Source organism: Paenibacillus qinlingensis, from assembly GCF_031455095.1.
Classification (GTDB): Bacteria; Bacillota; Bacilli; order Paenibacillales; family NBRC-103111; genus Paenibacillus_E; species Paenibacillus_E qinlingensis_A.
This window is the reverse complement of sequence record NZ_JAVDSB010000015.1, coordinates 1-57,671: the sequence shown is the minus strand read 5'-3', so window position 1 is coordinate 57,671 and position 57,671 is coordinate 1. Positions and strand designations below refer to the sequence as shown.

The 57,671-nt window shown below is 47.7% G+C and carries 52 protein-coding genes and 1 riboswitch (1 of these 53 running past the window's edge); of the genes, 18 read left to right on the top strand and 34 right to left on the bottom strand.

All coding sequences use genetic code 11. The annotated features are described in order from the left end of the window. From J2736_RS27075 to J2736_RS27060, 4 genes are all read left to right on the top strand, one after another. Positions 1-1,278: the final stretch of an Ig-like domain-containing protein gene (locus J2736_RS27075; protein ID WP_310501699.1), read on the top strand. 1,323 nt of this gene lie to the left of the window's left edge; only the last 1,278 of its 2,601 coding nucleotides appear in the window; its start codon lies off the left edge, out of view; the stop codon is at positions 1,276-1,278. A gap of 188 nt (positions 1,279-1,466) precedes the next feature. Further along, positions 1,467-1,874, top strand: coding sequence for a hypothetical protein (locus tag J2736_RS27070; RefSeq protein WP_310501698.1), 408 nt, complete (start codon positions 1,467-1,469; stop codon positions 1,872-1,874). A gap of 316 nt (positions 1,875-2,190) precedes the next feature. Then, positions 2,191-3,321, top strand: coding sequence for a carbohydrate kinase (locus J2736_RS27065; protein ID WP_310501697.1), 1,131 nt, complete (start codon positions 2,191-2,193; stop codon positions 3,319-3,321). A gap of 4 nt (positions 3,322-3,325) precedes the next feature. After that, a complete protein-coding gene (locus J2736_RS27060; RefSeq protein WP_310501696.1) occupies positions 3,326-4,237 on the top strand; it encodes a pseudouridine-5'-phosphate glycosidase in 912 nt (303 codons plus the stop codon). A 272-nt stretch (positions 4,238-4,509) separates the two neighbouring features. On the opposite strand, the gene J2736_RS27055 is transcribed toward J2736_RS27060, so the two are convergent. The 9 genes from J2736_RS27055 to J2736_RS27015 all read right to left on the bottom strand — a co-directional run bounded on the left by J2736_RS27055 (position 4,510) and on the right by J2736_RS27015 (position 13,435). Beyond that, positions 4,510-5,766 (bottom strand): CehA/McbA family metallohydrolase, encoded by a 1,257-nt coding sequence (locus J2736_RS27055; protein ID WP_310501695.1) that lies wholly within the window; start codon positions 5,764-5,766, stop codon positions 4,510-4,512. Positions 5,767-5,782: 16 nt separating this feature from the next. Continuing rightward, positions 5,783-6,646 (bottom strand): carbohydrate ABC transporter permease, encoded by an 864-nt coding sequence (locus J2736_RS27050; RefSeq protein ID WP_310501694.1) that lies wholly within the window; start codon positions 6,644-6,646, stop codon positions 5,783-5,785. A gap of 6 nt (positions 6,647-6,652) precedes the next feature. Continuing rightward, positions 6,653-7,528 carry an ABC transporter permease subunit gene (locus J2736_RS27045; RefSeq protein WP_310501693.1) on the bottom strand — a complete coding sequence of 292 codons (876 nt, stop codon included), beginning with the start codon at positions 7,526-7,528 and terminating at the stop codon, positions 6,653-6,655. A gap of 68 nt (positions 7,529-7,596) precedes the next feature. Next, complete coding sequence (locus J2736_RS27040; protein ID WP_310501692.1) at positions 7,597-9,015, bottom strand: extracellular solute-binding protein; 1,419 nt, start codon at positions 9,013-9,015, stop codon at positions 7,597-7,599. 27 nt (positions 9,016-9,042) lie between these two features. Continuing rightward, entirely contained in the window at positions 9,043-10,077 is a 1,035-nt protein-coding gene (locus J2736_RS27035; RefSeq protein ID WP_310501691.1) for a LacI family DNA-binding transcriptional regulator, read from the bottom strand. A 266-nt stretch (positions 10,078-10,343) separates the two neighbouring features. Continuing rightward, on the bottom strand, positions 10,344-10,931 hold the full coding sequence (locus J2736_RS27030) for a nitroreductase family protein (protein ID WP_310501690.1): 588 nt from the start codon (positions 10,929-10,931) through the stop codon (positions 10,344-10,346). 285 nt (positions 10,932-11,216) lie between these two features. Beyond that, positions 11,217-11,348 carry a hypothetical protein gene (locus J2736_RS27025; RefSeq protein WP_310501689.1) on the bottom strand — a complete coding sequence of 44 codons (132 nt, stop codon included), beginning with the start codon at positions 11,346-11,348 and terminating at the stop codon, positions 11,217-11,219. 38 nt (positions 11,349-11,386) lie between these two features. After that, on the bottom strand, positions 11,387-12,610 hold the full coding sequence (locus J2736_RS27020) for an MFS transporter (RefSeq protein WP_310501688.1): 1,224 nt from the start codon (positions 12,608-12,610) through the stop codon (positions 11,387-11,389). Positions 12,611-12,721: 111 nt separating this feature from the next. Beyond that, positions 12,722-13,435, bottom strand: coding sequence for a FadR/GntR family transcriptional regulator (locus J2736_RS27015; protein WP_310501687.1), 714 nt, complete (start codon positions 13,433-13,435; stop codon positions 12,722-12,724). A gap of 190 nt (positions 13,436-13,625) precedes the next feature. Between J2736_RS27015 and J2736_RS27010 the strand changes: the two genes are divergently transcribed. Both J2736_RS27010 and J2736_RS27005 read left to right on the top strand, forming a co-directional pair. Then, positions 13,626-14,021 (top strand): hypothetical protein, encoded by a 396-nt coding sequence (locus J2736_RS27010; RefSeq protein WP_310501686.1) that lies wholly within the window; start codon positions 13,626-13,628, stop codon positions 14,019-14,021. 204 nt (positions 14,022-14,225) lie between these two features. Further along, positions 14,226-15,587, top strand: coding sequence for an S-layer homology domain-containing protein (locus J2736_RS27005; protein ID WP_310501685.1), 1,362 nt, complete (start codon positions 14,226-14,228; stop codon positions 15,585-15,587). A gap of 69 nt (positions 15,588-15,656) precedes the next feature. Here the strand turns inward: J2736_RS27005 and J2736_RS27000 are convergent, their stop codons facing one another. From J2736_RS27000 to J2736_RS26985, 4 genes are all read right to left on the bottom strand, one after another. Next, positions 15,657-16,454 (bottom strand): energy-coupling factor transporter transmembrane component T family protein, encoded by a 798-nt coding sequence (locus J2736_RS27000; RefSeq protein WP_310501684.1) that lies wholly within the window; start codon positions 16,452-16,454, stop codon positions 15,657-15,659. Beyond that, positions 16,445-17,938 (bottom strand): ABC transporter ATP-binding protein, encoded by a 1,494-nt coding sequence (locus J2736_RS26995; protein WP_310501683.1) that lies wholly within the window; start codon positions 17,936-17,938, stop codon positions 16,445-16,447. The genes J2736_RS27000 and J2736_RS26995 overlap by 10 nt, the downstream gene beginning before the upstream one ends. A 4-nt stretch (positions 17,939-17,942) precedes the next feature. Beyond that, on the bottom strand, positions 17,943-18,539 hold the full coding sequence (locus J2736_RS26990) for an ECF transporter S component (RefSeq protein ID WP_310501682.1): 597 nt from the start codon (positions 18,537-18,539) through the stop codon (positions 17,943-17,945). Positions 18,540-18,675: 136 nt separating this feature from the next. Next, a riboswitch (TPP riboswitch) is annotated at positions 18,676-18,786 on the bottom strand. A gap of 72 nt (positions 18,787-18,858) precedes the next feature. Further along, on the bottom strand, positions 18,859-20,304 hold the full coding sequence (locus J2736_RS26985; protein WP_310501681.1) for a methyl-accepting chemotaxis protein: 1,446 nt from the start codon (positions 20,302-20,304) through the stop codon (positions 18,859-18,861). 185 nt (positions 20,305-20,489) lie between these two features. On the opposite strand from J2736_RS26985, the gene J2736_RS26980 reads away from it, so the two are divergent. Next, positions 20,490-21,221, top strand: coding sequence for a DUF3105 domain-containing protein (locus J2736_RS26980; protein WP_310501680.1), 732 nt, complete (start codon positions 20,490-20,492; stop codon positions 21,219-21,221). Here the strand turns inward: J2736_RS26980 and J2736_RS26975 are convergent, their stop codons facing one another. Next, complete coding sequence (locus J2736_RS26975; protein ID WP_310501679.1) at positions 21,222-22,004, bottom strand: helix-turn-helix transcriptional regulator; 783 nt, start codon at positions 22,002-22,004, stop codon at positions 21,222-21,224. It abuts the gene before it with no gap. 126 nt (positions 22,005-22,130) lie between these two features. On the opposite strand from J2736_RS26975, the gene pyk reads away from it, so the two are divergent. Both pyk and uvsE read left to right on the top strand, forming a co-directional pair. After that, positions 22,131-23,543, top strand: coding sequence for a pyruvate kinase (gene pyk, locus J2736_RS26970; protein WP_310501678.1), 1,413 nt, complete (start codon positions 22,131-22,133; stop codon positions 23,541-23,543). Between the two features lie 660 nt (positions 23,544-24,203). Continuing rightward, positions 24,204-25,151 (top strand): UV DNA damage repair endonuclease UvsE, encoded by a 948-nt coding sequence (gene uvsE / locus J2736_RS26965; RefSeq protein ID WP_310501677.1) that lies wholly within the window; start codon positions 24,204-24,206, stop codon positions 25,149-25,151. Between the two features lie 29 nt (positions 25,152-25,180). On the opposite strand, the gene J2736_RS26960 is transcribed toward uvsE, so the two are convergent. Beyond that, positions 25,181-26,038 (bottom strand): YihY/virulence factor BrkB family protein, encoded by an 858-nt coding sequence (locus tag J2736_RS26960; RefSeq protein ID WP_310501676.1) that lies wholly within the window; start codon positions 26,036-26,038, stop codon positions 25,181-25,183. 91 nt (positions 26,039-26,129) lie between these two features. On the opposite strand from J2736_RS26960, the gene J2736_RS26955 reads away from it, so the two are divergent. Further along, positions 26,130-28,472, top strand: coding sequence for a UvrD-helicase domain-containing protein (locus J2736_RS26955; RefSeq protein WP_310501675.1), 2,343 nt, complete (start codon positions 26,130-26,132; stop codon positions 28,470-28,472). A gap of 340 nt (positions 28,473-28,812) precedes the next feature. On the opposite strand, the gene tpx is transcribed toward J2736_RS26955, so the two are convergent. The 3 genes from tpx to trxB are packed head-to-tail and all read right to left on the bottom strand — an operon-like array spanning position 28,813 to position 30,658. Then, positions 28,813-29,343, bottom strand: coding sequence for a thiol peroxidase (gene tpx / locus J2736_RS26950; protein WP_310501674.1), 531 nt, complete (start codon positions 29,341-29,343; stop codon positions 28,813-28,815). Between the two features lie 36 nt (positions 29,344-29,379). Then, the gene (gene trxA / locus J2736_RS26945; protein WP_310501673.1) at positions 29,380-29,691 is read right to left on the bottom strand and encodes a thioredoxin; all 312 of its coding nucleotides are present in this window, start codon (positions 29,689-29,691) and stop codon (positions 29,380-29,382) included. Further along, complete coding sequence (gene trxB / locus J2736_RS26940; RefSeq protein ID WP_310501672.1) at positions 29,681-30,658, bottom strand: thioredoxin-disulfide reductase; 978 nt, start codon at positions 30,656-30,658, stop codon at positions 29,681-29,683. The genes trxA and trxB overlap by 11 nt, the downstream gene beginning before the upstream one ends. A 262-nt stretch (positions 30,659-30,920) precedes the next feature. Here trxB and J2736_RS26935 point away from each other — a divergent pair, with 262 nt between their 5' ends. Then, entirely contained in the window at positions 30,921-31,838 is a 918-nt protein-coding gene (locus J2736_RS26935) for a peptidylprolyl isomerase (protein WP_310501671.1), read from the top strand. A 60-nt stretch (positions 31,839-31,898) separates the two neighbouring features. On the opposite strand, the gene pdaA is transcribed toward J2736_RS26935, so the two are convergent. The 4 genes from pdaA to J2736_RS26915 form a co-directional block, all read right to left on the bottom strand. Further along, complete coding sequence (gene pdaA / locus J2736_RS26930; protein WP_397341741.1) at positions 31,899-32,663, bottom strand: delta-lactam-biosynthetic de-N-acetylase; 765 nt, start codon at positions 32,661-32,663, stop codon at positions 31,899-31,901. A gap of 117 nt (positions 32,664-32,780) precedes the next feature. Beyond that, positions 32,781-33,902, bottom strand: coding sequence for an HD-GYP domain-containing protein (locus J2736_RS26925; RefSeq protein WP_310501670.1), 1,122 nt, complete (start codon positions 33,900-33,902; stop codon positions 32,781-32,783). Then, positions 33,899-34,321 carry a response regulator gene (locus J2736_RS26920; RefSeq protein ID WP_310501669.1) on the bottom strand — a complete coding sequence of 141 codons (423 nt, stop codon included), beginning with the start codon at positions 34,319-34,321 and terminating at the stop codon, positions 33,899-33,901. The genes J2736_RS26925 and J2736_RS26920 overlap by 4 nt, the downstream gene beginning before the upstream one ends. Continuing rightward, the gene (locus J2736_RS26915; RefSeq protein WP_310501668.1) at positions 34,314-35,864 is read right to left on the bottom strand and encodes a sensor histidine kinase; all 1,551 of its coding nucleotides are present in this window, start codon (positions 35,862-35,864) and stop codon (positions 34,314-34,316) included. The genes J2736_RS26920 and J2736_RS26915 overlap by 8 nt, the downstream gene beginning before the upstream one ends. Positions 35,865-36,020: 156 nt before the next feature. Between J2736_RS26915 and J2736_RS26910 the strand changes: the two genes are divergently transcribed. Further along, a complete protein-coding gene (locus J2736_RS26910) occupies positions 36,021-36,665 on the top strand; it encodes a response regulator transcription factor (protein WP_310501667.1) in 645 nt (214 codons plus the stop codon). Between the two features lie 40 nt (positions 36,666-36,705). Here J2736_RS26910 and lepB read toward each other — a convergent pair whose 3' ends face one another. The 4 genes from lepB to J2736_RS26890 form a co-directional block, all read right to left on the bottom strand. Continuing rightward, positions 36,706-37,263, bottom strand: a complete 558-nt coding sequence (lepB, locus tag J2736_RS26905; protein ID WP_310501666.1) for a signal peptidase I — start codon at positions 37,261-37,263, stop codon at positions 36,706-36,708. Between the two features lie 35 nt (positions 37,264-37,298). Continuing rightward, a complete protein-coding gene (locus tag J2736_RS26900) occupies positions 37,299-37,901 on the bottom strand; it encodes a hypothetical protein (protein ID WP_310501665.1) in 603 nt (200 codons plus the stop codon). A gap of 66 nt (positions 37,902-37,967) precedes the next feature. After that, positions 37,968-38,735, bottom strand: coding sequence for a hypothetical protein (locus J2736_RS26895; RefSeq protein WP_310501664.1), 768 nt, complete (start codon positions 38,733-38,735; stop codon positions 37,968-37,970). Positions 38,736-38,815: 80 nt separating this feature from the next. Next, positions 38,816-39,274, bottom strand: coding sequence for a hypothetical protein (locus J2736_RS26890; protein WP_310501663.1), 459 nt, complete (start codon positions 39,272-39,274; stop codon positions 38,816-38,818). Positions 39,275-39,515: 241 nt separating this feature from the next. Between J2736_RS26890 and J2736_RS26885 the strand changes: the two genes are divergently transcribed. The 5 genes from J2736_RS26885 to J2736_RS26865 all read left to right on the top strand — a co-directional run bounded on the left by J2736_RS26885 (position 39,516) and on the right by J2736_RS26865 (position 43,842). Beyond that, positions 39,516-39,809, top strand: coding sequence for a hypothetical protein (locus J2736_RS26885; RefSeq protein ID WP_310501662.1), 294 nt, complete (start codon positions 39,516-39,518; stop codon positions 39,807-39,809). 132 nt (positions 39,810-39,941) lie between these two features. Then, entirely contained in the window at positions 39,942-40,745 is an 804-nt protein-coding gene (locus J2736_RS26880; RefSeq protein WP_310501661.1) for a helix-turn-helix transcriptional regulator, read from the top strand. 103 nt (positions 40,746-40,848) lie between these two features. Further along, positions 40,849-41,823 carry an ABC transporter substrate-binding protein gene (locus J2736_RS26875; protein ID WP_310501660.1) on the top strand — a complete coding sequence of 325 codons (975 nt, stop codon included), beginning with the start codon at positions 40,849-40,851 and terminating at the stop codon, positions 41,821-41,823. Positions 41,824-41,827: 4 nt separating this feature from the next. Further along, on the top strand, positions 41,828-42,847 hold the full coding sequence (locus J2736_RS26870; protein WP_310501659.1) for a FecCD family ABC transporter permease: 1,020 nt from the start codon (positions 41,828-41,830) through the stop codon (positions 42,845-42,847). Next, positions 42,847-43,842: a FecCD family ABC transporter permease gene (locus tag J2736_RS26865; RefSeq protein WP_397341739.1), complete on the top strand. Its 996-nt coding sequence runs from the start codon at positions 42,847-42,849 to the stop codon at positions 43,840-43,842. The genes J2736_RS26870 and J2736_RS26865 overlap by 1 nt, the downstream gene beginning before the upstream one ends. A 697-nt stretch (positions 43,843-44,539) precedes the next feature. On the opposite strand, the gene J2736_RS26860 is transcribed toward J2736_RS26865, so the two are convergent. The 5 genes from J2736_RS26860 to J2736_RS26840 all read right to left on the bottom strand — a co-directional run bounded on the left by J2736_RS26860 (position 44,540) and on the right by J2736_RS26840 (position 51,698). Next, on the bottom strand, positions 44,540-48,166 hold the full coding sequence (locus J2736_RS26860; RefSeq protein WP_310501657.1) for an Npt1/Npt2 family nucleotide transporter: 3,627 nt from the start codon (positions 48,164-48,166) through the stop codon (positions 44,540-44,542). Positions 48,167-48,320: 154 nt separating this feature from the next. Continuing rightward, on the bottom strand, positions 48,321-48,755 hold the full coding sequence (locus J2736_RS26855; protein ID WP_310501656.1) for a DUF6526 family protein: 435 nt from the start codon (positions 48,753-48,755) through the stop codon (positions 48,321-48,323). A 4-nt stretch (positions 48,756-48,759) separates the two neighbouring features. Further along, positions 48,760-48,984: a DNA-binding protein gene (locus tag J2736_RS26850; RefSeq protein ID WP_310501655.1), complete on the bottom strand. Its 225-nt coding sequence runs from the start codon at positions 48,982-48,984 to the stop codon at positions 48,760-48,762. Positions 48,985-49,069: 85 nt separating this feature from the next. Then, entirely contained in the window at positions 49,070-49,831 is a 762-nt protein-coding gene (locus J2736_RS26845; RefSeq protein ID WP_310501654.1) for a GTP pyrophosphokinase, read from the bottom strand. Between the two features lie 127 nt (positions 49,832-49,958). Then, positions 49,959-51,698, bottom strand: a complete 1,740-nt coding sequence (locus tag J2736_RS26840) for a methyl-accepting chemotaxis protein (RefSeq protein ID WP_310501653.1) — start codon at positions 51,696-51,698, stop codon at positions 49,959-49,961. 328 nt (positions 51,699-52,026) lie between these two features. Here J2736_RS26840 and J2736_RS26835 point away from each other — a divergent pair, with 328 nt between their 5' ends. Further along, entirely contained in the window at positions 52,027-52,680 is a 654-nt protein-coding gene (locus J2736_RS26835) for a transmembrane-type terpene cyclase (protein WP_310501652.1), read from the top strand. A gap of 311 nt (positions 52,681-52,991) precedes the next feature. On the opposite strand, the gene J2736_RS26830 is transcribed toward J2736_RS26835, so the two are convergent. Genes J2736_RS26830 through J2736_RS26820 form a run of 3 tightly spaced genes read right to left on the bottom strand, consistent with a single transcriptional unit; the run spans position 52,992 to position 57,248 of the window. Further along, entirely contained in the window at positions 52,992-55,109 is a 2,118-nt protein-coding gene (locus J2736_RS26830) for a CocE/NonD family hydrolase (RefSeq protein WP_310501651.1), read from the bottom strand. A gap of 12 nt (positions 55,110-55,121) precedes the next feature. After that, positions 55,122-56,282 carry a dipeptidase gene (locus tag J2736_RS26825; RefSeq protein ID WP_310501650.1) on the bottom strand — a complete coding sequence of 387 codons (1,161 nt, stop codon included), beginning with the start codon at positions 56,280-56,282 and terminating at the stop codon, positions 55,122-55,124. Positions 56,283-56,294: 12 nt separating this feature from the next. Continuing rightward, entirely contained in the window at positions 56,295-57,248 is a 954-nt protein-coding gene (locus J2736_RS26820; protein WP_397341679.1) for an ornithine cyclodeaminase family protein, read from the bottom strand. Between the last annotated feature and the right edge of the window lie 423 nt (positions 57,249-57,671).

The following is a 57,671-nucleotide window of genomic DNA, read 5'->3' as shown; positions in this document are numbered from 1 at the left end:
ACAACAACAACCCGCGTCGAAGTCGACGTCCCAATCAACATCATACCAACGCAAAAAGTAGTGAATATGCAAGTCGGAGATTCCGCTCCAGTCACAATTTCTGCCTATTTCAAAGGCCGCACCGTTGATGATTTGGATAATGAGGTCATCTGGACATCAAGCAATAAAGATATTGTTGAAGTGCGTGACGGTGTCATCACCGGTATTGCTACCGGTGCTGCTACAGTGACTGCCGAATACGGCACACGTAAAGCAACTATACAGGTTTCGGTAGGCGAGTTGAAAACTCTTACGATCAGCCAAGAAAAATTAATTATGAAAAAAGGTGAAACGGCAACCCTTACTGCAGAAGCGGTGTATACCGACGATGATAAGAAACCTGTAACCACAGATGTCATTTGGACAAGCAGTAATACTAAAGCTGCAACTGTTGACAAAGGTGTCGTAAAAGCCATCGCGTCCGGAGAAACTACGATTACCGCTCAATTGGACAACAAAACAGTTACAATTCCAGTAAAAGTGGATATGGCTAGTGAGTTAAAAGCCAACGTCGCTAGCTTAGTTTTTGATTTAAATGAAACGAGACTAATCCGAATTACAGCAACAGATGATAACGATGCAGACATTCCAGTTACAGAAGGTATTGAATGGAAGTCAAGCAATACCAGTATTGCTACGGTTTCAAAAGGTTTAGTTACTCCCGTTGCCCGCGGTAAAGCAACCATCACAGCAACTTATGGCGGAAAATCTGTCTCTGTTCCTGTAGAAATCGGTTTAATCGATGGCTTAACCATAGATAAATCCTATTTTGTAACTAAAAGTGGTCTTCAAACGCAACTGAAATTAACAGCAACTTTGTCCGACGGTACTACGAAAGACGTCACAGAAAACGCAACTTGGAAAGTCGCTTCTTATAAGCTAGGTACTGTTGAGAAAGGTCTTTTCACAGCGACAGCTTCAGGAAAAACTACCATTACTGGATCCTTCGGTGGCAAAACGGTCTCCGTTCCTGTCGAGATCGATACTTTGAAATATTTAAAAACTAATGTCGTTAAGCTAACGCTGAAGGAAGGCGAAACGGCTAAAGTTGAAGCAATAGCTACCTATACGGATGGATCTGAGGATGATGTCACCAAACCAGCATTATGGACAACATCCAACATCATGAACGCAGACGTTAAGGACGGCGTTATCAAAGCAACTGGAAAAGGAACTGCACGTATTACCATTACTTACGGCAATATGAGAACTACAGTTCAAGTAACCGTCACGAAATAAAGTAAAAAGAGTCGAGAACCGTTGTCTTCCTAGTTATTTAGGGGGTGACGGTTCTTTTTTGTTCTGTCGACGCGGCTATAGCCTCCACGATCCCATCGATCTTCATGCATAACTTCTCGCTCACAGGGGAATATATGCTTACCTACACCGAATGACCCCTATCTACTTACTATCTGGAGGTATGGATAATGGTTACCCGATCTTTCAAATTAGTTTCTATTTCATTCCTTACCTTCTCTCTTCTGCTTGGGGCACATCAATATCGGCTGCATGCCCACGATCATAGTGGACATACGTCACAGACCGAAAACCTGCAGAGCTTGAAGAATGGTTCTCCTACGATGTATCAAACCAATCCCTTTGGTATGCCAGGGGCAGATACCCGTTTACTCCCTGCAACCAACCTGAACGGTCATGCTGCTGCGTATGGGATTACACCGCCAACAGCCTTGAACGTTTCTACGCTTAAAGCTCAGTCCGTCGCAGCTGCGCCGCCCAAAGATAAAACCAGACACTGGTACAGCTACATCGGTTTGTTAGGATTACTTGGTCTGCTTGGACTCGGGTCCCGCTCCAATTCTTCGTATACAAAGTAGTTTTGGGGCAATGAAGCGATTCAAGTTGAGTCGAGGAGTCCGCGTCAGCAACGCTTCTAGAACAATGAAGACACGCGGACGTGACTGTGTCTAAAAAGTCTACTCCATTTCACATTTTTTCAGTGTGAAGGTGGGTAGGCTTTCGTTATGTTAGGGGAAGTAGTCGAAATATTCGACTTACGGACTACTCTAGCACTTGCTGCTGCTAGTTCTTGACCAAGCATTCGCACACCCCTAGAACATTTGTCCATCGAATGGACATTTGTTTTCCAGTGAGTTAAAATAAAGGGAGTACGACGAAGGAGGGGAGCTTTGCATGGATCGTGAACAGCAAATCCTAGCGCTTATCCGTCAAAATCCATTCATTTCGCAGAATGAAATGGCCGGTCTCATCGGTATTTCTCGATCTGCTGTAGCTGGTTATATTGCGTCACTGACCAAAAAGGGAACGATTCGTGGCAGAGCCTATGTCACTTCCGATGAGCATACGGTATTCTGCATCGGCGGAGCGAATCTCGACAGTAAAGCCCTCAGCAAGCATGCCATCCGACTAGCCACCTCCAATCCGGTCACGGTCACGGAGTCATGTGGCGGCGTTGCTCGCAACATCGCTGAAGCTTTAGCTGGACTAGCCTGTCCAACATCCCTCCTCACCGTGGTGGGGGACGATAAAGCAGGCCAATGGGTACTAGAAGAAACAAGGCGCCGAGGCGTCGACGTCAGCCAAGCCATCGTACTCAATGGCGAGAATACGGGATCTTATACCGCGCTCCTCGATACGTCAGGCGAGATGTTTCTCGCTTTTGCCAATATGGACATTTATGATAAATTCTCACCAGCGATGCTGAGGGATAAATGGTCTCATATTGCCTCTGCCAAGCTCGTGATCGCAGATACGAACCTGCCGAGCGATACTTTGGAGGAGCTGATCCGCCGCTGTCAGGAGGAGAACATCCCCCTCTTCATCGATCCGGTTTCCTCGGAGAAATCAAAAAAGCTTCCCACTGATTTAACAGGGGTAACGGCTATTTTCCCAAATTTAGAGGAAGCCGTTCAATTAGCTCACACACCGCTAACCATGAACCAAGATGTCATTGATATGTTCTATGTAGAGCCTGACCATTCCAAAATTGCCGGAATTATTCGCGAGCGTGGTGTGAAGCATGTTTTCATTACACTCGGGAGCCAAGGGGTGCTCTATGTAGGTGAAGAAGGCCAACAATTCTTCCCGTCCATACCGACTCAGGTAATCGAAGTAACGGGTGCTGGAGATGCGTTCCTAGCCGGTATTGTCTATGGTGTTACCCATGACCATACTTATCTCACAGCCTGTGAATACGGCCTCGCGGCTGCGCATATTACGCTACAAACCAGTGAATCGACGTCCAGTGATCTGAACGAGGAACGCTTACACCTTACGATAAACAACATGACTAAAGGAGACTAAACCCATGTTATCTACCTCATTAACTTTTACAGAAGAAGTGAAAGATGCACTAGCCCATAATAAACCAATCGTAGCTCTTGAAACGACGATTATTTCCCATGGTATGCCTTACCCGCAAAATATTGAAATGGCGAAAAAAGTTGAACAAATTATCCGCGACAACGGTGCTGTACCAGCAACGATTGGGATCATGGATGGCAAAATCAAGATCGGCCTAAACGAAGAGGAACTCGAAGCATTCGCAACGAATGGCCATGTTGAAAAAGTAAGCCGCCGCGATTTCGCTTATATCCTCTCCTCCGGCAAAATCGGCGCTACCACCGTTTCCGCGACGATGATCGGTGCTGCCTTGGCTGGCATCGAGGTATTCGCTACCGGTGGAATCGGCGGCGTACACCGCGAAGGTGAAAGCTCGATGGACGTCTCCGCTGACTTGACAGAGCTTGCCCAAACAGACGTCGCCGTCGTCTGTGCCGGCGTGAAGTCGATCCTCGATATTGGCCGTACGCTCGAGTACTTGGAAACCCACGGTGTGCCCGTGGTTGGTTACCAAACGAGCGAGTTCCCGTCCTTCTACGCCCGCGAGAGCGGCTACGGCGTAGATTTCCGCCTCGATGAGGCGGCTGACGTGGCCGCTATGCTCCGCACAAAGTGGGAGCTAGGCCTACGCGGCGGCGCCGTCATCGCGAACCCGGTCCCAGCGGAATCCGCTATGGACCATGTCGAGATCGAGGCCGTCATCCAGCAGGCGCTGAATGAGGCCAAAGAGCAAAACGTGACCGGCAAAAAGGTCACGCCTTTCTTGCTAGCGCGGATTAAGCAGCTGACGGAGGGGCGCAGCCTGGAGACGAACATCGCGCTCGTTTACCACAACGCGCAGACCGCCGCAAGGATTGCGGTTGCGCTGAAGAACTAACCCCAAATAACAAAGGAGCTATGGGATTATCCCTCAGCTCCTTTGTTATTTGCATTCACCCTGTTCGCACCCGCGATAGTTCGATTCTACCGAACTAAATCCAGGTTTCCCCTCGGCCACAGGCCGATAGTTCGATTCTGCCGAACTATTCGCTCATTTCCCCTACTTGCGGCCCACTTTAGGCGATTTAATTAGGCTAATTCGGACTAATCGAGATTTACCTCCGCGGATACTGAGATTAATTCGGCTAAATCAAACTAAAGAGATGAAAATCAATCCATATACAACGGATTACTTACAGCCGCGAGAAGTGTCTCTTGAACCTCACTGAAATAACGCCATACCTCTGCACGGTAGAAGGTCCTCCCTTCCATTTCAGCCAACAACTCCAGTGATCGCTCATGGTGCGCAACACAGGTGACCTCCACACCCCGATCTGAGATCAGCTTCACCGTATCGCCAACCTCCAGCTCATTAACTACAAGCACAACCTTGCCCTGACGCTCTGGTGCCTGCGCAGGCACTACATCGCCCATGTGATATATCCCTGCATGAAGTTCTAGGGTTGGCCCTTCCGGTGAAAAACTTAGAAACACACGGCCAGTATCAATGCCATCCAATACCCCTTGGGCGGTTCGACTAGCTGCATACACCCAAGTTGTCGGCATGCTATGCTTGACGTAGCCTCCTTGACGATGGAAATCACTGCCGCCTACAGCAATCATGCGTTTGCCGCTGCAAAGCTGCTCGTGCCACCACGTCAGTGTTCGTTGATTGGCCTCCCGCCAAGGACCATTCCAGATTTCTACCCAATCGCAATCGACGGACCAAGCCCACTCCCACCCACAGTTGGGGCAGTGCGGATGATTGAGTACAATACGTGCACCGTTACTCCTTGCTTCTTGTATCCGATCCTGCACCTGCTCCGAGCTTACAGCGCGGAAATCCTCGACAGGGCGAACCGCTCCCAGAAAATTGGCATGTCCATGATTCGTCGTCAGCTCCATGCCAGGGATCAACACGATACCCGTTTCCTTCGGATACGTAAGATTTTGACTATAGGTGTTATGGTCGGTCATCGCAAGAAAATCACAGCCTAGCTCTGCCATCATCTTCGCATTCTCAGCTACCGTCCATGCTCCATCACTATGAACCGTGTGCATATGGAGATCGCCCTTGAGCCAGCGGCCTTGCATCGTTATGCATGTCACCTCAACACGCACCGTACAGCCTGCAGGCGGAATCCGGTACGTCCCTAGCAATACAGCCCACTCACCTGCCACTAATTCACCGGGAATATAACCAGGAGTCGCTTGTTCTGCCTCGACGAAAAATTCAGTGCGTGCGCCCCCGCTCCAACCTCTTACACGGGTGGAATCTTTAACTCCTAGATCAATGACACAATCCCCTGGTCCATTCGCTTCTACCTCAATTCGAACGTGAATGCGTTCCGTGCCGCTCGTAACCTGAAAGGGCACCTCCACATAACGATCCGCTTCCTCATTTGTAATCAGACGAGTTATGATCATTTGCGTTTCATTCCCCCTACTCCTTCGTTGCTCCGACCATTAGGCCGGTGACGAAATATTTTTGAACAAACGGATAAATCGCGACGAGCGGTATAAGTGCCAGCATAACGCCAGCCATCCGTACATTAGGTGTCATAAATAAATTACTGCTCGTGGCATCCGATTGAATGACCAGTGCGCGCAGCGCTACTTGCAGGGTATATAGCTTCTGATTCGTAATGTATAACAGCCCCGGCGTCAGCTGGTTCCATCGGGATACGAATTCAAATAAAGTAATTGTTGCTAATCCCGGTTTAGCTAGCGGCACATACATCGTAGCGAAAATGCGAAACTCACCAGCGCCATCGATCTTGGCCGACTCCGCCATTTCATAGGATACGGCACCAAAGAAATTCCGCATTAATAGGATGCTGAAGCCTGAAATCAAGCCATACAGAACGAGTGCGGAAACCGTATTTAATAGGCCAAGCTCCTTATTTACCACATAAAGAGGAATCATAACAGCTTCATTCGGCACCATCATCGTCAGTAGAATAAAGCTCGTCAGCAGCTTCCGTCCAGGCAAACCCTTATGCAGCAGCACATAACCCGCCATCGCGCAGAGCAGCACATGTGCGAATGAGCCGAGTACGGTGACGAGTACATTCATGCCAAAAGGTCTCCACAGCTCAACACGCTGCCATACCGTTCGGTACCCTTCCATACTTAGCTCGGATGGCCATAACTGAAGCCCCGCATGCATGGATGAGATATTAGAGGAAATCGAAATGATAAACGTATTCCAAATCGGCAAAATCATGGTTGCCACAAGCAACAACAAGAAGAGACCATTGGCTATTTGAAAGGGGATGTCTTGTCTAGTTAACGATTTACTTCTCACACGAATTCACTCCTCGTCATACCGGATTAATTCTCTAGTCGCAAACACCAGAATTAGCGTTGCCAGAACAACTAGGAAGCCTGCTGCTGATGCGACACCCATGTTAAACTCAAGGATCCCCTTTTGGTACGTGTAGGTCATCAAGACATCCACCTTCCGAGCAATAACGGGATTACTCAGAATCATCATTTGATCAAACATGCGAAGCATACCAATCATATTCAAAAGTGTAACGACCTTCATGGTCGGAATAAGCTGTGGTAAGGTGACATAGCGAATTTGCTGCCAGCGACCCGCTCCATCCATCCGAGCAGCTTCGTATAGAGAAGGGGATATGGAGACAATTGCAGCCAAGTAGAGAATGCAGGTAAAGCCCATTTCTTTCCATGTATTCGTCAGTATCATTAAATAACGCGCATAATCGACCTCTGCAAAAAAGTGAATCGGCTTCGCAGCTCCTAAAAACTTCAGCAGCTCATTAACAAATCCGCCGTCTGGCGACAGCATCATGATCCATATCCCGCCTACAACAACCCATGAGAATAAATGCGGTAAATAGATGACCATTTGTGTTAGCTTTTTAAACCACATTTTGAGTACTTCATTTAAAGATAGAGCTGTAATAATCGGTGCAAAAAAGCCAAGAACAAGCATACCCGCACCAATCACGAGCGTGTTTTCCAGTACGCGCCAGAATATCGGATCATGCCAAACCGTTTGATAATTCTCAAGCCCTACGAAGGGACGATCTCCGATCATTCGGAATTTCTGCATCGATATTTGCAGGCCCTTAAACAACGGGAAATATGAGAAAATCGCAAAATAGATCACAATTGGTAGCATCATGACATACAACACACGATAGCGAGCCCATGCTGTCACTTGTTTTCCCCCTAGTCTGTGAAAAGTAAAGCGAGGGCTGGGGAGTAATCCCCGCCCCCTCTTGCTCATTAGTCAATTAAGTTCACGGCTTTCAGCTCATCACGCATCTTCTTCACGGCATCTGCCGCTGGCATTTTCCCCATCATGGCTTGGAACGCATAGTTCGTGACAATTTTCTCGGCATTTGGCCAATCCTTCGTGGAATTCTCAATCGTCGCGTTGTTATCAAAAATGATTTGGCGTCCTTCTAATGCGCCTGGCAATGTCCCGATCGGATTCTTAAAGTTGGTGTTGTTCGGGAATGGTGCTCCATGGTCCATCCCATGGCTAATACCATCAGGCGTTAACGAATATTTCCCATCTTTGACTGTGTAATCTGTCCCTTCAATCCCTAATGTACTCAGGATGTTTCCTTTGTCCGACTGCCAAAACTCCAGGAACTTCATTGCCGTATCCACATGTTCGGCATTCACTGGAATTCCCCATACGCTCGGGTCTCCGCGACGAAGCATCACTTTGCCGTCAGGTCCAACTGCACCCGGAATTGCTTTCGCTACAAATTTAGGATCATCCGTTTTCTTCATATTGTTAAAGAGACCTACCCATGCATCCCAGTACGTAACCATACCTACACGGTTCGTTAAAAATAGCTCTCTCATTTTGCCTGAATCATTGGTTGCAAAGTTAGGATCTAGAATACCTTCCTTATACAGCTTGGCAAACCACTCATAGATCGGAACGGCTGCATCAGTCGCATAAGGTATCGAACGTTTGCCATTCGCATCCATCACATATTTATACTTCACCCCTGCAGCACTCATAAAGCCTTGAATATCATACAAGCCTGCAGTGGACAAGCCGTACGTATCATCCTTGCCATTACCGTCTGGATCCTTCTCTTTAAACGCCTTCAAGGTTTGGTAGAAATCATCCAATGTTTTCGGCTGTTGCAGCTTAAGCTTGTCCATCCAATCTTGACGAACCGTAGGCAGCGTACCGCCTTCCGATTTATTAAATACACTATAGATTTTGCCGCCATTGTAAGTAATCATGTCCCATTCTTTCGTAGGGATGACCTTCGGGTCTGACAGCACTTTCGAGGCTTTAATCTTATCGTTTAACTGCGTTAGTGCGCCTTGTTCAACTAAGACGTCCATATTGCCCTTCCCCATATAAATGAGGTCATACTTTTCTCCAGCTGCAATAGCTGCGTATAGCTTCTTATCGTAGTCAGCCGCTGGTTTCTCAATCGTTACCTTAATCCCTGTCAACCGTTCAACTTCCTTCTCAAATAACGCGTTCTCCTCTGGCGTCTTCCCTCCGACAACACCACTGAGTATACGCAGTGTTTCTTGCTTGGCTGGCTTGGATGTCTCACTAGGCGAGCTTGCTTGTGATTCTGTTCCTGTTTGCGTACTGCACGCCGTCACAAGTAAGCTAGTCGATAGGGCAACGGCTGCGATCATTCCTGCTTTTTTATTCAACATGGGTATGGCCTCCTATTGGGTTCTTCTCTATTTGGTAGGATCGGTTTTAACTTTGGCACAGGAGTCTCTAAACACGAGGCTCGCTGGAATTAAGATGCGTTTCACAATGGGATTCGGTTCCCGCAATTGTTCAATCAGCAACTTGGCTGCTTCACTCCCTAACACTTCTCCGTTCAGCCTGACACCAGTCAGCGGGGGCTTAAACTCAGTACCATAAATCGAGTCGTCGCTAAACGCGAACACAGATAAGTCCTCTGGTATTCGCAGGTTTTGCTCTTCGGCAGCTTGGTAAACGCCCAAAGCTACTTTATCTGTATCCGTAATAATGGCCGTAATCTGTGGGTAAGAAGCCAGTAATCGTTTGGTCATCTGATAGCCATATGCCGTCGATGTTAGTTTTTTATCTTTGTATACAATAAGCTTAGGTTCAATAGGCACATCCGCTTTTTGATACGCTCTAATGAAACCCAACTCGCGATCTTGCGCCACCGTTCGTTCCTTCTGCGTATTCAGAAATGCGATGTGCGTATGGCCTAGCTGCAGCAGATGTTCCGTAACTAGTTGCCCCATACCAATGTTGTCGTTATCGACATAGGACACACTAGATTCAAACTCTTGATGCGGTCTTCCAATAACAACGAGCGGCAGTTTGCGCAAGATTCGTTCTGAGATTCGTTCATCATTCTCAGCGGGATCGAGAAGAATATCACCATCCACAGGATCTGTCGCTACATATTCAACTTGCTTGGAGAATTCGATGGATAGTGAATTCACGAGCAAGCGATAGCCTTGGCTGTAGCACTCTCTTAATACGCCATTAAAAAGGCCAAGATGAAACTGACTGAATTTCACCTGCTCACCCGGCATATTAAGTCCAATAATATTCGTCCGTTTGTTCGCTAGACTTCGAGCCCAGTAATTCGGTCTGTAGTTCAGATCCAGAGCAGCATCCAGAACGCGCTTTGACACCTCCTTGCTAATGGGTCTCTTCTTGCTAAACACGTTGGAAACCGTACTTTTGGACACCCTAGCTACTTTCGCAACATCATCTATGTTTGCCATATGGGCTCGCCTCACTTCTTCTTAATAGTAAACCGGTTTTATCAACACAGTTTCATGGCGGAATAAATGAATTGTAAATAAAATAGCTTCTTTGAAATAAGGAAATGTCAGTAAAATCAAGGTTTTCCTTGTATTTTCAGCATGTAAAATGCAAAAAATCATGAAACCGGTTCGACGATTTCCTTTTTACATAAAACAAAAAAGAAGAACTAGCGGCTTTAACTCTGCCACTAATTCTTCTTCTCACTTCAAGTTATATATGGTAGTTACTCGGTCACCCATTGTGTTTTTAGGGCAAAAGGAACACGCGCTGCCTTGGTTGGAATGACTTCAGGATAACCCACATAGATAAAGCCGACCATCTCTTCTTTGCCTGAAAGACCGAAGTTCTCTTGCATTTTCGGATGATACGTCGGATCACCGGTACGCCAGATGGTGCCTAAGCCAAGGGCATGTGCGGTTAGCATCATATTTTGTACAGCGCAGTGTACAGCTGCATACTCCTCAATCACGGGTACGACCGGCTTCTCCGACGGGGAGACCGCTACAGCAATAACGAGCGGAGCTCGGAACGCTTTTTTCTCATTGCTGCTGCGCAGCTGATCTTCTTCTTCCTCCGACAGCGCTGCATCTGCACCTGCCTTCGCTTCTGCAATGGCGACTTCGGCATATCCGCGCCCCAACAGCTTTCTGCCTTCGCCTGACATCACCCAGAACCGCCATGGTTCGGTATGCGCATGGTTTGGTGCCCAGACGGCTGCTTCCAATATCTCTTCAATCAGCGCCTGCTCGATAGGGTCCTGTTTCAGCTTCCCAATGCTGCGTCGCTCGCGAATCGCTTCTTTCACATCCATGCTTCCCACTCCTTAAAATTCTAGATACCCCTTAATTTACAGCTTCCCCACGTTTATTTCAATTTCTATTCTCCTGATGCTGCAAAATAAATAAGACCCATGCTTTCCTGAAAGGAAAGCATGGGATCTCTTGTCATTATCTAGTGTTGCTTCAAACTCCAAACAGCAACCCCAGAACTCCGCACGCTTCATTGCCGACTATCCAAACAATAACTGGATTTCATGTAGCTAATTTAGCCGAAATAACCGACTTTTCAGGAATAACTGGATATTCTACAGCTAAATTCAATCATTTCTAGCAAAGTCGGGAAAAAGGGCTGAAATAGCTGTAGGTTTTCCAGTTAATCTATTGAACAGGCCAAAATCAGCTGAAATAGCTGTACTTTTTCCAGCTAAATGAATTTCGATTGGTACCACTCGTCGCAGAAACATTCCCCACTTCCGTACACATGCCATTAATTCATCATGTTCAATTTTTTATCCGTTGGCAAAAAGGCTGCAAGCAGTCCTAGCAACGGCAAATATGCACACAACTGAATCACAAAGCCAATGCTAGTCGCATCCGCCAGCGTCCCCAGCACCGCTGAACCGATGCCGCCTAAGCCAAACGCTAGACCAAAGAATAGGCCCGACACCGTGCCAACCTTGCCTGGCAACAGTTCCTGCGCATAGACCACGATGACAGAGAAGCCGGACAACAGAATGAACCCGATACATGCACATAGCACCGCTGACCAGAAGAGGCTCACAAATGGAAGCAGCAAGGAGAATGGCGCTGTCCCTAGGATGGAGAACCAGATCATATTTCGTCTACCAAATTTGTCCGCTAAAGGTCCACCCATAAAGGTACCGACGGCTCCAGCAGCTAACAAAATGAAAATAACAAGCTGCGCTTTCCCTGTAGTGACGCCGAAATGATCCATTAAATAAAACGCGTAAAACCCCGTCATACTCGCCACATAAACGAATTTAGAAAAGAGCAGCATGATTAGAATAAACAACGCATAGGCGACTGTTTTTTTAGGCAGTGATTTCTTCACAACAGCCGATTTTCGCGCTACAGCGCGTACGACAATCGCGCCTTGATACCATTTTGCAACGAACACTTGAATGATAATCCCCGCTGCCGCGGCAAAAGTAAACCAAATGATCCCGAACTGACCTAACGGTACGAAAATAAGTGCTGTAAACACAGGAGCCAACGCCTGACCAATGTTCCCGCCTGTTTGGAAAATCGATTGCGCCAGCCCTCTCCGAGGACCCGCAGCTAAGTAGGCTACCCGAGAAGACTCTGGGTGCAGCACAGATGACCCTAACCCGACGAGAATAACGGCCATGATGACATGCGAGAAGGTTCCCGCATAGGCCAAGACGACGATACCTATCAGCGAAAACACAACACCGATGGGCAGCAAATAGGGCTTCGGCTTCGCATCGGTATACAACCCAATTAGAGGCTGGAACAAGGACGCCGTCACATTAAGCGTGAAAGCGATCCAGCCGATCTGCGTAAAGCTTAACTGCAAGGAGTCGTGCAAAATCGGGAAAATGGCGGGGATAACCGACTGAATGGAATCATTTAATAAGTGCACTAAGCTGATGGAAAATAAGATGGCGTACACGGTACGTGCCTGATCTTGCGCTGAGCTCGTTGCAGCTGTTGTTGCTGTCGATTGCATAAAATAAAATCACTCCTTATCATCATATCATCTGATGTTTCAATTTATAGAAGAGAAAGAGCTCAGTAGTGTCAGCCACTTTACTCTTTTCGACTTTGATGTTGGCGACAGCTACTCCTGTTGAAGGAACTTTCTGACTTGCTGGACGGTCCCCTCCAGATTTTGAAGCGTCCAATTCTCCGCAGCGGCGACATCCTGATCTAGGATGGCTTGATACAAATTCACGTGAAAGAGATGATGGTGATCATGAACCTGCTCATCCTTCACTAAATTCGTTAAAGCTTCCAAGAGTACCGCTGAAAATGAACGATACAGATCGACAACAATGCTGTTCTTGCTCGCGACGGCAATTGCTTGATGAAATGCCAAGTCCGCCGTTAGATAAGCGTCCATATTTGCACTCTCGAGCGCCTTTAATCGTTGGTGCAGCGCTTCTCTCATCTGTTCCAAATCCGTTTCGTCCCGGCGTTCCGCAGCAAGTCTGGATATTTCCAGCTCCAGCATTTTCCTGACTTCGTAAACCTCTAATATTTCAGCCCGACGCAATCGGTTGACTAGCGGCTCCTGCATGGCAGCATCGGAATGCCCCGTTAGAAAGGTCCCAAAGCCCTGCTTCTTCTCCAGCAGACCCGCGTGCACAAGCACCCGTACAGCTTCACGAATGGTAGATCGGCCGACGCCGAACTGTTCCATTAATTCCGGCTCTGTCGGAATTTTATCACCTATTTTAAGCTCACCGTCAGAAATTTTCTTCTGCAGCTGTGTCACAACATCATCGACAAGCTTGGGGCGGCGGAGAGTTTGGAAAGATACTTTTGAATTCATCTGATCATCTCCTGTATGAGTAGTATATCAGCTGTTTTTGGATTTTTCTATAGAATAAGAATAAGCTCATCCTTTTTTTTATGAACAACTTCTCCTTAATACCCGCTCTTCCTAGCCTAACCATGCACACTCGCCCACATCTTACATATATTGCTAGTGCTCATCATTTTACAGAAAGGGGCCGGTCTCCTTGTACAATGACCCAACCTTGTATCCTTATCCCCCAGTACAATATCATCTGTATCCGACCCATCCATACCACTATGCACCTTACTGGGCGTGGGATCGCGACTTTCCACCTGTGAATACCAAAACACTCTCCACCTCGGCGTCTATCTCTGAGCATCTATTGAAAGATACCTCCCTTCTCGTCAAAAAGCTCACGGACCCCGCAATTGCTAAACAATTGATGACAAACGCTCAGAGTGGGAATAAAAAAGAAGTCGATCGCATCATACACACCTTCGGTTATGAATCCGCTATTGAAACAACGTACTCGCCAAGCGCTGTTCATTTCATTGTAGGTCCGCGCATTAAAGACAATCCCTGCTGCCAACTGACACTCATGCTCAAATGGGGCGAATAGGCAAAAAGAGCAATCCAACCCACATTGGGCGAAAGGATTGCTCTTTTTTAACATTTAATTAGCACTCTCATGGTGAGACTGCCAGAAATTTGACAATGACGTGGATGATCAGGCAAGCTATAGTTATAGCAACAAGACCAGCACCTGAAACACTAGATTGCTAGATACACAAATTTTGCAACATGCCAAGGAGGCCTATTCTATATGAAAACAACTAATAAACTTAAGCTTATTTCGACTTCTGCCGTAGCATTAACCTTATTCGCTTCTTTAGCACTGGTTCAGCCTGCCTCCGCTGCCCTTAAAACAAGCGCTGATTTCACTGATTTGGCTGGAAGCAACGCAGCTCTGAAAACTAAAATTGATCGTATGATCGCTGATGGTATTTTTGAGGGCGTTTCGGATAACACTTTCGGAATCTCACAAAATATGACGCGTGCACAATTCGCTAAAGTAGCTACGAAAATTTACAATATCCCGGTTGATCTTACAGTTAAGGTGTCCAGCTTCACCGATGTTCATGCAGATGACACGGCTAATGGTTGGGCGATCCCTTATATTGAAGCAGCCAAAAAAGCCGGTCTCATCGACGGTGTGACAGATACAACTTTCCTGCCTGGCGAGTCCGTTACTGCAGCCCAGTTGGATACCGTGCTTCTTAAAGGATTAGGCAAAACGGTTTCTATGACAAGTTCGCCTTGGTACACCGATGCAATTAAACAAGCCACTGCGCTTGGTATTCATCCAACTAGTAAAACTGGCGACCAAGCCGCAACACGTGAGGATCTCGTGCTTAGTTCATTTGGAGCTCAAGAAGCTTTCAACGCTCAGAAGCCTCCTGTTGTAACACCAACTAACCCAAGCAATGTATCTATTGTAGGTGATTACAAGATAGCTAGCGTCATTGATAGTGGCCTTACCAGCTCAGCTACAGGTGTCTCACAAGCGGATGCGGAAGATCCTACGATAAGTAAATTTGCGAAAGAAATTAAAATAAAAGTAACCTCAGCAGCTGGTGAAGAAATTGCCATTCCTGGCGTTGTACAGTCCGTCTTCTCCTCCAATTCCAGCATTGCCAAAGTAGGTCTTAGCTCCGATCATCATGCTTATGTAATTGGAAATAAACCAGGAACAGCTGATGTAAGTGTCATGGTAAAAATTGGTGATGGGGAAGCTAAACAATTGCATGTTACCGTAACGGTTCAAAGCGACCCTGTGACTGTGAAAACATTAACAGCTGGGGAAACTTCCATTACTGAAACGATGACAGTTGTTGGTAGTGTGTATACGGGTAACTTCAATGCCTATGATGCTATGGATCTTACGGCTATTGATAGCTATGACAATAAATATGAAGGCACCGATGTTAAAGATTACAAGTTTGCTCTAGGCACTTTATTTATTACGAATGATATACAAGGCGAAGCAGGTTCTGCTGTTGGCTCCGTCATGGTCGAATCCGATGGTACTGTAAAAGTAACAGGTAATGTGACATCATTTGAACTTACAGCCGTATCCGCATCAGGAGTAAAAGCTACAAGCTACATTACATTAGTGAAAAACTAAGCAAAAATAAAAGAGCAATCCTTCCCCATTCGGGGATTGGGTTGCTCTTTTTTTCTATGACAAGGCAGCCTATCGCACATCTACACTGTTCAAAATCGGCCAAGTCACGGCTAGCCAGTAAGCGGCTGCGATGAGCACAATCCAGTAGAGTATGTAATAGATATCTACCTTGGAGTAGGAGGATACATAATAATAAGTTCGTTGGCGACTCATCGAAAAACGCTTCGCTTCCATCGCCACCGCCGTCCGATGGGCACGGCGAATGCTTTGAGCCAGCAGCGGAATCGCGATCATCCGCATCGTGGTGTACCAGCCAGTGAGCGGATTCTGGCGCTTGGGTTTGCCCCTAACCTTGAGTGCATAGCGAAGCGTCTGCAACTCCTCAAGGATGACGGGCAGCATGCGCAGCGCTGCCAAGAAGCTGTACGCGTACTTCGGCGCGACCTTCCACTGCTGCATCATTGCGTAGAACAACGCGACAGGCCTAGTGGTCAAGCTGAACAGCAAGCCAACGGAGGCTACCTGCATACCGCGTAAACCAAGATGTATGCCGCGGTAGAAGCTCTCCTCCGTGATTCGTATAATCCCAAGGTGATACCACAACGTCTCACCTGTACCGAACATCATCATCCCCAGTGAGGATGAGATGAATAGGAGCAAGAACGGCGACGTATACAGCAGTAAGCGCTTAGCCGGATGCCCAGACAGCAAAGCTAGCGGAAGTATCGCGCCGATCGTTAGAAACAGCATCATATTGATGTTATGGGTGAAGATGACCACGATGAATAGCGCAATCGATAAAATGAGCTTCACCCCGGGGTTCACCCGATGCAGCCACGTCTCGCGAAAGCTGAACGTTATTTGCATAGCAGCGGTTCACCTCCCGTGTCAGCGTGCACAGCGAGGGCTGACGCGATCTCCGTCACACGCCCCGCATCAACCTGCCAGACGCGCGTAGCCCAGCGCTGGACGATCTCGTGATCGTGCGTGACCATCACGATCACGGTTCCGCTGGTGCGCAGCCGCTCCAGCCCCTCAAGCATGCGCAGCGTGCCGCGCGCATCGAGCCCGAAGGTGGGCTCATCCAGCAGCAGGATGCGTGGCCGGCGAACCATCGCCGAAGCCACACTGAGCCTGCGCTTCTGGCCCAGCGAGAGCTGGAACGGGTGCTGCTCGCGCAACGCGAGCAGGTCGTATTCGCGAAGCAGCCACTCCGTAGCTGCCCACTGGTCCTTCGCCTGACCCTCTGGCAAGCCATAGGTCAGCTCTTCCTGCACGGAGTTCGTGACGAACTGGAACTCCGGGTTCTGAAACACAAAGCCGACTTGCTCCGCAAGCTGCTCGACTTTGTTGCCCTTCACGCCCGCGATGTCACAGTTACCGCGGGTTGGGATGAGCCGCATGATCGCGAGGAGGAGCGAACTTTTGCCTGCACCGTTGGCACCGACAACGGTGATCCATTCGCCTGGATATACGCTGAAGTTATCCACAGAGGTCTTGATCTGCCCGCCGCGTAGTCCGACGAAATCCCGGAAAACCATAACAGGCTCAATGGGATTTACGATTTCTGGTGCTTCACTCGGCGTCCCTGCGCTCCGATTCCCCTGCTCATTCTCCTTGGCGTAATCTTCCCATACCTCGGGATACCAGATGCCATATTCCCTCATTTGTTCTTTATACGCTTCGAACATCGTAAGCGGAGGTCCATCTGCCAATACTTTTCCTTCTGGTGTCAAAATGATCAACCGATCGAGAAGATCCAGCATGCCGCTAATTTTGTGCTCTACGATGACGAGGGTTTTGTTGTCGCTTATGGTCCGAATGGTATCCCAGATTTGCTTCGTACCCTCATCATCCAGCAACGCCGTGGGCTCGTCGAGAAAGAGCACCTCTGGCTCTAACGCAAGCACACTGGCAATGGCCAATCGCTGTTTCATTCCTTGTGACAGCGTACTGATCAGCGTGTGTGCATCTGACAAATGTAACCCGACCAGGTTCAAATAATGCCGAATGCGCGCAGGCATCTCCTCCCGCGGCACCTCCTGATTTTCCAGCACAAAGGCGATCTCTTCGTCGATGTATGGCATGCAGAACTGCGTATCTGGATCTTGAAACACATAGCCCCATCGGTCAGGCCTGTGAATCTCATCCGCCTTGAGTGGAAGCTCAATCATGTCCGGGACAATGCCACTTAATACCTGAAGCAGCGTCGATTTGCCACTGCCGCTAGGTCCAAGGAGCAGCACCTTTTCACCCCATTTGATGGAAAAGGAAACCCCCTGAAAGATCAGGGGGGCGTCATCACCGGGATATTTTAACCGTAGATTCGTAACGCTCATTCCTTTGCTCATCTGTTTACCCCAATACGTCGTAATCTTTTTTGGAAACGGGGCGAATCAGATTCAGCACACCCGTGCGAGACAATGCGCTCGTCAAATAGTAGGCGAACACACCTGCGATCAAAGCGCTGCCCAACAATCGCAAGCTGATGAATAACATGTAATTCCAAAAAGTCAGCTGCTCCATATAGCCATAGTACGTATCCACGAAGATGGACATGATGGCTGAGGCGAAAGATGCGAGAATCGTTACGCCTACAGTCGTACGGCGATAGCGGAATGCAGCAAATACCAGCTCTGCTCCAAGCCCTTGAAGCACGCCGAACACTAGCGTCGCCACTCCCCAATGACCGCCATAGAGAGCCTCAATCGTGGCAGCTGCCACTTCTGCCAGTAAAGCAACCCCTGGTTTGCGAATGACGAGGAAAGCAAATGTCGCGGCCATGAACCACATGCCATAACTTAACTGCTCTGCATGCAAGCCCAGCGGCTTCATCAGGTCGTAAAATGGTCCCCAAATCCGATAAATCACACCGAACACTGCCGAGATCACAATCGTGATCAAAATATCGGTCAGCTTTAACCCTTGTTTACTTGCTTCCTTTTGCGCCATCTTCTACTCGACTCCTTTTCTCAATTCTTATTTGTCAATGAGATAGGCGAACACGCCAACCTTGGATGTATGTCTTCATTGCCCCCGAAAGGACAAAAAAAGCCCACCGGATTAACGGCAGGCTTGAACATTCGTGCAAAAAAAGCACATAAGGTCTCTACGCTGGCATTATCCAGATCAGATTAACGGTCAGTGGCATAGGGCCACTATCTCAGCCTGACTTCATCAAGCACCCGTGTTGCTATTCATTTGGCTTAACTGTAGCGGATTAGCTGCTTTTTGGCAATCCTTTTTTTTCCATGAGATTCTCTCGCAATACCTATTTCTCAATCAAATGCTTGAGATCCTGCGTTAATCCGTTCAATTGACGGATGCTGTCTACGATATCCTGCACACGATGCTGCTGCACTTCGGCGCTCGCCAACACTTCTTGAACGGATGCCGCTGACTCTTCGGTAATCGCTGCGACAGATGTCATTTCTTCCGCGACGTGCTGCGAAGAGATCTGCAACTGTTGATTCATGCGCTGCAAATGCGAAGCTTGCTCCATGACTTCCGCTGTATTCGTGTTGATAACCTCGAACAATTGGTTCACGTTATCTGTCGATTTTTTCCCTGATTCTACAGCTTTAATCCCTACGGCAACCTTCTCAACGGCTGTCACGACTTTCGTCTGAATGGATCCGAGAATCTCCGAGATGTCGGTCGATGCAATGTGGGCGTTCTGAGCCAACTTTCGAATTTCGTTTGCAACTACGGAGAAACCTTTCCCATGTTCACCTGCGCGAGCCGCTTCGATGGAAGCATTCAGCGACAATAGATTCGTTTGGTTGGCGATGTCCGCGATCGTGGAAACGATGTTCTCAATTTTCACATTTTCTTCGTTCACTTCATTCATGATATCGGCGGTTTCTGTCACGATCAGGGTAATATCATTGATTTTGAGTGACAAATCCTGCATCTGTGTCTTGCCTTCATTCGTCATTCTCGCCGTATCTCGAGATCTGCTGCTCATCGTATTCGACGCCGCGGTCGTCTGTTCAACTGTTTCATTCACGTTCTGAATGGCGGTTGTAATATCGTTAATACTGGATGCCTGTGACTCAATACCGATCGTAATCTCCTGAAAAGCGGCAACCACTTCCTCCGTAATTCTGCCAGTTACAGCGGCGTTCTCTTGTAAATTTCCACTAGATGCACCTAGAACTTCTGTCGTCGTACGCACACCTGCCAGTACTTCATCCGTCTTGATCTTAGAACTCTCTGATTCCTTCGCACTTCTCGCGACGTTGGATAACATTCTAGTCCCGATTTGACTTTGCCCGATAATCGTCATGATCGTAAGCAGATAGAAAGCATTGACCCCAATCGGGTCTACATGCGGAGTAAGTGTCGTTATGAAATAATTCATATTAATGAGCCCCAGTACACCGTTCAGCACAAGCGGCTTATAGTCCATGTATAAAGAAATGAGGGCTAAGCTAAGGTACAAAATAAAAAGACCGAATAACGACGCACTATTTGACATGAAAAAATAGGAAATCGCACTAAGTCCGACCGCAATAATATACTTCGTATAGGGAATAGCAATCTTTTTCCAAGTTAGAATTGTACATACAATGGCAATTGGCACGCCAACCGATGAAAGGGTTATCATCATCGTTGCTGATGTGTACGCAGCCGCGACCCCCAGTGCAAGACACGCCCATAAAAGCTTAACCATTAAGCTATTCCTTCTGTTTAATTCGAGCAGTTGCTCCGACATCCTTACTCCCCCTAGATAACTTCTACAAAATGAGACATTTTCCTACATCATTCAACAAGATGGCTGTTAAACCCTCTATTTCAGATGCCAGAATCAGGATTAGATTAGAAGTTGACTTCTACCCCTAATAAAAACTACAATTTGTAGTGTCTACTTTATTTTTAAGAATAAGGAACTTATCCAAGATGGATCATTCCACCATGCAGAAGGGAATTGAAACGATGACCATATTGCTCTATATCGGACTAGCTTTACTTATTGCCGCTATCATTGGCTATGTGCTCGCAGCACGAATTAACAAAGACAACAACTCTCGGTTGAAGAAGGCCGAAAAGCAAGCTTTGAAAAAGAAACAGAAGACCTGGCAACTGATTTCACATGCCCTGCTCATTGTCGCTATCGGCAGTATAGGGACTTCACTTATTCAGAGTTCCGCCGGCAAATATAGTCTAGACAAGCTAAATCTACATGCCAACATTCAGGTCACGACAGATAAGGACTATGGACGTGATCACAAAGACGGTACTTTGATGTACGAAATGAAAATCCCTACTTCAGGTACGCATAGTCCCCACGATTTGAAGTTCGGCTTCTATAAGGAGCGCCCTGGTTATGAGATGCTTGTCCACAACCTGGAACATGGGGATATTATCATCCATTACCATCCGGGCGCACCGAAGGAACTGCTTGACCGCCTTGCGTACTTAACCCATTTTAAGACGGCTGGTGCTGGGGTTCTCGCTGTTCCTAATGTGGATGTGCCCGCTGATCAAGAGGTTGTTGTTACAGCTTGGACGAAAACAATGTCGCTTACCAAATTTGATGAAGCTAGCGTTAGTACATTTATTTACGACAATATCAACAAAGGTCCTGAACAAATTCCAGCAAACATTCGACTTGGCGGCGGAACGATGTAATTATTTTCGAATCGTTTCACGATCTGAGACTAGCTCCGTCGGCACCAAACCTGTCATTCTTCGAAATACACGGTAAAAATAAGAGGGATCGTTATAGCCGATAAATTCGGCTATTTCGGTTACAGTCAGGGCGGAATGGCGCAGCATATAGACGGCTGTTTTGATCCTTGTGACGTGCACAAATTCACTGATCGTCTGACCCGTAACCTGGCGAAAAAGCGAGGCTGCATAATTCGGTGACCGGCTGATGCAGAGGCCTAACTCGTCTTTGGTCACATGTTCGCGGTAATGATTCTGGATGTACCCCTTCATTTGCTCCACGAGAAGTGACGTTGCTGAGGTTGTAGCGGCCTGATCAAACTCGCGTTGGAGATACACAAACAGCTCTTGCAGATGCGCTTCACACAGCGCCATGTAATAGGGCTGTTTGTCTTGCCATCCACGATGAATCAACCGCAGCCGATCTGCGATAATATCGAACTTCCCCGTCTGACGGCAGGTGTGCGACGTTTGTTGAAGCAGAGGAAAGATGTGAGAGGCTGCTTGTGCATCCAGGTGCAGTACGAATTTCTCATGAATTTTTGTAGGCACACTTCGCCCATAATAGGGTGTGTCTCCCGGAATGAGCAGCCAATGCCCTTTGTCTAATACTTGTTTTTTCTCGTTGATCCAATACACACAGCGGCCATAGATCACAAAAATAAACGTCCAATCTTGGTGGATATTGGGCTGCTCCTCGTTCCATGAACTGCTTTTATGATAGTCAAAGTCTGTTAGCTGCATAGATGACTCGGCGCCTTTCTATCGTACTATATTGCATATATCATACTATAGTTCATAGAATCTCGCATCAATAAGGCATATAATGAAGCCAACTAATCTCTTACATTCGAAAGGAAGTCCTTCACGATGCGTAAAACGAAAATCATTTGTACAATGGGTCCAGCCTGCGATTCCGTTCCTACCCTGAAAGAATTAATTCGCTCTGGCATGAGCGTTGCTAGATTAAATATGGCTCACGGCGATTTGGATGAGCACCGCGGTCGTATCCAACGTGTGCGCCAAGCTGCGCAAGAAATGGGCGTTATTATCCCGATTCTGATGGATATCAAAGGTCCAGAAATCCGCATCGGTCAATTGAAAGATGCTTCCTATGATTTGCAAACGGGCGATCGCATCGTCTTGACGACCGAACAAATTATCGGCGACTCCAGCCGCGTATCCGTGAACTACCCAGGCTTGCCGCAAGATGTTAAGCCGGGCAACCTTGTTTTGATTGACGACGGCTCCATCGAGCTGCGTGTTGAAATGATCGACGGCACAGAAGTAACTTGCAGCGTCTTGAACCCTGCTCAGCTAAAGCAGCGCAAAGGCGTTAACTTGCCGGGCGTACGCACGTCCTTGCCGGGTGTGACGGAGCGCGATGTTATGCATATCAAATTCGGCGTAGAAGAGAATATTTCCATCGTCGCGATGTCCTTCGTACGTAACGGAAACGATGTTCGTGAGGTTCGCGCGCTTCTAGAGCAGCACGGTGCTGGCTTAACGCCGATTATCTCCAAAATTGAGAACGAAGAAGGTATGACCAACTTCGCTTCCATCTTGGAAGCTTCCGACGGCATCATGGTTGCCCGTGGTGACCTTGGTGTTGAAATTCCGACAGAAGAAGTTCCAATTGCACAAAAAGATATGATTCGCGCATGTAACTTAGCAGGTAAGCCTGTTATCACAGCTACGCAAATGTTAGACTCCATGCAGCGTAACCCACGTCCTACTCGTGCTGAAGTGAGTGACGTAGCCAATGCCGTGCTTGATGGCAGTGACGTTGTCATGCTTTCCGGCGAGACGGCAGCTGGTAAATATCCGATCGAGTCTGTGAAGATGATGGCGACGATCGCTGAGCGCGTCGAGCAAACGATGGTGCGCAGCTCCTTGGTGGATGCACAGCTTCAGTCTAACAACGAAATCACCGAAGTTTTGTGCCAAGCTGTCGTATCTTCAGCGAACAAACTGCATGCAGCGGCAATTTTGACGCCGACCGAGACAGGCTTCACAGCGCGCATGATCGCGAAATATCGCCCAGAAGCACCGATTATCGCGGTGACGAACAGCCAGCACGCAATCAGCCAATTGAGCATGGTGCAGGGTGTTATCCCTGTTCTTGGCGAGTTCTGCGAATCGACAGATGCGATGATTCGCTCAGCAATTAACCAAGCAGAGACGCTTGGTTATGTGAAAAAAGGCGACCTCACAGTCGTGTCCGCCGGTATTCCAGTTGGGAAGTCCGGTACGACCAACTTGTTGAAGGTTGAGCGGGTTTAGGGGCCTGAGAGTGCAATAATCGACGCTCGGAGCGAGTTTGGTGCTGAGGCGTCGCTGAGACTGTAATAATTGACCGCTCATGTGGGAGTTTCGTCATTTCAAACTAGTTGGATTGCTGAGAAGGCCATTTTCGACCGCTCGGAGTGGGTTTGGTGCTGAGGCGTTGCTGAGACTGCAATAATTGACCGCTCATGTGGGAGTTTCGTCATTTTAGACTAGTTGGATTGCTGAGAAGGCCATTTTCGACCGCTCGGAGTGAGTTTGGTGCTGATGTGCTGATGTGCTGCTGAGACTGCAATAATTGACCGCTCATGTGGAAGTTTCGTCATTTTAGACTAGTTGGATTGCTGAGAAGGCCATTTTCGACCGCTCGGAGTGAGTTTGGTGCTGATGTGCTGCTGAGACTGCAATAATTGACCGCTCATGTGGGAGTTTCGTCATTTTAGACTAGTTGAATAGTTACTATAGTCAAACTATCTGCGTTGTGCAGATTTTTAAGCCTCCCTTCCACCCTTGTCCTGTGGAATGGGAGGTTTTCACGTTCTGTTTCCAGTCTGTTCCAGCCTGTTGGCGCCAGTATGAAAATTTGTGAGAAATCTACCTAGAAAAAGGGGTACACTAGAGTAATCATTAACTAACGAGCAACGGAGGGCGCACGGCGTGATTATTCGACTTGGATTTGTTTCAACCGCAATGGCGATTTTTAATAACACACCTAGCTCGACGTTTACATACAAGCTTTTTTCGGAGCGGCCGCGCGAGGAGGCCATGCAGCGTGCTATTGACGTTGGCCGCAAAAACCTCCAAGCCACACAGCGCATCCTTTATTACAATGCTGCTCACGGCATTCGATTGTTTAGGTTGTCATCCGCGCTGATCCCATTGGCTACGCATCCGGATGTGCGGATTGATATTGCCGCGGAGTATGCGGATGAGCTCCGCAAGCTCGGTGACTTCGCGAAGGAGCACGACATTCGGCTCAGCATGCACCCTAACCAGTTCACGTTGCTGAACGGAAGCGATAAAGTGGTCGATGCGGCCATCGATGACCTGAATTATCATGCAGCCATTTTAGATGGCATGGGGATGGACGAAGCCGGCATCATTAACATTCACGTCGGCGGTGTGTATGGCGATAAGGAAGCTGCGACGCAGAAGCTCTTCGACAACGCACCGAAGGTGCCCGAGCATGCCATGAAACGGTTGACGTTCGAGAATGATGATAAAACGTACACCTTAGAAGAGACACTCGCCGTCAGCCAGAAGCTGCAGCGCCCGTGCATGCTGGACTTGCACCACGACTGGTGCAATCCCTCGGCCCTATCTCCCATCGAGCTGCTTCCCCAGATTGCGCAGACATGGGGCGATCTGCCGATGAAGATTCATGTCTCTTCGCCCAAAAGCGAGAAGGAATTCCGCTCGCACGCAGACTACATCGAGCCAGAGATGTTGACCTCTTTTCTGAAAAGCTGCAAAGAGATCGATCTTCCTCGCGTTGACGTCATGATAGAAGCCAAAGTGAAAGATTTGGCGCTGTTCCGCCTAGCGGAGCAGCTAGGCAAAATTCGCGGCGTTAAGCGGTTGGAAGGCGGCGTTTTGAGCTGGTAAAGTATAAAAAGAACCGATTTCTGAAGATCTCAGAGTCGGTTCTTTTTCGTCGTATCCAGCGTCGCAGCATTCGCCATATTAATCGTCTTCACATGTCGCAAAGCATTAATCTCGCCACCGATAATGATGATAAGCGCAGAAATGTAAAACCAGGTCATGAGCACGATGACCCCGCCGATACTGCCATAAGTCGCGCTATAGTTAGTGAAGCTATTAACATAAAAGGAGAACCCCAACGACGTACCTTGCCAACCGATGGCTGCGAATAAAGAGCCGGGCAGTACGCTTTTACACGTTAAGCAGGTATTAGGCGCTATGTAGTAAATACCGATGAATACAATGAATATGATGACAAAATTAATAATCCATCGCAGGTGATTCCACAGTTCAATATGTCCAGCAGCAATATGCACATGCTCTGCCGTCCAATCCCCAATCCGATGGCCAAATACACTGAGCAGCAGCGCCGATACGATCACCACGAGCATGCCTAAAGTAAGCATGACGGCTAGGAAGCGAGAATGGATGAAGCTTTTGCGTGCCGGCAGTCCGTACGCTTTATTCACGGAGCGCACAATCGCATTCATCGCCGCGCTGGCACTGACTAAGGCTAATATTAATCCGAAGGAGAGGGTCCCTCCTCTTTTGACATTGAATAAATTACTGAGCGTTTCCTCTAACCATCCTGCCACCGCACCCGGAATGTACTCTCTAAGCAAGCCAATCACATCATCGGAGGAAAACGGCAAATACCCCAGCAAACTTATTATAAACAGCAGCAGTGGAAATATGGAGAGCAGAAAGTAGTACGCACATTCCGCAGCAAGACCTGTGGCATCATGTTCGTTAAACTGTTTCCACAGCAATTTAGCGTAAGATTTAACCATACGGCTATTTTTCCTTTCATACGGCTATAATTGTGATAAAATAGGTAGTTCAGTCTTGCAAGAACATTGTTATGAAACAGGTGGTCGACTCATGAATCCCATGCCTATGTATACAACGCCATTAGGCTTTAAACCAACGACAGATCGTCCCGTGCCCCATGCGAAAATGGCACTTCTTACGAACAGCACGGCGCTCGTGCCGGATACGGATAATGACAGCTATTTTTTCCGTGATCTAGAGGAACACGGTATCCTTCTCAATGAAGCTCAAATCAAGGCAGTTCGGCATTATAAAGGCCCCCTGCTCACGCTGGCTGGCGCTGGTTCGGGGAAAACAACGGTGCTTGTGTGCCGCGTTGCTTATTTACTACGTGTCCATCAGGTACAGCCTGCAAACCTGCTTTTAATTACATTTTCCAAAAAAGCCGCTGAGGAAATGCGGGAACGCCTCACCACGATGCCAGGTCTACATGCGAGTATGGCTAACGTGATGCAGGTGCGAACGTTTCATGCTTTTTGCCTGCGATTACTGCGAATGAACGGGCTGCAACAGGAAATTCTGAGTGATGGCCGTTTTCAGCAAATTGTGTTCAAGCGAATCATGCTTAGTATGGGCTTGCAGGACACGTATCAGCCCGAGGTGCTCATATCCCTGCTTTCCTCTTATAAGATGCAGCTCATGGAGGTCGAAGATCTCCCGGAAGGCACAGAAGAGGAGCAGGAAGTCAAAAAGATTTTCTTACAGTATGAACAATGGAAAATGGAGCAACAGAAGATCGATTTCGATGATATTTTGATCAAAGCGTACCAGCTACTCCTCCACAATGCTGACATTTTACGGTCCATGCAGCGGAAATTCACTTACATTAGCGTCGACGAATTCCAAGATACGAATACGGTGCAGTATGAAATCATTAAAATGATTGCAGCCGCACATCAGAATCTAATGGTTGTGGGTGACGATGACCAAACGATTTATTCGTTCAATGGGGCGAGAAATGAATTTATTTTACAATTTCATGAGCAGTATCCCACAGCTACTACCGTTACGCTAGATATTAACTATCGGTCAACGTCGAGCATTGTTGGTCTGGGCAATGCCATCATCAAGCATAATGTGCAGCGGAAATCGAAAACATTACTGGCTACAAAAGAGAGTACCCAAAAGCCGCATTATGTGAAACCGGCAAATAGTGATGACGAGGCAGATTGGTTAATTAGTGATATTCGACTTAAAGTTGCCGAGGGTGGAAGCCAGTATGGGGATTTCGCGATTTTGTATCGGACAGCAAGCAACAGTCGGGCCATTATTGAGCAGCTCATCCTGCATAACCTCCCTTTTGTGGATTATGGCACCAATGACTCGTTCTACGAGCAGTGGATGGTGAAGCCAATTATTGACCATTTGCGGATTGCACATGAGCGGCGGAATTTTGAAGCCATCGAAGGTGTCCTCCCCTCATTATATATTGGACGAGACCAAGGCATGCGTATTATTCAAGATCAGGAAGCGATTCAGGCGAAAAAGTGGCCTTTAATCCACCTGCTTGGGCTGCCGCAACTGAAGGATTTTCAGAAGGACAAGCTGAAGGCTCGCATTCGTCTAATCAAAACACTCGTTGAAATGACGCCGCTCGCAGCGATTCAGGCGATTCGTAAGGATTTTTACGATGCGTTCCTAGAGACTAACAAGCGCAGCAAGCTTACGCAGCATCGGGAAATGCTCAAGGAAACATTGGACGAGCTAGAGTCTTCTGCCAAGCGTTTTGATACGGTGGAGCAATTCCTTTATTTTATCCATGAAGTGGCGGAAAAACGCACCGAAATGCGGGTACAAAGCAAAGAACAATTTGCGGATAAAATCTCGCTGATGACGATTCACAAATCGAAAGGACTAGAGTTCCCGATCGTGTACTTGCTCTGTGCGATCGAAGGCAATATGCCGCATAGCTCGGCACTCGATGCCAACCATTTGGACGATGTCAAAATGGCGGGTGTTGCGGGGCGCGACAAGGGAACCGCCGCGCTCGAGGAAGAACGGCGACTGGCCTACGTCGCCGTGACACGGGCTAAAGGCGAGCTGCTGATCAGCTCGCCGGCGTATTATCGCGGGAAGAAGGCGGAGCCCTCCCGCTTCCTGCTGTCCGCGTTCCCTAGCGCGGACGCAGCTGTGACCAGCCGCAGCAAGCCGGCTGGCGGCGGTGCGGCCGCTAGCGCAGCAGCGGCCGGGCGGTCAGCCACGCGCGGAGCCGTGGCTGGAACTGCCGCGACCGCGACCGAGCGGGTCGCGGCGTGGTTGTGCAGCGCGACCGGCTGCAAAGCCTGGTCGCGGATCTCTTCGCCGCAGGAGGCACGACTCGCGGCGAAGGCGTGCCCGCTCTGCGGCGCGGGCATGGTTAAGGGCAGCCGCGAGATCGCGCTGTCGCGGCGGTAAATATAACGTTACGGGAAAACGCTAATTCGTGCTAATCGACGATGGGCTGAACAATAACGTTATGCGATAACGCTAACAGCTCCAAAATCGAAGTTTTCTGCGTATTTCAACGCTTTAGCGTTATACCATCACTTTATTTCCTGTAAAAATGAAAAAACACGCAAGATAAGATGATGGCATCACCTTAACTTGCGTGGTCTTCCGAGAAGCGGAAAAAGGAGCTCTGCAGGTACAAGTTACAAACCGCTAAGCTTCTTTTTCATTCATTTAATTTACTTTTCCAACGTAGTTATCTGCCTTGATCATCAACATAACTTACTTCTGGGACAGCCCCTTTTTCTTACACTAATTCTTTCAACGCACTTAGAGCCGCCTCATAATCAGGGTGATTCTTCATTTCAGTCAAATACTCCACATAGCGAACAGTATCGTCCGCATCTACAATGAAAATCGCGCGTTGATCCAGCTGAATTTCTTTGATAAGCACGCCGTAAGCTTGACCGAATGAGCGATTTTTGTAGTCAGACAGCGTGATGACTTTATCAATACCCGCTGCGCCACAGAAGCGACTTTGAGCGAACGGCAGATCCACGGAAATCGTTAAGATAACGACGTCATCGCCAAGTTTGTCGGCTTCCACGTTGAAGCGGCGCGTCTGGGCGTCGCAGGTCCCCGTATCAACAGATGGAACAACAGAGATAAGCTTTATTTTGCCAGCATAATCCGCTAAGCTCACTTCCGTCATCAGATCCTTATTCACTTTGAAATCCGGGGCTTTATCCCCTACTTTAATTTCCGGACCTAACAAAGTAATTGGATTTCCTCCTACAGTAGCTACCCCTGTGCGTTCTTGTACATGTGTTTGTGTCATATGAAATGCCTCCTAAAGTTAGTTAGATTAAACGGCTTAAACGGCTGCAATAACTGCTTTTAACTTCTCTTTGCTCTGTACCCCAACCATTTGATCGACCAATTGCCCGTCTTTAAAAACAAGCAAAGTCGGAATACTCATCACGTTGTATTTCACTGCAGACTCTGGATTATCATCCACATTAATTTTTAGAATTTTAGCGCTCTCGCCCACCTCAGCAGCTAATTCATCTAGGATAGGAGCGATCATTTTACAAGGGCCACACCATGGAGCCCAGAAATCGACGAGGACGGTACCTGTCGCTGTTTCATTTTGAAAGGTTGCATCTGAAATTGATTTAACGGACATTGTTCATTCCTCCTTGAAGTACTAGTTCTCCATCTTGTGAAGCATGTTGTTCCGAAATAAAGCGTTCGGCATCGAGCGCGGCCATACATCCGCTGCCCGCTGAAGTAATGGCTTGGCGGTAGATTCGATCTTGTACATCGCCGCAAGCGAACACCCCTGGGATCGATGTTTGGGACGTACCTGGGATTACTTGCAAATATCCAAGCTCATCCGTTGGCAGCTGCCCGCCTAAGAAACCCGTGTTCGGGGTATGCCCGATTGCTAAGAAAATACCGTCCGCCTCTAGCAATTCTTCTTCACCTGTCGCGTTATTATGAACTTTCAAGCCAGTCACACCCATTGGTCCCGCAACTACTTCAAGCGGGGTGCGATTCAAGCTCCAAGCTACTTTGCTGTTGCCGCGAGCGTGATCCTGCATGATTTTCGATGCTTTGAGATCATCTCTACGATGTACGACACGCACTTCAGACGCGAATCTCGTCAAGAACTGCGCTTCTTCCATTGCGGTGTCGCCGCCGCCGATGACGATGATCTTTTTGTTCCGGAAGAAGAATCCGTCACAGGTTGCGCAGGTACTTACCCCTTTGCCTATATTGTCAGCCTCGCCAGGTATCCCTAGTTTCTTAGCTGTTGCCCCCGTTGAAATGATCACCGAATCTGCCGTCAATTGTCCCCCGTCCTCGAGGAATAAGGTAAATGGACGTTTCGAGAAATCTACTTCTTTTACACGTCCAGACTGAATCGCAGCCCCGAAACGAAGTGCTTGCTTCCGCATATTGTCCATTAACTCAGGTCCCGTAATCCCATCTGGAAAACCTGGAAAGTTATCTACTTCTGTTGTTGTAGTCAACTGACCACCTGGTTGTATACCCTCTATTACAAGGGGTGTCATGTTCGCTCTTGCTAAATAAATGGCTGCGGTTAATCCCGCAGGACCTGTTCCGATAATGATCGCTTTATGATGCATAGGAATTCCTCCTTGTGGAAATCGCTCTGATTAATGTCATTTTAAGTTTTACACAAATCAATTTGAAACAAATCTTATGAACACATCATATCAATCACGATATAATTTGTCAACGATTAATTTGTGTACAATGTATTTGTGTGACCTACATCTGTATTAAGCTGGCGTTCAGCTTACACTCATACTCTTTTCAGCTTGGACAGGCATAATGGGGTACAGAACAGCACAACACAACAGCCACATCACGAGAGGAAGAATATAAATGAATTCAAAAAATAATCGTAAATGGGTATGGACATCATCGGTGCTTTTGGTCGGTTTGATCGCTTATGTGTCCGTATTCCCACCTGTTTCTAAGAGTGAGACGGCTTCTACTAAAGCCGTTGCCAAGGTCAACGGAGTTGAAATCAGTTCGGCCAAGCTGTATGACGCGTTAGTTGCAAGTGGCGGCGCGCAAACTTTGGATTCGATGATTACAGAGGAGCTTATCAGCCAAGAAAGCAAAAAAGCTGGAGTTCAAATCACGGACGCTGATATCACAGCTGAAATTCAAACGATAAAAGACAGCTATGGCACTGAAGATGAGTTTACCCAAGCGCTTACCAACTATGGCATGACCATTGAAGATTTGAAAAAGAACATGCAATCGCAAGTTATGTTGAAGAAGATCTTAGAACCTCAAGTTACCATTACGGATGATGAGATCAAGAAATATTATGATGAAAACTTAGAGTCGCTAAAAGTACCTGCACAAGTAAAAGCTTCTCATATTTCTGTAGCCACCGAAGCTGAGGCAGAAGCGATCATTGCGAAGTTGAAAGGCGGCGGGGATTTCGCGGCTATTGCGAAGGAAAGCTCCACCGATGCAGCAACGAAGGATAAAGGCGGGGATCTTGGCTATATTTCAGCTGGACAGGGCGATCCGGTTTTTGAAGCGGCAGCATTTGCTTTGGAAACAGGTGGTGTGAGCTCAGCCGTACAAACAGCGTCAGGTTATGATGTGATTAAGGTTACGGAGCATAAAGCGGCTTCCACACCTACCCTTGCGGACAAAACGGAATCAATTAAGAAAAGTCTAGTTGATCAAAAGATTTCCACGCTGTCTCAAACCTGGTTAGAACAGAAGAAAACCGAGGCGAAGATTGAAAATAATCTGTCTAGCTTGAAGAAAACAACTTAATTCTAGCTCTAATTAACAAAGAAACCTCCTTAGCTATCTCAGCTAAGGAGGTTTCTTGCATTACGGCGTGCGCAGCTTCATCTCGTCCAAGCTTTTGAACTGATAGCCCTGCGCCCGAGCGGCGTCAATAATTTTGCCAAGCGCTTCCGTATTGTCACTGGAAACGGAATGCAGCAGAATCACAGCGCCTGGATGCAGCTGGGCCATTACATTTTTGTAGGCATACTCCCAGCCCTTCTGTTGCTTGGGCTCCCAGTCACGATACGCAACAGACCAGAAGACATTTGTGTAGTTAAGTTCTTGACTGACAGACAGCGAACGATCATTGAAAATGCCCCGCGGCGCGCGCAGATAGTGCATTTCCTTTTGCCCCGTAACCGCGGCGACCTCTTCTTTCACTTGATTAAGCTCTTTCTGAATGCGTTCCGCCGGAATTTGACTCATATCGGGATGGCTCCACGAATGGTTGCCGATTAGATGCCCCTCAGCTGCCATACGCTTCAATAGTTCTGGCTCCGTCCGGATATAGTGGCCTGTCACGAAAAATATAGCAGGTACCTGCTTCTCTTTGAGCACATCTAGGATCCGACCTGTGTAGCCTTGTTCATACCCATTATCGAAGGTTAAATACAATTCCTTTTGCGATTGATCGCCTGTAAAAACAGCCCCGCGCTGCTTCAGCAACCCCTTGAATCCTTCTTGATCAATCGACGGGGGTTGACCATTAACACTCTTTTTGAAACCAAAATGATAAGTACCGTCAGCAGCAGAAGCCATTGTCATTTGCCCCGCGAATAGCGCCAGGGAAAGCATGAGAATTCGCATGATGTTCACGTGGTTGTCTTTCACTCCTTGCCTTATGTGGTGAGTTGTGATGAGTTACAGCCAACTAGGACTGTTACTAATATGCCACACCACGGCAGGAGATTATGTGTACACAGCTTAATCTATCACTTTGCCGAACGCTTCAACGACGTCAGCTCGAAAGGACACATGGGTTAACTTTTTTATCTCAGCTAATGATTCTTTACTTGTGGTCTCCTGCCTGTAGGAACGCGGTGTCGTCAATGCCAGGTACACTTCGACAATACCGAGCATCTGCGAGAGAATTGGAATTTGAGCACCCTCTAGACGAAACGGATAGCCTGTTCCATCTATTTTTTCATGGTGATACAGAAAAGCTTTTTCTACCTCTTGAAACTCTGGAATGCCTTCGCATAATTCCCTCGCCATATAGCAGTGTTCCTGTACAACTTCATACTCAAATTCAGATAACTTGCCTTCTTTTTCAAACATATAATCCGGTAATTTAACCCGACTCACAAAATGCATAAGCGATAGCAAATCAATCTCCCACTCTTGTACCTTCAGGCCGCCATAGGCATGAACAAGCGCTTTGAGCAAAGCACTCATTTCACCAATTTCTTTGCGGGAAGTTTGTGTCTTCCTCTCCCCAACCGATATAAATGATTCGAGGATATTAATCACTTGCTGCTTCTGTTTTTGAAAAGAGGCGGCATCTGCGTTGGCTTTGTATTGGTACATGGCAGCTTGAACGATACCTCCCAAAATAATAGCTCCTAGGGCATAAACGCCTTTGGTTGTCGCCATGATAATAGAGGAAGTCTCGCCATATGGGGTAAAGTTAGGCCCTAACATTTGAAAACAAACAAAATACAGCAAGAATAATACCGCGCCATACAGGTAAATCCTATATTCAACTAACAAACTGAGCATGACTGGAAAAAAGATAAGTGCAACCCACATTTGCTGTAAAGTCAATGGATTGTATAAGGTAACCACCACGATTACTAGAAAAATTAGAGCAGGTGCAACCACCTTCGAATACCTGCTGTGTGCTGGCATCATGTGTTGCAGTCCATACATCGCCCAACCAAATAACGTAACCGTCGCAGATGTCATCGTATATACATAGGACTCGCTATTTCTGCTTATTAGCCAATAGCATAAACCACTCAACGTACATAGCCCAGCCATACTGCCAATGATAAACATACATAGTTGATGAATCGGTTGTCTGCTGAATCGCAGCACGATATTCATAGCCTATTCTCCCCCGTCAATTGCACACGGTTCTCCTTGGGTTGAAATATTGCAGTTCCCCTCATGACTTCATGAATCGAAGCAAGAATTGTCTCCGGACTGGTGTCTTTCATCAAATAACCATCTACCCCCGCCTTATAAGCACGATAGATATCTTCACTTTCATCGAATGCAGTTAAGATGATAATCTTCATATGAGGCAAGCTTTCTTTCAACTTTCTGGAACCCTCTATAATCGATACCCCCGGCATTTTAAGATCAGTCAACAGTAAATCTGGCATGAGGGTCAGCGATAGGGCTACCGCCTCATTACCGTCAGAAGCTTCCCCCATCACTGTAAAAGAACCACATCCTTCAAGTAACATGTGCAGACCTGCTCGTACAATTTGCCGATCATCAGCTATAACCACGCTATACATACGCCAATCTCCTTTCTCGCGGAATATATGCCGTAATGGTTGTCCCCCTACCCAGTTCCGAGTGAAAAGAAAGCGATCCGTTCAGAGATTTGATACGATTCTCCATGCCTCCAAGTCCGTAACGCCCCTGCAGGTTTTCTTCAGACAAATTCATTCCCATTCCATCATCCCTAATTGTGATCGCCCATTGCACACTTGTGACCTCTATTTGCACATCAATATGCTTGGCTTGCGCATGCTTGATGACGTTATTTGTTGCTTCCTCAACCAGATGATAAATAGCCTCCTCAATCTCAAGCTGTTCGTGTGCAATCCAGCCATTTTTCTCAAAAGTTGGTTGCACTTCTGTATGCTCCGTCACTCGATGCAGCAACTTCTCTATCGCATGATGTAGATTAATTTTTCTTTTCTCATCCTTTAGTTCAATGATAAACTGTCTCATCTCACGGTGACTTTCTTTGACCTTTTTTTCAATTTCTACGACATGAGGGAGTATCTCATCACGTACCCCTGCAGGAAGTGATTGCTTCAACTGAAACAACTGGATAGAGATGAAAAACAATTCCTGCGTGATACCGTCATGAATATTTTGTGCGATTGTATCGCGCTCTTTCGCTACAGCCTTCTCAGCTGCGTTCACTAATTCCCCCCTAACAAAGTAATCTGCTTCCAAACGAATCAGAAGAAACCGAATATACATGTGATGTAGGAAAGACAATTCCTCCTTATCCGCATTCACAAGTAACCAACCATACATATTTCCCAAACGATCCCTCAGGGTTTCGATATAAAACGGTAATACCTCGCCTGTCGGAGAAGGCACGTTCGCATACATTTTGTGAGAGGGCGGCATATTTTGTTTCAAATAGTTTAGAAAGTAGGTCTGCCTCCAACCTCGGACTTTCTCCGGCTCTCTCACAGCCGTCAGACACAAAATAACATCGCGGTCATCCAGCACCTTCTTTAGTACGCTTTCCAAATAGGGAACCACACCTTGATGTTTAGCTGAAGCCGCGTATGGACTAGATGCATAAATCCTAGCGAGCTTTCTATATTCTTTATGCACAACCTTAACCCCATAATGTACCGTTCCAACACAAAGCATGAAAATGAGGGCAATAACACTATAGTCCAAATGCTTTCTTAGATACACATACATAGATGTCGAAGAAACACTGGAAAATAGAAGTGGAATTAACACCAGGTAGCCTAGTATAACGGAATAAAATACACGCCATGTAACATGCCTTTTGATCGTAACCAAGCCTGTGAAGCTGTACACCAGGAATGGACTTGAAGGCCCCCCCGTATGGTTTAGCAAATACATAGTAAAGCATAGATCCATAACAGTTGCACCTATCCCTATACTCCTAGGCATCTGTCTGGTATGTACAAGGCTATACAGGGTTTGGAAAAGTACAGCCATCAATAGGAACTCTTGGGGAACTAGATGGTCTCGGACGTACAATAAAAGGCCAATAAGCAGCAATGTCCATCTGCAAGCGAGGAATACATATATGCCTGTTCTCTTTTGAAAAAACATATCCAACTGCTCCTAAGCTTAATGTAATCTTAATGGTATTTCGCCAAAATGTGAGATATAATTGAGAATCGTATGAGATAATAGTATAAAAGACCTAGGTAAAAAGTACTATAAACAACTATAACATAGTTTAGTTTTCTATAGGAGGTTAACCTTATGATTCGTATCATTATCCTTGATGACCATCCACTTGTCCGACAAGGCATTCGTGCTATCGTAGCATCCAGCCCACTCCTGCACGTGCTTGGAGAAGCAAGCACTTCCAGAGAAGCACACTTGCTCCTTGAACAATCCATGCCTGACCTCGTTCTCGTTGATTTAAATTTAGGCAGCGAAAGTGGATTAGACATGATCCAGGAAGCACGCCGTGCGGGGCATACCTGTAAATTTTTGATATTAACTTCATCTATCACACGAAGTGAACTTCTATTAGCCCAGTCCCAACAAATTGAAGGCATCTGCTTGAAAGAAGCTTTTCCTGAGGACCTCTTATACGCTATCGAAGTCGTTGCTCGTGGACGTAAATATTACGATCCTGATTTAATGAGTTCACTGATGGAGAATAACACAGCTGATAGAGATCACTCGATTTCCGAGCTGACCCCCAAAGAACTTGAGGTCCTGCTAGCCCTTGGCAAGGGACGTTCAAACAAAGAAATTGCCAACACACTATTCATCACAGAATTCACGGTTAAAAAGCATGTGAGTCAAGTATTGGCCAAGCTCGAATTAGCAGATCGCACACAAGCAGCCCTTTATGCTCTCTCCAAGGGATTAGTGCAATTCGAACTTCAACGATAATACGCCAAAGATCCGCCAGGATGACCCGCCGGATCGTTCATTATTTCAGCTTAAGTGGCATCGAAATTCGTTTCATTGGGAATAGAGAAACGGCTGCATATCCCTTCACATCTTTCATTTGAACCTGACCCAGGGATGGATCTCGACTATCCTTACTCTCACCGAAATTCCGATTGTCTCCGATAACAAACAAGTGCCCGCTTGCCACAGTTTGCTCTTTCATATCCTCTGACTTCCCGACGGTATACAATTCAGGCAAAGGATTTCCATTGATGTAAATGATGCCATTTGCAATGAGTACGTGATCACCCGGAACGCCGATCACCCGCTTAATGATGGAAAAGCCTAGCCGCTGATCCCTGATAACTACCACGTCTCCGTATTCAGGTAATGAAAAGAAAAGCGGGATTTTGTTCATGAGCAAGACATTCCCATTGTGTAAGGAGGGATTCATTGAATTGCCCGAAACTTTGGTAAGCCCGATCATATTATTAATTAACATGAAGATAAGTCCTAGGAGCAAAACAAACCGAATCCACCCCCATACTTCACTTTTCTGCCTACTTCTTGCTGGTGTCTCCACGATAATTTCTTCCAACTGTTATTCACCTCTATGACTAAATTAGGCTGTCGTTAGTTTTTGTAAGTAACCTCTACGACCGTACTTGGTTTGGATTGTACGCCGTATACCTCCCCCACAACGGTAGACGGTGGTGGTGGTGGTGGTGGTGGTGGTGGTGGTGCTATGATTATGCTCGGAACTGTAGGCACAAACACAAGATTAGGTGGTACGTAACTGTCCACTAACGCATCCATTCCCGCCTGAGCGCTATCTTGAATCGCTTGAAGCTTGCGTACAATTTGCGCTCTGTCTTGCTCCGAACGTATATTCACTTTGGCTAGTAAATTTTGTGCATACTGTCCCAGTGCTGCCGAGTGCAACCTCTTCTGTTCCTCTGTGAAGGCTTCTAGATTTCTGGATGATGCTTCAAGTCGAAGCTGCAATTCTTTCTTCAACAATTCCTTCTGCGTCTCTGTCTCAGATGTAATTGAAGCATCCAAGTTCTGCATAACTTGCCCTGTTTTCTTCGTAAACCACGAAGTCATAGAACCCGCTAAATCTGTATCCGCATAGGAAATTCCGGCTGAAGCCGTGATGATAACTGTTAAAGAGACAATTCCAGCAGCGACCTTCCGCTTCGACCAAGTCTGAACCTTCTTATTCCTGCTCTTCATCTTGCCAGCTCCTTCTGTTAAGAGAAGCCAGAGATCCACCAAGGTGAACCTCCGGCTATTGGGATATTATTTAATGTTTTTAACGATATCGTCCAATTTCTTTAAAGCATCTGCTTCAAGTACATCAGCACGTGCAACAATTTTCCCTTGTGCTGCTGTTTGAAGTTGAGTCGTTAGCTCAGCAAGTTTCGTTTGTAGTGCGCTAATTTTCGTATCAAGATTCGCTTTCACTTCCGCAGTTGCATTTGTTTTCTCTGTAGCTAACAAAGCTTCCAAATCAGCTTTCGTTTTAATAATATTCGCAGATAATTCTGCTACTGCAGCATCACTCGTTATTTTAACGCCATCGTTCAATCTGTTTGTATAAACGGCTTCATGATTTTTGATACCATTCGTGATTTCAATTGTATCTGCAATTCCGATCGCTAACAGGCTGCCATTCGTTACCGCGTTTGTTGTATTAACGACATCATCATACTCAGCGCCAATGCTGTTCGAGATGCTTGTTTTTTTGTTAGTAATTTGGTTCAGGTAAGCGGAATTTTGGGTGCCGATCGCATTGTTAACGCCAGCCAACTCGGCTTCACCTGTCGTCTTAATGTTCACACGTGCTGCGTTTAATCCACTATCAACATTGTCATCAAGGGCCTTTGTTTTGTTCAGGTAATACGTTCCAAAGTCACCTGCGATAGCTAGCTTAGCTGCAGTTGATGCTGTAGTATACCAACTTTGAAGCTGTGCTCCTGCATCCGTTGCTGCAAACGCTGTCCCCATACCTGCTACTAAACCTGTTGCTACAAAACCAATCGCTAATTTACTTTTCAATGCTTTCATTCGTCATCATTCTCCCTTAGTATTCGTCTATTTGTTTCATTGCGCTCACCAATAAGTGAACTCATTACTCACCTGACTGACTAGTCACCCAGCTTAGCTGTTAAACCTTGAATCGTTTCATCAGCCCATTGCGTCAAGTTATTGCTCATTTGGTTGGTTGAAGTCTGGATATACCGATCAAAAGTTTCCCTGCTAGACTTACTAAGCAATATCGATGCACGCTCTAATTGATCCGCGTATGCTTGCTGCGCCGTGTCTATGCTGCTGACAACTTTGTAACCTGTATCCACTGTCACCTTCTCCAACTGAACACCAGCTCGTTCAACCGACTCCTTACCTGATTCATCCAAGGCTTGCCTTACTGTGACTATCTCTTGTTGAAGCTTGCTATCGATCGCTTGCTGATGGATGAATAGCTGTGCCTTGAACCACGTCTGCAGTGGCGTACTCGCCTCAGAATACGCATAGGCGGTGCCCATAACTAGGAAAGTCGATAGGCTCAATGAGATGGTTACTACCTTACGTTTTAAAGGCATCATTGATTTGTGCCCGACCTCCTTCGTTAACTGCGCTCGCTTGCTTACATACATATTGTATCTTGTTATCCGATTTGTGCCCTCGCCCATAAGGGTAGTTTATTACTGCTACCTTCGCGGGAGTAGATGGTATACTTTCGTACCATACGCGAGAGAAACAATCCTTTTTTCCCGACAATTCAGTGATAATCCCCCATTCCACTTAGCTTTCACCTGAATACAATAGAATACATGATCTGTAGGGGTGGAGATTTCGATTCGTAGACGTGACACGAAACCAATCAAAGAAGATTTACTGCATGTCCTGAAGCTTTCGTCAGAGGAAGATATTTATCAAGCACAGGTTAACGGATTCTCATTAGCCGATATCGCGAAAGCTAACCAGGTAGATGTACAGAAGGTGATTGAACTCCAATTGGCGGAGCTTACCGAGCAACTGCAGTTGCGATTATTTAATGGCAGCATCACACCTGAGCAATATCTAGCGCAGCGCGCTGAGTTACCAGAAATTATTAGCAAAAGTGTATATGCGATGTGAACACGCGGCACCCCGATCGGGGTGTTTTTTTGTCAGCGAAGACTTGTTGCCGCCTTCCTTTTGTGTCACTATCAAGATGAGCATGTTCAATTAGACTAGATGTGTGAGCACATACGAAAGGACTGCATCTCTGTGAATTTCCATCAAATGATCCCGCTTGTACCGCTAATTGATCATATCCAGGTGGCTTCTTCCGCCTTAACAATGACTAGCTCACCTAACAAATATCAGCTGGTTATTGTCCGTCAAGGTCATCTTACCTTGCATTGGTCCGGGCAGGAGCCGATTATTTGTTCCCAAGCCTATGCTTGTCATCCCGATCAGGGTGACTACACCATACAAGTGCCCAAAACCAAACTCGTCGATTACGTTATCATTACCTATACGATGCTGCCTGAAGACCATTCTTGGACCTTGCAGGGCCATCTCACAACGTTAAGTGAAATCAAAATCCACTATATGCTCGATGAAATTATCCGCAGAACGCAAGACCATGATCCGTTGACTGTCTGGGAAGACACAACACATATCATGCGAATGAGAATGATGCTGGAGCGTATCCTATTTATATATCTGCACGAATCCGATTTGACCCATGAGAAAAAATCAGCTTCAGAATCCATTGAGGGTACGATTTCCTATATGAACGAGCATTACATGCTCGAGCTTACTTTGCCAATGCTGGCCCGTCGTGCGGGAATGAGTGTGGGGTATTTTACGGTTTTATTTAAAAAAATGACGGGAAAGACGCTCATGAGTTACTTATATGCCTTGCGTATTGAGAAAGCGAAGATCATGTTTCTGCAGACAGATCTGCTGGCCAAAGAGATTGCAAGCCGCGTTGGTTTCGTCGATTACTTCCATTTCAGCAAAGTATTTAAGAAAAAGACGGGCTATACGCCCTCCGAGTATGTCGCCCACCTCTCTAAAATCTAATAATAAGACATGTCCAATCTGCAGATTGGACATGTTCGACGGATCTATTATTCGGTATCATACTCATTGAGAATAATAATCATTGTCACGGAGGAATTCATCAATGAAATCTTTTTTTACGCGTATTAGCCTTATCGCACTGATCAGCGTTTTTGCACTAAGCCTTGCTGCTTGTGGCAAAGCGACGAATACCGAGTCAGCTGCTACAACCGCACCAGCTGCCACTAGCCCAACCCCTGCTGCCAAAGCAGACGGAAAGATAACCGTTCAAGATGCTGTAGGTACAGTTGAATTGCCTAAGAAGCCTGAACGTATCGTAGCGATGGAATTCGGCTTCACAGACATCCTTGTCTCCCTTGGCGTACAGCCTATCGGTGTGGCGGACGATAGCTCGGCAGACCTTTTGATGGACCCGGTTAAAGCTTTGCTCAAAACTTACACGTCGGTCGGCTCACGCTACGAGCCTAACATTGAACTTATTTCCTCCCTTAAACCAGATCTGATTATCGTGGATATTAATAAGCATAAAGCTGCGATTCCACAGCTCAAAGGTATTGCACCGGTTCTTGTATTGGATGACTTCCAAGCGGATTACAATCAAATGCTGAAGAATGTAGGCATTATTGCACAAGCCGTTGGTAAAGTAGAAGAAGGCAAGAAGCGCCTTGCTGAGCACCAAACGAAGGTTGAAGCAATTAAAAAGAAACTAGCCGCATCCAACCTTAGTGTTCTTCCTGCAGTTGTGAATCCAAAAGGCTTCTTCGCACACTCGGATCATGCCTACAGCGGCTCCTTCCTGACTATGCTTGGATACACGGATCCTGTGAAAAATGCGACAGCTTATCCACAGATTACCCTGGAGCAATTAGTAGAGGCGAATCCAAAAGTCCTATTTTTAATGCCGACAGAGAAAGTTACCATCGTACAAGAGTGGGAAAAGAACCCACTATGGCAGAAAATCGATGCTGTTGCTAACAAAAAAGTGTACACCGTTGAGCGACGCGACTGGTCCTTATCCCGTGGTATGATCGGGTCGGAGAAAATCCTCGACGATATCGTGAAGAATTTGGGGCAGTAGTTCGATGAACCAACCTATAAACCTTGAGAAGCAGAGCCGTAAATGGCCTCTGCTCTTCCTATTTTCTGCGAGCCTATTGGCGATTCTAATCGGAATTATTTCTAGTCTAAAATGGGGCCAATCCCCCGTGTCATGGCACACGTTGTACGAAGCTGTGACCTATCAAGGCAGCGATAAAGCTCATCTCTATATCCAAACACTGCGCTTACCGCGAGCCATCATGGCTTGCATCGTCGGGATGCAGCTTGGACTCGCAGGGCTGCTCACCCAGCTCACGACCAAAAACCCGCTAGCTTCCCCACACATTTTCGGCATCAATGCGGGTGGTGCGTTAGCGGTTGTCGTTGGACTTGTTTTCCTGCCGCATTTCGGCAACATGGGGTTGATTGCTTTTGCCTTTGTCGGCGCAGCTCTAGGTGCTTTGCTCGTCTGGTCACTGGCTGGAACGGGCAGTAAACAATACGTCTATATTGCGCTCGCTGGCATCACGATCCACTTCCTCCTGTCCTCGTTGACGGAAGGGGTCATTATTCTTAATCAGCATGCGACAGACAGCATGATTTTTTGGTTGGTTGGCTCTTTGAGTCAAGCCGCTTGGACAGAAGTGCGCGTCATTCTTCCGTTTTTTATAGGAGGCATGGGGTTATTTGCGTTCATGCTCCCTTCGTTTAAACTACTGCTTGTCGATGATGACATTGCTACTGGGCTTGGTCAACGCATCACGTTTGTGCGTGGCATTAGTGTCCTGCTCGTCATTGTACTCGCTGGCTCCGCAGTAGCCTTATGTGGTCCCATTGGCTTCGTCTGCCTGATTGTGCCGCATATTGCGCGCGCTTTAGTAGGAACGAACTTGGTCGTTCTCGGGCCGTTAACGGCTTTACTTGGCGGAATTCTGTTGTTATATGCTGATTTTCTTAGCCGTTTTATCGCATTTCCCTTTGAGTCACCGGTTGGCATCGTCACATCATTGATCGGCGCTCCGTTCTTCATTTACCTAGCGTTGAAGCAACGGAGGGCACGATGATGACCTTAAAAGCCTTACGGATCCCTGTTATTTCATTGATCGTAGCTTTCTTTATGATGATTGTCTTAGCCATCATCAATGCCCATGTGGGTGCGGTTCGCATTCCTTATCACCATGTATGGGCGGCTCTTACGGATGCGAAGCATCCTTCGTATTTTATCGTGCACCAATTGCGCTTGCCCCGCATATTGGTTGCTATATTGGCTGGCTTTGGACTAGCCGTTGGCGGCGTCATTCTCCAAAGTGTTATTCGAAACCCTTTGGCGAGCCCCGATGTGATCGGGATTACCAAAGGGGCTGGCTTTATGGCCGCTGGGGTCATTTTCTTGTTCCCTAAGCTGCCAAGCTATTACTTACCGATTGCCGCTTTCATCGGGGCATTCGCAGCCTTTCTCTTACTGCTCTTGTTAAGTCGCCGGTTAACCCTGCGTCCCTCCCATCTGGCCCTAGTGGGCATTGCGATTGGGACGATTTTTCAGGCTGGCATCCAGTATCTGATTATCCGCCATCCCAGTGACATCAATGCGGCGCTGCTGTGGCTCTCGGGCAGTCTGTGGAATCGCAGCTGGAACAACGTGTACAGCCTGCTGCCGTGGATTGCCGTGCTGTTGCCCATCGTGTGGGCGAACTTCGCCAAGCTGAATGTGTTTCAGCTTGGCGACGAGATGACCGCCGCGCTGGGCGTGCGGATCGAACGGCAGCGCTTCTGGCTGCTGCTGCTCGCAGTGGCATTGGCCGGCATCTCCGTGTCGGCCGTCGGCGCGATCGGCTTCATCGGCCTGATCGCGCCCCATATTGCTCGGAGCCTCGTCGGCGGCCGGCACCAGTGGTTGATCCCGCTCGCCGCCTTGATCGGCGCGGATCTCATGCTGCTCGGCGACCTCGTCGGCCGCGTTATTATTATCCCACGGGAGGTCCCCGTGGGGATTATGACGGCGGTCATCGGTACGCCGTACTTTATTTATTTGCTGCGGCGGGAACGCCGACGGCGCTAGCTAATCCATAACTAACTCCTATTGCTGCCTTGGTGCCGTGTGCGCTTCAGAGGCTTCATTGGTTTCCAACTAGCTAATGTTGAAGAGGCGGACTCGGAAGCTAGAATGCCTATACTTTACCTGTATAAAATACAGTTAATTTCCGTAAATATACTGTGTTTTTACAAATAACTGGAAAATATACAGCTAATTCTTTGCAATTTTGGGGAATCGGGTGAAAACCCCAAAATTAACTGTAGGAAATACATTTAATCCTTCAAATGCGTGAAACAGCCTCAATTAGATGGAGAAAATCCAGTTATTCGTAGTTCATGCGCTGATTGGATGGGTGGTCGTGCAAGTAGGTGGAAACTACATTAATTAACGTTACGGGATAACGTTAATCAGTTCTAATGGACGATGGGCTGAATAATAACGTTATGCGATAACTCTAAAAGCTCCAAAATCGAAGTTTCCTGCGTATTTCAACGCTTTAGCGTTATACCATCACTTTATTTCCAGTAAAAATGAGAACACGCGCAAGTTAAGATGATGCGATCACCTTATCTCGCGTAGCCTTCTGAAAAGATGGAGAAAATCCAGTTATTAGAGTGGTTCATGGGCTGATTGGATGGGTGGTCGTTTCACTCTCCCAAATTCCTACCAAAAAGGCGTCCAGCCCCTTAACACGGGTTGGACGCCTTTTCTGTTCACTAGTTTAGATCATGCCTCGCAGACGATCCGCAATCACGCGCATCATGCTGCGCAGAACATCGATGTTCTGGAAGCAGAAACTCAGCACGAGATCACGATGCAGCTGAAGCAGTACGGTTGGTTCCTTCGCGGTGCAATCCGCCGAACGTGGGCCACTGTCGATGATGGCCATCTCGCCGAAGAAGGCTCCTTCACTCAGCAGCGCGAACTCCTCGCTGCCACGGTGGACGCGGATGCTTCCCTCGATGATCCCATACATGGTGTCTCCGAAGTCACCTGCGCGACAGATCGCTTCACCAGCGTCATAAGCAACTTCCTCGACCATTTGCGCCAACCACATGAAATCATTTGGGCCTAGATGCACAAAGAGGTCGATTTTCTGCAGGACGAGGATACGTCGTAAAATGATTTCATCCCTCGTCAATTCCTTGGCATCCGCAGTTGGCTTCATCCCCACTGCAGCCGCCTCATCCTGTGCAAGGATCAGCTCGGACTGCGCTGCTGCATCCTGCTTATCTGGCTCTTGCACACGTTCTTGCACAGGCTCATCCTTCTGCGGCGCAACTACAGCTTTCCCTTGACCACGCTCCAGCTCAGAGCGCAATCTGCGGGAAAGCAGCTTCATCATTTCAACAGCAATGCTCGTCTGATCAAACATCATATCGTAGAACACAGACGAGTCTAACCGCCACAGTACCATATCTTCTTCCGCACGTATGGTAGCTGTACGTGCACTATATGTCAGAATCGCCATTTCGCCAAAGCAATCGCCTGAGTTCAATCCTCCGAGGAGCTGATTGTTGCGATATACGCCAGCTCTGCCCTCATCTACCAGCATGAGGGAATCTCCTGGATCGCCCTCTTTAATAATGGTATTTCCTTGGGTGATGACCATTTGATGCAATCGCTTAGCAATAACCGACAAGTCTCTGCTCGTGAGACCCTGAAACAGGGAAACTCGACGAAGCAGCTGCACACGATGCATCAGATCTGCAAGCTCCACATTTGCTGACGAATCTGTCTTACGATGTGTATGATACTGGATCGTTTGCGTCAGCCATTCGTCTCCTTGCTCGGCTAACCAGCTCAGATGCAGATTAAGCTCGACCTTACTGACGGATACTTTCGTCAGCTTCCGCGAACCAGCCATGAACTTGGCCATCTCCGTGCGCAAAGCGCCTTGAAGCGTCTGATCGATAACCTCCTCGGCGTTAGCCTGTTGACGTGAATCCCCTTCGGACCAGTCCAGATATACCGCCTGCATGGTCTGAGCATCATTTACCAATGCTAGCAGTAAGAAAACACGCCGTGAGATCGCTGTACGTATTTCACCAATAATCTTCTCAATTTCCGTAAATTCTTCTACGCCAATCACGCTTGAACCATGTTCAGCAAACTGTGCATACAGCTGCAATTCTTGCAAAATATAGGCCTCCACTTTCCGGCCATCCAGCTGAGGCAATTGCTTACTCATCCGTTGCAACGCTTCTAGAATACGGTCGCGCAGCGCATAGGGCGCTTTCTCATAGCAAGTAAATAACATGTCCATCGCCCGTTGTGTCCCCACTCGCTCAAACACCGAAGGCAAATACAAGCTTACTTCCTGCTGCTCTAAATAGGGTGCCAAGTGCGGCAGCACATCATCTTCGTCATAGGCCGCAAGTGCATCAATGGCATAGCGCCGAGTTTGGCTATCTTTTAACATCCCAATGATCGGCACAAGTAACGGAGGAACGTGTAGAATTGCCGCTGACTCCAAAGCACGAATACGAACTTGTGGACTATGATCCTGCAAAAGCGAAATGAGCGGCTTGTAAAAGTTTTTCACACGGATTTGTCCGAACAAGGCCGCCATCGCGATTCGTTCCTCTTCGTGTCCGCTTTCCATCATAGCTTTCAGCTTCCCTACCGCACGGAACATGCCTTCAATACTGTAGTATTTGACCAAGCCAGCAATTGTTGCCGCTTGAACCTCAACAGACGGGTCCTCTAAATTCACAGTTAGTTCATCGACATAATCTTCATTCGCGTAGGCGGAGAGGGCAATAATAGCCTTGGCTCTAACCTGTACATGATCTGATGCAATTAAGGTCTGCAGGGTCGGTTCAAAACCTTCAGGCACCCTCAACTCCACGTAGGCCAGGGCCTCTAAACGCATTTCAGGTATAGGGTGTTGCAGCAAGCCCTCTAGATGCGGAGTTAAGTCGAAAGAGCTCATCTCCTTCAAAAGCCCAAACGCATACAGCGCTTGCTGCTTGTCCGAACCATGCAGCGTATCCATTAAGATTTGCCGCGTAGCAGAATCCATGAGATTCAGCTCGACCTTTTGCAAGTCGTCGCCGCCTGTTTTGAGATTCGATAAGAGTGTTGTTAAGTATGCTTTCTTTACCTTGATACCGGCAAAAATACCTACGACAAGCAAAACTAACACGAGATAACTTAGCTTCTCAGGGGCTACGAATCGTGTAACGAGGAGAAGACAGATGGCCGCAAGTCCTTTGGCACCATTTCGGACAATCCCGTCCAAGAAACCTTTCGCTTTATTCCGCCATTCAGGAGGGACCGGAAACATCACTAATTGGCTGACCGAGGAATATATCGTGTCGCCGACGACTTTATCGCTACCTTTGACAACAACCGCCATAGCAAGTACCGGCAATACAAGTATGCCGAGACTCCCCGCGAAGAGCGCAATCGGGAAAATCAACAGCGCTGTCATCACACCGAATCGCGTAATCACACGCCCCGAGACGAACAATTGCACACAGAGGGCAATCAATCCAGAGAAGCCGTAAAAGCTTCCCATGAAGCCGGCTAATGCTTCGTTTTGCAAGGTGCCGCGTAGAATGACTTTGAATTGATAGTCAATTAATGTTAACGAAACGACGAGCGCTGCGGCCAAGATAGCGACATATTTGAGATGCGGCACACTCGCGAAAAGGCCACCTTTTTGCTGCACGGAGGATGACTTTGCAGTAGGTTTACGCATCTGGGCTGGCTTCGAATCGCCGCTGTCTTTGGTCATGCCCAAAATAACAAACACTGCAACAAGACCTAGTAATTGCAGTCCCGCATACACGTAAATCAAATTCGCCGTACCGACAAGTGGAACAAGGACTTTGAGACCGAATCCGCTTAGAATCCCGCCCATAATTCCCCCGCTGCCCACAAGTCCAATCATTTGCTTCGCCTTGCGCTGGTCCATCACCGATGTAGCGAACTGCCAGAAGCAGACGATCATCAGAAAATTGAACACATCATAGCCGATATAAATGACGGGAAATACCCATCGCAGCTCCATCCCCACACCGAATCTAGAGATCAAAACGAACGTCGAGATCAGCGGAATCATCAGTTTCAGCAGTGTTTCTAAGCGTACTTTGGGAGAGTATCGTTGGAACACAATCCCTGCCGTAATCATGACGAGTGCCTGCGGCAAGTACATCAAAGACAAATAGGAATTATCAAATCGACTTAGAAATAGTGTGTCCGCCGCCGTTCGGCCGATTGTTGAAGCGGATACTACAAAGAATAGATACGCAAATAGTAGAAATACCTTCCTATATTCCTTCTTATCCTCCGTAATTTTATCTATAAAAGAATGATACGTTTTACTTATACTGCTGCTCACCAAGCCACCTCATTCTGAAATTAAACCCTTACGATTCTCCCTAAAATTGTACCAGAAGTCCTAGGAAAAAATAACTACTTTTTGCGCGAAATTGTGTGAAACAACACAAAAAAAGACATCATCCGCAGATGTGTCTTCCTCCAGTAGATATTTATTAAATTCTAAAATGGTCGCCTCTCCAACTGCGAATCGCTTTCTTAATCGCATCTGGGGCCATTCGCTCTGCTGCCGCCTTCTTACAAAGTGCAGGAAATTCTTCATCCGATGCAAAACGTAAGGCCGTAATTTGACCTATCGTTAACTTTTTATCCAACAACTCCTGTGTCAGAACGAAATGCCGTAGGTTCTCCTCCGCTCGAATCGCTCGATCCTGTGCTTTGATTGGGTAAGAACGTATCAAGAGAAAAATCACAACCACGATGACTGCAATGAGGACAAACATAACCGCTGGCAACACCTGATCATCAGCCTGTATAGCGTTAATTAGATCCATAATGGATAGAACCACTAAGCCTAGCGCCAACAATGAAAATGCATAGTGAAACAACGGATGCATACGTCGATGATTGACATAATTTTGAACCTTCATCTACTTATTTCCCCACAATCTCAGTAATCTCACTCTCTAATAAAAGGTAACGGTGCACACTTCGCATAATCGGCACTTTCGTTAAATTGTTCTTGTCCACATATTGCTTCATCTGATCTTTCGACATACCTAAAATTTTGCCCGCTTCCATTACCGTGAGTACCGCTTCATTGCTAGTCGCGTTGAAGGTTGTCTTCACCTTTTGATTCCAGTCTTCAAATGATTGCATGTTTTCGCACCCTTCTCAATCCGATCCTTCTATTATAGCACGAAAACTGCTGCATCACCCAATTACCTTCATCTGCCACCTAGGACTACTGCTCTTCACTCATGAGGGCAAGCAGCGCTTTCGGCAACGGGAATTGCTGATTACTGATCATAATCTGATTCATGGCATCTTCGGCGATATCCGCCTGTTCTTCCTTAATCACGCTGATCTCGGCATGCAGCCGTTCCATCTGTGAATCGAGTGCTGCCGCGGATGCCGCTGCTTGCTTTAACTCCTCTAAGAGACGGGCAGGTACAGCTTGGTTACCTTCACTAAACTTATAAAATATCTTATGCTCCAAACTCGCCCAACAGTCCATCGCAATCGTCCGAATTTGAACTTCCATGCAGACGCGCTCTTCGCGGTCCGACATATGGACAGGCACTTCAATCAGCAAATGCAAACTTTGGTACCCATTGGGCTTCGGGTTTTTGATATAGTCTTTTTCGCTCAAAATATGTAGGTCGTTCTGATTTCTCAGCATCTCGGAGATCACATAAATATCGGACACGAACGAGCATGTAATTCGCAGGCCAGCGATGTCTTTCACGCTACCTTTTATGCCTTCGAAAGAGAGCTCTCCGCCTTTTCTCATCAGCTTTTGAAAAATACTCTCCGGTGATTTCAACCGCGATTTTGTATGTTCAATTGGGTTATATTCATGCAGCATCTCGAATTCTTGAACGAGGATATCAATCCTAGTCTCCATTTCGTCCAAAGCAAACTTATAGGTCATCATGAATCGGGTGATGTCGTTCTTGAACTTCTTCAAATCATTCATCGATAACTGATTCGTGAGCATATTCATACGGAATTCCATCCTTTGGTCATATAATGCTGTTCTCTGCTAGTTTAAATCACGGAGATCGCCAGAAGCAAATATTGCGAGCAGAAAAGACACCACGAGGGTGTCTTAAGTGTCCGTTGTATGTATATTAGTTCATTTTGTACGTATTGATCACGTCTTGCAAGTCTTGGGCGATACTTGCGAGCATCTGAGAAGATGATGTAACCTCCTGTGAGGACGCCAGCTGTTCTTCCGTTGCCCCTGCCACACTCTGTGACAACTCCGAGGTTATCTTCGCGACATGCTCCATGTTCGTGACCGTGGCGGAGACTTGCTGTGAACTTGCGGCCATTTGCTGCGCAGCTGCTGCTGTTTCTTGAATCTTGGAAGCCACTTCGTCTGCGGAGCGAACAATGGCTTGGAAGCTCAGTTCCGTACGATCGACGGATTGAAGTCCTTTTTGTACCTCAACGAGTCCAGCATCCATCGCTTTTACTGCTTCTTCGGTATCCTTTTGAATGTTGGTAACCACGCCTCTGATCGCACCAACTGACTCCCCTGTTTGCGTAGCTAGCTTGCGAACTTCTTCAGCCACTACAGCGAAGCCTTTACCAGCTTCACCAGCACGTGCTGCTTCAATAGCAGCATTCAAGGCGAGGAGATTCGTCTGCGTCGCAATCTCGCCAATCATTTGTGATACTTTACCAATATTCTGCGAGTGTTCAGCCAACTGGTGAATCGTCTGATTCGCCTGTGTAACCGCACTGCTTAAAGCGTGCATACTCATCGTGACATGCTTAACATCCGCTTGACCGTTGCGTGCTTGTTCAGATGCGTTAATCGATAGATCGGACACGTCCGACGTCGTTTCCGCAATGCGCTGCACGCCAACTGCTATTTCATCCATGGCGCGAGCACACTCCAACGCATTGATGCGCTGTGTTTCTGCTTCTGCGGCAATCGTCTGAATGTCCACAGCAACATGCTGGGAGGCTTCGCTATTTTGCTCCGAGCTCGCATACAATTGCTCGGAAGAGGAGGCGACAGCGCTGGATGATTCCTGCATGCGGGCCATGACTTCGCGCATTTGACGCATCATGCCATTTACCGCTTGAACGAGGACGCCAATTTCGTCTTTATTCGTAAAATGCAGCTCCGACGCCGTCAGATCCCCTTCTGCCATGCGATCCAGCACGTGAGATGCGGCAATAACGGGTCTCGTAATGTTACGCACAATTGCCCATGTAATTGCAACAGATAACAACACGGCGAGGATCAATAGACTAACACCGCTTACGATACTGCTGCGATACGCGGCTGTATTCTTTTCCACACTTTCATCTGCGCCCTGTTGATTGAAAGCAACCATTTTGCGACTTATCGTTTGAACAAAATTATAGCTTTGTGTCAGCTCATCATAGAGCCTAATTATTTCAATCTCGTCAGTTGCTTTCGTGTACTTGACGTAATTGCTTTTTAGATTGCCCCATTGTTCTAGAATCATGTTGTAATTTTTCTTATCTTCTTCATTAGCTAGCGAGGTGCCATAACTATCTATCGTCTTGTCGCCTTTGATGATCGTCGTTTGAATATCACGCGATAACTCTAACTTCACTGAGGCATCCTTCTGACCTTGGAGACCTACCAGATCTTTGGCAATATGCTCCGTCAAATAACTGAATTCCTGAATCAGCTGCGTTCCGACCATCCAGTTCTGAGCAATTTCCGTCATATCCTGCTTCATATTTTTCATTCTTACCATATCGGTAAGACCCAAAATACCCATAAACAGCAGAATAATTGCAAAGGAACCAATAAGTTTTTGCTTCAAATCCATTTTTACCTGCGTACGTCTCATCCACTCTTCTAATCTAGCTCTCGCTTGCATCCAAATCCTCCGATATTTCAATTTATGAGAATTTTCTCTCTCTCTTTATCCCAAGCCTATGTTATCGGAAAATTGTAAGGAGAATTCCATAGAAACTATTAACTCAGTATGAGTTTAACTAACATTTTTCCAATTTTAGTCACAAAATGGTCAAAGACAGTTAATCTCGAGCATCTCACTTCAATCAGCAAATATACGAAACTGACCCTCCTCCGTTTCTCTCTCAACCTGATCGTCTGGAGAAGACAAGTTCCTCTTCTTTTTTCAGAAGGTTGTACATAGCAATAGAAAGAGACACCCTCGAAAGGATGTGCGTCCCACTATGGTGATGCAACACTTGCTGCCTAATCAAATGGAGCTCTTCCTGCAATATGGACTAGCTATATTTTGGACAGTCACTTATATCCTCATCATTATCCAAGGATTCAAGGATCGCTCCTGCGGCATGCCAATTCCCGCTATTTGCGCTAATATTACGTGGGAGTTTCTATTCGCCTTCGTGATGCCTTTCCACCCGCTGCAGATGATTGTTTCGCTCGTTTGGCTTCTTCTGGATTGTGTCATCCTGTTCCAAGCTGTCTACTTTGCCAAACCCGAATATCCGCCACGTCTGCTCTTACCTGCGATCTTTTCCTTACTTGTCATAGCCTTGCTGCTCCATGTCGGCATGATCGTTGAATTTCATGATCAAGAGGGAAAATACACAGCCTTTGGCATCAATCTGATGATGTCCCTTCTGTTTATTAAGCTGCCTTTTAAGCAAGGGCTCCAAGGTCAGACTATTTACATCGCTTATTACAAAATGATTGGCACCCTGTGCGCATCCGTACTCTGCTACTCGCTGTACCCGGACTCCATTTTATTACTACTGCTTGCTGTGCTCACTACGGCAGCAGACATTGTATACATTGTGATCGTTCATCGCGCTCTCCACATGACGAAAGGGTCGAATGTCCAACTGGCACCTACCCTCCGCGCTTAGCAAAAAAGGGAACTCCTTACGTCCTCACTCCCTCCCTCGAGGGAACGAGGATGTCCTAATTGCGGATAAATAGGGGAAATCATCATAGAAGGGGAACTACAATGCTCTATTTTGCCGAAAACACTCGATAAATAACGAAAATCAGCCAATTAGCGCATCCACGTTCCCCACGGATTCGATATTAAGCGATTCCAGCCAAATAAGGTATCTACGTTCCCCCTGTGCAAAGAATTAGCCAACCCTTCCAATAAAAAAGCTGACAATAGGTAGAAGAATTCTACTTATGCGTCAGCTAATTTTCATTTATTTCGCTACGCCAAAATCGGCAGCTTCAAGTGGCTCGGATACGCCTCCGAGTGATAAATCTTCTGCGTCACCACAATCGGCTGCGGATCCTCATACGGATTCAAGCCGGTGTTCGTGTTCGGGAACGCAATCATCTTACTGGACGAAGTCACCGTAAATCGTAAGCGATGCCCGACCGGGAAGGTATGTGCGATATTTTGCATAAAAATATCGTACTTCTCGACTTGCCCCGGCGTCAGCAGCGCCGGCGCGTCCAAGCCGCCACGGTACTTCGCCCGCACGATGTAGTTGGACAGCTTGATGGAGTTCCCCTTCGGGTCCACATCGCTCAAGGTCACAACCCAATCCGTGTCCACGCCTGTGCTCGACGCGTACAGCTCACAAGACAGCTCGCCCGCCACAGTCACGGGCTCCGCCAACACCTCGCTCGTGTACACGAGGATGTCGCTGCGCAGCTCATGCCGCCGCATGTTCTCCGGCTCACGCTCGCCGCTGTCCGCCACGGGCTCCTCCGGATTGTACACGTACGCATCCGAATCCGCCTGCTGCGCCTGAGAACCCAGCGTCAGCACGCCATCCCCAAGGCTCGAGTTCGCTCGCCCTCCGCTGCCCAAAAACCACTTCGTCGCCGTCGCCTCGCTCGGCGTCCAATCATCGGACACGCGCCACTCGTTCGTGCCGACCACATAATAACTAGCCCTAGGCTCCTGCTCGATGCCGTTGGCGACGCCCTTCAAAAACCGATCGAACCAGCGCAGCACGTTCACATCATAGTTATACACAACCGCATCGTTCCCAAAGCTGGTGTCGAGCAGATCACGGGCCCGATTCGGGCCGTGCTCCCAGGGGCCGAGCCAGATTTTGCGGTTTGGCACATCATGCTTGGTTAGCATCCGCCATGTCTCCGACACACCGGCACTGTCGCCATCATACCAGCCTGAGATCACAAACATCGGCACCTTCACTTGATCACCGCGCTCACTATACGTGCAATCGCGCCAGAAATCATCATATTCCGGATGCTCGCTCCAAATATCCCATGGGCCGGAGGCCCGACCGATCATCTGCTGCGGTATCTCACGGATCGGCCTTGCATCAACAGCCTTCTCCGGGCTGACCGTCTTCCCCGCGAAGATATCAAAATCCGTCCGCGTTCCCACCGACTGCGCCAACGTCCAGCACAGCAAAGGCCACGAACACACGGTACCGCCCTTGCGCACCGTATCCACGAACGGCGAACCGACGTTCACTTCGTTCACGACGGCCTTCAAGTTCGGGTGCCCGCTAGTCGCTGCGGCTGTGACTACGTAGCCGAGGTACGAAGCGCCCCACATGCCAACATTGCCGTCGGACCAGTCCTGCGCGACGATCCAATCGATCGTATCCGCGCTATCGTCGCGCTCATAGAAGAACGGCACGAGCTCCCCTTCGGAATCAGCTCGCCCACGAACATCCTGATTGACGACGGCGTAGCCTTTGTTCGCCCATCTTTTAAAAAACGTCTTCCGCATATTCCGGTCATAGCACGTGCGGATCAGGATTGTCGGCAGCTTGGCACCAGGCGCTACGCCCTCAGGCAAATACACATCCGTTGCCAAACGAACGCCATCACGCATTGGCACTAAATCAGTCCCAAGGTCGTTCACGCCATAGCGCGCCTCCGAAAGCAGCGAATCCGCGTATTCCCTAAGCGGTGTCACCCCCTCATAGCCATCCACAACCAGCACTTCCATGCCATAGCGGTTCGGTGCCACGAATGCCACCACACAGCCATCCACCGTCACGATATCGAGCGCGGTATCCTTACGCAAAGCCCATACCTGCGAAACGACCCCTCTGCCCGCTACTTCACCCGTGTATTGGATATGCTTTTCATAACGCTCGCCATTGCCCAGCACGACGGCTTCACCCTGCCACTCCGCACCCGCATAATGGGACTGATTCGCACTAATTTTGTGCAAAGGAAGGATGTAGCCCGCCGTCTCGGCCAACACATTCTCCTGCATCTGCGTCCGCCGACGTGCATCTACTTTAGCATGCATAATGGCACTCGCTGTAAAACGAATCGTCCCCTCATACACGCCAGCCGCATACAATTTATAAACTGTCGTTCCCACATTCATCTCCGCCATCTCCTATCCGCACACCGCTTCGAACACACGCAGCCAGTTTCCGCCCATCATTTTCCGAACATCTTCGTCCGAATAACCTCTTGCCACCAGACCACGGGTAAAATTAATAAAATAGCTGTACTTCTCCAATCCTTTCACCGTTTCCGTCGAAGGTCCATCCCCTTTGGCGAACCCAATGCGAGGCGCAATATGCTCTTTAAAATAAACCAACGACCACGCCACATCGCTCATCGGCCAGTCGGTGCCAATACCGACATGGTCCACGCCGACCAGTCGGACGAGATAATCCATATGATCGAGCACATGATCGATCGTCGTATCATTTGGATCCCCGTGGACGAACCACGGCATCGCGAACACGCCAATCACGCCGCCCGTTGCGGCAATGGCCTGGAATTCTTCATCGCTTTTGCAGCGCTTATGCGGATAAATGTTCTCTACCCCGGTGTGCGAAGCAATCACTGGCGCTGTCGAAAGTCGGCACGCGTCCAGCGTCGTTTGCTTGCCGCAATGGCTTGTATCGACGATGATGCCTAACTCATTCATTTTGGCAATGAAACGCATCCCAAACTTGCTCACGCCGCCATTCGCCTCTTCCATACAGCCGGAAGCAATATAATTTTGATTGTTATAGGTAAGCTGCAGCACTCTCAGCCCAAAATTGTACATCGCCTCGAGCAGCTCCAGATTTTTGCCTAATCCGTCAGTTTCCTGTGCGGTCACAATGCCCGCCTTCAAGCCGTTAGCCTTCGCTGCGCGAATCTGCTCCGCCGTCACTGCTTTCACGAGCCAGTCATTCGCATCAAACTGACGCTGAATATCGCCCATGCTAATCAGGATCTTGTCCACACTTGATACGTCCAACTGACGATTGCCTGCGGTGATACCCGAACGGTACCATTCGTCTTTGAACTCGGAGATTTCTCCGCGAGCTGCCATGTCGTGAATGATTTTGCTCGGCATCGCGCTGTATACCCATGAATCCTCCTTAAAAGGCTCACACGCCTCCCGAATACTCTCGGAAATGGCCTCTGGAATCGCCTTCGGGGACAGCGGTCCCTGGAACAAAAGATCAATAATAATCGAACTCTCATGCAGCTCGCGTGCGCGTTCTTCTTCCTCTGGCGTAAGATTGAATGGATATAGTCCTTCTGTCGAATTCATCGATGCTCACTCCTAGAAGTCAATGTGGATTCCTTTGTGTGTGCGAATTGCTTCTTTGTAAATGTAGTGCGCTGCTGCGAGATCTTCGCAGGCGAGTCCTAACGATTTGAACAGCGTGATGGACGTGGCAGAGCGCCTTCCTGCTTTCAAGCCTACCAACAGCTCCCCAATTTCAGCTAAAATGTGGTCCTCACCGATCGCCCCCTCCTGCAGAGGGATCAGGTAATCACCTGCTTCGTTCACAGCGGACTCCGTGCGATCCACGAACAGCTCAGCCCGTTGCACCAGCTCGGTGTCGAGCTCGCGGTCTTTGGCTCGGCAGGCGCCAACGGCATTCACATGCGCGCCTGCTTTGATCCAGGCGCCCTGCACGATCGGCGTCGTCGACGCCGTCACCGTGCAGATAATGTCTGCCTCCGCCACAGCCGCCTGAGCGGAGGGTGCAGCTTCTACGACGACAGCCGGATAGCGGCTTGCCGTCTCGGCTCTCAATCTTTCGGCATGGGCCGGATTCGGCCCCCATACCTGGATCTTCGTGATCGGGCGCACCAGCAGCATCGCCTCGATGTGCGTGCGGGCTTGCTCGCCCGTGCCGATCACGGCAAGGGTCGCGGCCTCGGGCTTAGCCAGCAACTTCGTTGCTGCTGCGCTGACCGCTGCCGTGCGGATGGCGGTGATTCGGGTGCCATCCACAATCGCCTCCAATTGACCGTTGGTCGAATTGAACAGAGAGACAAAGCCTTGATGGGACGGGAAGCCTTTTCCATGATTACCAGGAAAAACGGTAATCACTTTAGCTCCAACTTTTTCATCCCGCTTCAAATAAGTGGGCATCAGCCCCATCACGTTGCCGCCATCCAGCGGAACAACGGATCTTAACGCTTGTACGGCTTGTCCATTCGTTAGATCAGCGAGCACAGCCTCCATGATTTCAATACAAGCTGGCATGGCAAGCAGTTCTTGCACTTCGTTTGATTTGATGACTAGGATAGGGAATCACCTGCTTTATGTCTTTTTTTACATTATAGCAAAGACAATGGTCGCGGGGGAATCTCAGATAGATGGACGGAATCCGCGACTCCTTCCGGTGAAAACTGCTACCTCCATTAGTCCGAAATCGCCTAACTATTTGCACTGTCGGCATTCATCATGCTTCATTAGTCCGAATTAGCCTAACTAAATCGCCATAAACGGCCGCTAACAGCGAAAAATGGTCATTTAGTTAGGTAAAATCCAACTATTCATCTTTTTTCGCAAGAAATCGCCGATTTAGTTCGGAAATATCGAACTATTCAATAGAGTAGGCCCATGCATAGTTGCATGGGCCTCTCACAGAACCGAACGTGCGGGTCATCGCATTCGGCTCCTCCGTGCTTATCCCCTCTGGGG

Coding starts and splice junctions, on each gene's coding strand:
- J2736_RS27070 (WP_310501698.1), top strand. CDS start 1,467: ATGGTTACCCGATCTTTCAAATTAGTTTCTATTTCATTCCTTACCTTC.
- J2736_RS27065 (WP_310501697.1), top strand. CDS start 2,191: ATGGATCGTGAACAGCAAATCCTAGCGCTTATCCGTCAAAATCCATTC.
- J2736_RS27060 (WP_310501696.1), top strand. CDS start 3,326: ATGTTATCTACCTCATTAACTTTTACAGAAGAAGTGAAAGATGCACTA.
- J2736_RS27055 (WP_310501695.1), bottom strand. CDS start 5,766: ATGATCATAACTCGTCTGATTACAAATGAGGAAGCGGATCGTTATGTG.
- J2736_RS27040 (WP_310501692.1), bottom strand. CDS start 9,015: ATGTTGAATAAAAAAGCAGGAATGATCGCAGCCGTTGCCCTATCGACT.
- J2736_RS27035 (WP_310501691.1), bottom strand. CDS start 10,077: ATGGCAAACATAGATGATGTTGCGAAAGTAGCTAGGGTGTCCAAAAGT.
- J2736_RS27030 (WP_310501690.1), bottom strand. CDS start 10,931: ATGGATGTGAAAGAAGCGATTCGCGAGCGACGCAGCATTGGGAAGCTG.
- J2736_RS27020 (WP_310501688.1), bottom strand. CDS start 12,610: ATGCAATCGACAGCAACAACAGCTGCAACGAGCTCAGCGCAAGATCAG.
- J2736_RS27015 (WP_310501687.1), bottom strand. CDS start 13,435: ATGAATTCAAAAGTATCTTTCCAAACTCTCCGCCGCCCCAAGCTTGTC.
- J2736_RS27005 (WP_310501685.1), top strand. CDS start 14,226: ATGAAAACAACTAATAAACTTAAGCTTATTTCGACTTCTGCCGTAGCA.
- J2736_RS27000 (WP_310501684.1), bottom strand. CDS start 16,454: ATGCAAATAACGTTCAGCTTTCGCGAGACGTGGCTGCATCGGGTGAAC.
- J2736_RS26995 (WP_310501683.1), bottom strand. CDS start 17,938: ATGAGCAAAGGAATGAGCGTTACGAATCTACGGTTAAAATATCCCGGT.
- J2736_RS26990 (WP_310501682.1), bottom strand. CDS start 18,539: ATGGCGCAAAAGGAAGCAAGTAAACAAGGGTTAAAGCTGACCGATATT.
- J2736_RS26985 (WP_310501681.1), bottom strand. CDS start 20,304: ATGTCGGAGCAACTGCTCGAATTAAACAGAAGGAATAGCTTAATGGTT.
- J2736_RS26980 (WP_310501680.1), top strand. CDS start 20,490: ATGGATCATTCCACCATGCAGAAGGGAATTGAAACGATGACCATATTG.
- J2736_RS26975 (WP_310501679.1), bottom strand. CDS start 22,004: ATGCAGCTAACAGACTTTGACTATCATAAAAGCAGTTCATGGAACGAG.
- pyk (WP_310501678.1), top strand. CDS start 22,131: ATGCGTAAAACGAAAATCATTTGTACAATGGGTCCAGCCTGCGATTCC.
- J2736_RS26960 (WP_310501676.1), bottom strand. CDS start 26,038: ATGGTTAAATCTTACGCTAAATTGCTGTGGAAACAGTTTAACGAACAT.
- J2736_RS26955 (WP_310501675.1), top strand. CDS start 26,130: ATGAATCCCATGCCTATGTATACAACGCCATTAGGCTTTAAACCAACG.
- tpx (WP_310501674.1), bottom strand. CDS start 29,343: ATGACACAAACACATGTACAAGAACGCACAGGGGTAGCTACTGTAGGA.
- trxA (WP_310501673.1), bottom strand. CDS start 29,691: ATGTCCGTTAAATCAATTTCAGATGCAACCTTTCAAAATGAAACAGCG.
- trxB (WP_310501672.1), bottom strand. CDS start 30,658: ATGCATCATAAAGCGATCATTATCGGAACAGGTCCTGCGGGATTAACC.
- J2736_RS26935 (WP_310501671.1), top strand. CDS start 30,921: ATGAATTCAAAAAATAATCGTAAATGGGTATGGACATCATCGGTGCTT.
- pdaA (WP_397341741.1), bottom strand. CDS start 32,663: ATGCGAATTCTCATGCTTTCCCTGGCGCTATTCGCGGGGCAAATGACA.
- J2736_RS26925 (WP_310501670.1), bottom strand. CDS start 33,902: ATGAATATCGTGCTGCGATTCAGCAGACAACCGATTCATCAACTATGT.
- J2736_RS26920 (WP_310501669.1), bottom strand. CDS start 34,321: ATGTATAGCGTGGTTATAGCTGATGATCGGCAAATTGTACGAGCAGGT.
- J2736_RS26915 (WP_310501668.1), bottom strand. CDS start 35,864: ATGTTTTTTCAAAAGAGAACAGGCATATATGTATTCCTCGCTTGCAGA.
- J2736_RS26910 (WP_310501667.1), top strand. CDS start 36,021: ATGATTCGTATCATTATCCTTGATGACCATCCACTTGTCCGACAAGGC.
- J2736_RS26900 (WP_310501665.1), bottom strand. CDS start 37,901: ATGAAGAGCAGGAATAAGAAGGTTCAGACTTGGTCGAAGCGGAAGGTC.
- J2736_RS26895 (WP_310501664.1), bottom strand. CDS start 38,735: ATGAAAGCATTGAAAAGTAAATTAGCGATTGGTTTTGTAGCAACAGGT.
- J2736_RS26890 (WP_310501663.1), bottom strand. CDS start 39,274: ATGATGCCTTTAAAACGTAAGGTAGTAACCATCTCATTGAGCCTATCG.
- J2736_RS26875 (WP_310501660.1), top strand. CDS start 40,849: ATGAAATCTTTTTTTACGCGTATTAGCCTTATCGCACTGATCAGCGTT.
- J2736_RS26870 (WP_310501659.1), top strand. CDS start 41,828: ATGAACCAACCTATAAACCTTGAGAAGCAGAGCCGTAAATGGCCTCTG.
- J2736_RS26865 (WP_397341739.1), top strand. CDS start 42,847: ATGACCTTAAAAGCCTTACGGATCCCTGTTATTTCATTGATCGTAGCT.
- J2736_RS26855 (WP_310501656.1), bottom strand. CDS start 48,755: ATGAAGGTTCAAAATTATGTCAATCATCGACGTATGCATCCGTTGTTT.
- J2736_RS26850 (WP_310501655.1), bottom strand. CDS start 48,984: ATGCAATCATTTGAAGACTGGAATCAAAAGGTGAAGACAACCTTCAAC.
- J2736_RS26845 (WP_310501654.1), bottom strand. CDS start 49,831: ATGAATATGCTCACGAATCAGTTATCGATGAATGATTTGAAGAAGTTC.
- J2736_RS26840 (WP_310501653.1), bottom strand. CDS start 51,698: ATGCAAGCGAGAGCTAGATTAGAAGAGTGGATGAGACGTACGCAGGTA.
- J2736_RS26835 (WP_310501652.1), top strand. CDS start 52,027: ATGCAACACTTGCTGCCTAATCAAATGGAGCTCTTCCTGCAATATGGA.
- J2736_RS26830 (WP_310501651.1), bottom strand. CDS start 55,109: ATGAATGTGGGAACGACAGTTTATAAATTGTATGCGGCTGGCGTGTAT.
- J2736_RS26825 (WP_310501650.1), bottom strand. CDS start 56,282: ATGAATTCGACAGAAGGACTATATCCATTCAATCTTACGCCAGAGGAA.